This is a genomic window from Rothia sp. HMSC064D08 (genome assembly GCF_001809525.1).
GTDB lineage: Bacteria > Actinomycetota > Actinomycetes > Actinomycetales > Micrococcaceae > Rothia > Rothia dentocariosa.
Genome location: NZ_KV797895.1, coordinates 468,183 through 508,896, shown reverse-complemented (window position 1 = coordinate 508,896; position 40,714 = coordinate 468,183). Strand labels below are relative to the sequence as shown.

The following is a 40,714-nucleotide window of genomic DNA, read 5'->3' as shown; positions in this document are numbered from 1 at the left end:
CCCCCCCCCCGCTCTATATTCTTGTTCGCACATATGCTCGGTCGGGAATATATACAGGTCACAGCACCACATCTAGGTTCACGCACTGGTGCGCCAGAGGCAAAACGCCCCGCATCCTTGCGGTTGAACCTGCTGGATGCGGGGCGCAGAAGCCTTAATTACTTCTTATTGCGGCGCTGGTGGCGAGTCTTGCGAAGCAGTTTACGGTGCTTCTTCTTGGACATACGCTTGCGGCGCTTCTTAATAACGGAACCCATAGGATTTCCTCACTTTTCTAGACCCGGCCAAACCAAACCGGTTTGGTAGCTACCCGGGTATGTTTATACCGGTATAAACGCTCTAAAAGGCATTTTAGGCACAGCAGTACCCAGGCGTTTTGAGAACGCTACCTTCCTAGGGTACAAGGTAATAGCCTATTTTCACCATTTGAAGGGTAGAAAACCTTCGATTTTGCGAGTTTTCTCTCGCCCCCGATGTCTTTTCCACCGCAGCTGATATACATGAGGCGGCGAGAACCACGGGTGCATACTCCCGAGTTCCCGCCGCCCCAGATGGTGGCGCGATAGCGCTAGTGGCGCCTCTTACGGTTCTTCTTCCCCTTCGAGAGGGCACTGGCGCCCTTAGAAGTACCGTTCTGAGCCGGTTTTTTAGCCTCGCTTGCGGATCCCTGCGTCTTAGCCTGCTTCTTCTGAGCAGCAGCCGCTTCCGCTGCGTGCGCCCGCTCGACAGCTCCCAGGACGTCAAAGCCCTCAAAAGGATTCGGAGCACCGTTAGCGTCTACCGCAGTCAGAGCCTTCTTGTTAGCGGATGCAGACTTTGAGGCGCTACCTGCTACGGGCGCAGGCTTTTTCGTCTCGGGTTTCTTCGAAGCCGGTTTTGCTGATGCCTGGGCAATCTCCGAAGGCGACGGGGCGGGTTTTACCGGTGTTTTCTCGGCATCTGCCTGAGCCTTCTGCTTGGGTTGAGAATCCACGGGCTTATTCTCAGTTTCGTTCACCGCAGAAGCAACCGGAGTCGAATCAACACCGCTCAGATTAGCCGTTTCTGGGCGGGCAACCGCTGGAACGGGCTGCGGTATGGCTGCAGCCGCAACCGAAACGTTCTTCGCCGGGGCCTGAGAATCTGAATCCTTGCGATTGGGGCGTTTAACTGCCACGGGCTCAGCGGTCGGGGTCGGCACCGAATCGGGCGAAGGCTCATCTAAAGTAATCGCGCTCTGTAGCTCAGAACGTATCTCTTCCGGAGTTTCCTCCAACTCGACATTCGCCGCCGCCCTTTGGACGGGCGCATCCGAAGGTTCTGCCTTCACAGAGTCAGAAGAATCCGTCTGAGGGGTCTCTGCGGCGGGTTTCTCGCGCTTCGCCGAATCTACGCTCTGTGCAGGGGCGGATGCGGGCTTTTCCGCAGGCTTAGCAGTCTGCGAATCTGTCTTATCCGATGGTGCTGCCTCCGGCGCGGGCTCGGCACTCTTAGAAGTTGCATCGCTCGATGGCTTCGAGGGTTTCGGAGCCTCAGCAGGTTTGGGAGCCTCTGCCGCCTTCGCCGGTGATGGCTCCGCCGCTGGTTTCTTCGGTTCTGTGGAGGCTTCCCGCTCCTGCTCAACCGCCGAAGACTTGGAGGTCTCGGCGGAGGCAGCGGCAGGGGCATCCTCAGGCGATGAAGCAGAAGCGGACTTAGGCTCTACCTTGGGAGGTTCTGCCGCAAATTTCGCGTTGTCCGCGGCTTTCTGCTCGGCCGCCTCCTGCGCCTCAACCAGCTTGACCGCCTGGGTATGCGGCAAATCAAGACCGAAGTAATGGCGAACGCGGCGAATCAGGCTGATGCGCTCGCTCGCAGGCTTCTCCGCTTTCTCTGGCTTTTCGGACTTGCGCGGTGAGAACTGCGCGGGTCGCACGGGCGGCACGTTCCGGCGCAGGGGCGCACGAATAACATCGTCCTCCCCCTCAGCTTCGGTCTGGGTTGAGGTTCCGTTCTCGGCTTGCTGTCCCATGGTGCGCCACGGAATAAGGCCGGTCGCCACAAGCTCTTCGGCGGAAATTTTACCCACCGGAGCCTTCTCGACATAGACTTCCCGAACAGGTTCTTGTTCGTCGGGTATCTCTTCAGCGTCTTTATCCTCGGTGCTTTCGGTCGAGTCTTCGTGAGAGGCAGAGTCGTCCTGCGATTTGCCCTGCGCCTCTTCCGAAGACTTGGATTTTTCGGATCCGTCAGCAGACTTGTCGGGAGCCTTTTCTGCCGTTATCTCTTCAGCAGGCTCTTTGTCCTGTGCATCGTCAGATGCAGACTCACTGGACTCGTCAACCGGCAGAACGTCATCCTCAAATTCGGGCTGCACGCTCTCAAGCTGGGGTTCGTGCGCCGCGGTTTCCTCAAGGGGATCGATCGGAGACTCGTGGGTGCTCTCGACGGTTTCCTGCTGCTCGGGAATGTCAGCCGTGGGAATATCACCCGTGTTCTCGGCGGATGCGGTTTCCCCAGCTTCGTCTTCCTCGAAGCCCACAGCCATCGGGGTCGGCACGCGCATACGCCCTTGACGACGGCGTGAAACGGTGGTTCCTTCACGAATAATTTTTGGAAGCTGCGCGGCCGGAGATTTCTCCTGCTCAGCCTTATATTCTGATTCGGGAATATTCTCGTCGGTATCCTGCTCTGGTTCCGCTTCCTCGTGTTCTTCCACGTCAGCGTCGGCTTCGGGCTCTTCAGAAGAATCAGTGCTTTCCTCGGAGTATTCCTCCTCCTGGAATTCCTCGTCGTCCTCAGAGGGGTCACCAGGCATACCGTTCGGGGTATTTGCCGCCTGATCCAGCTCTATGCCAGCTTCGGAGTATAGCTCTTGCAGCTGGTGGGCAATCAGTTCACGCGCGGTGCGGGCATCGCCGTCTTTGACAGCATCTACAATGGCACGGTTTTCCACCCGGATGCGCGTCATCGTGCTGCTCCACAGCGGCAAACGTCCCATAAGCGACAGCAGTGAATCGAAGGAAGACTGACGGATCGCGACCAGCAAGCCCACGACCAGTTCGTTACCCGCCAAACGCACCAGCCGGTGGTGGAAGGTCAAAAGCTGGTCAAGAAACTCACCAATACTCAGAGTATCGTCTTGGAGCGTCTCAAGGGCCTCATCAACCTCATCAAATGAGACCTTGTCGGGGTCAATATTAGATACCGCCCAGCTCTCAAGCAGGATGCGGGTCTGCAGCATATCGCGGGTTGGGTAACGCGATGTAGACATGTGCAGACGAATGGGCCCCGCGGCCGCAGCCGCCGGTTCCTCATAGAGATAAGGAATGATCTCTTTGCCGCGCCCAGAGTACAGGCGCATCAGTTCCATATCTTCAAGGGTTTTGAGTGCATCTCGGGTTCGGGAACGCCCCACACCGATGGCGTGGGCAATCCGCTGATCGTCAGGAAGGCTTTGACCGAGCTGAATATTGCCTTCAAAAAGCTCGGTCTCAAGCCAGCGCAGAATCTTGCGATGAATAGCCAATGAGAACTCCGTTTATACGAGTTAGAGGTGGGATGCTATGAGAACCGTCGTGCACGCGTGCGGTCTATACCGCACAACACCACGAGACGTATGCTGTGAAATATCCATGTTACCGGCGCCTTCCGAAAACGCGTGAAAGCAGCCCGCGCGGGGGTTCTTTCGGGGTATCTGCAGTGCCGAATGCTGAGGTGTATTCCGTCTGTGTCTGGTACGGAAGTTCCTCGTTCTTACCAGATTTTTCGGACGTCGCGCTCTTCGTCTTGTCAGAGGCGTCGGCTGCCTCTTCGTCCTCTTGAGGACGGGCACCCTGCACGGAACTCATTTCCGGGGTGACGACGGGCAGCACCGCTGTGAAGGTCACGGAATCTGATTTGACCGGCGCATTCTCGGCGAGTTTAGCTTCCACGGCCTTAGCCTCTTCGGATTGTGCCTGCGTCATATTCTGTGCGGCGGCAGGGGCGGCTTCTGCTGGGGTTTCAGCACCCGATTTTTGCGGTTCCTGAGCGGTTGACGATGACTCTTCCACCTGAGCCGCTGGCTTTTTCTCGGGCTCCTGAGTTTTTGCTGCAGCGCCTGAGGAGGCCGTACCTTTAGCGGACCTAACCGTTGCAGGTTTTGCCGGTTCCTTGGTCTCAGGCGAGCCAGCGCTCCCCTGGCCCTTCTCGGCCTGCTGTTTCTGCGCAGTACCCTGTACCGCACGTTCCCCATTTTCCGTGCTCTTTTCGGCAGTGTCGATGCCGTAGCTCACGGTAGAAGATGTGCCGGGCTGGGCGGCGGTTTGTGTGTTGGTCGCGGTGGTTTCGGCGGGCTTATCCTCGGGTTTCTTCTCGGATGCAGCCGCCTGTATCGGGGATTCGGTGGGTTTCGCAGCCTGGGCTGGGATTTCTTGAGAGCCCGTGTGCGCTTCGGTTGCCGCACCGGGTTTTCCAGTATGCGCCTGCGCCGCCCGTTCCGAACCCGGCTTCGGGGCAGAAGCCTCTTCACGAACCGATTGTGTCTGAGTCGATTCTGTTTTCGCGGCGGTTTGAGCCTGCTGCGAAGGTGATTCGGGTTTCTGAGGCTTTGCCTGAGAGCTCTTGTGAACATCATTCACAGGCTTTTGCGCTTCGGCCTTCGCGGCATGAGAGGTCTGTTTAGACTCGGCGGAGCTCGACTTTACAGGCTTAGCGCCCTCGGATTGCTGGGCAGGCTGCTGAGGGCCTGAAACGTGCGTGCGCTCTTGAGTTTGTGCTTCAACGTGAGGCTGTTTCACGTCTTGAGAACGCACGGGAGCCTTAGCCGACTCGGTGCTCTTCACAGGCGGTTCAGTGTTCTTCTGAGCTGACACGCTCTTGTCGTCGGTCTTCTCGCTCTTTACTGCTTCAGGCTTTGCCTGTGCGGTCTTATCCTGCGATTTTGACCGGGGAACAAAGCCGCGAGCCTCGGGCGAGAACCCCTGCTGACCGTCATCAATTCCGTCGTCATACCCATAGGACTGCTGCGGTTTCTCCTGATAGGAAGACCCCGAAGGCGTGAAAGGACGCATGGGAATAAATTCGTTTTCCTCAACGGTTCCGGCGGTTTCTGTGCCCTCTTCCGACGCCGCGGAGGCCGCCTGCTGGGCAGGTTTTGACACGATGCGCGCGGCGGATTTAGTCGAGGTCTTCGGCCCCAGACCGGAGGTCACCGAACTCTCGGCAGAACGTGCCTCTTCATCAAAAATGGCGGGTTTTGCAATCGTGGCGGTCGTCGTCTTCTTCTTAGCAGACGATTCGCCCTCAGCGTGCGAGTCATGAGCGCCAGCCTCGTGGGAAGCGCCCTGCTCATCGCGATCTTTCTGCCCGGAAGCCTTCTCAGCATCCCGCTCGCCCGCAGGGCTCGCTCCGGGCTTCACGCCAACGTTCGCGGAACCGGTAGAACCGGGGAAAGCCTCGAAACGCTTGCGCTGCGAAAGGGTCTTGGATACACGTTCCTGAGGCGTCGGCTCGGGCTGCTCAACGACAGACGAGGATTCAACGGGCTGGGCGGGCGCATCCGAATCCGAGGTCTTATCTTGATCTTGTACATCTTGAGCATGGGCAGTGGCAGCCTCACCAGCGGTTTCATCGGTGGTTTTACCGGTAGCTTTAGGGCGCTGCTCTGTATCTTGATCTTGCTGTTTCTGCTCGTCGGTATCAGACTCGCCAGCGTGCGCAGTTTTCTCAGTCTTGGTCTCGGCGCTGGGCTTTTCAGTTTTTTCGGTTTTCGCGGTGTCATCGCCTGAGGACTCGACAACATCGACAACCTCAATCACGGAAGCCTGTTTAATCTGCGACTCCCGCTGTTCCTTCGTGCTGTGTGCAATCGCCTGTATATCGGCAACCCAGGCGGTGATCTCGTCAAATACTTCAGGGTTCAGCGAATAGAGGCGGCGCTGCCCCTCAACCAGCACGGTGACTGCCCGTGCCTCACGTAGAACCTTAAGGTGCTTTGAGATAGTGGGTTGGCTCATGTTCAAGTGCTCAACAACGGCACCAACAGTACGTGTTTGTTCAGCCAGAAGATGAACGATATTGCGGCGGGTGGGGGCCGCGATCACTGAAAAAACGTCTGATTGCATATAGCGATTATGACATATTTCGGCGTATGCTCGATACCTGTTTTATGGGTTCTAGCCCGAAACTACGCGGTTTTTCGCTAAGCTTTCCGCGTATATTACCAAATGCTCATAATATTCCGTTCTAGCTATATATCGTTTATGGCATATACACGCCCACACAGTGCATGCACCACAACAACCGTTCCAACATTATCCCTAGAAATACCTATGATGTTCCGCTCAGCTGCATGCCTGGGCGATACACTAGAGAAAGCTAAACATCCCCACCAAGACCGTACCCCGCCCAAACTCTGCGCACGATCGGAAAGGAGGCACCCGTGGGACGCTATCTACGTCGCCTGCGCGCGCATCAGCGCAAACGGGTGCGCGATTTTTCTGAGGGTCGCATCTCCACCGCTATCGGCAAGGTTCCGTCTACATCGCCGATGATGTATGAGCAGGAAGAGGTTACTCGCCGCTTCAACCCCTTCGATATCCGAAGCTACGAGAAGCTGCGCAACCTTATTGATACGACTGTTTTCTCTTCACCCTCGCGAACCGCTATCGCGTCCTTCTTTCTGGTGATCATTTTCTTCACCGTAACGTTGAGCCTGCCGATTTCTTCGGTCACGGGCGAACCTGCGCCATTTCACCATGCATTCTTCACCGCCACCAGTGCGGTGACCGTGACCGGTTTGACGACCGTTTCAACAGCGGCCCAGTGGTCAGTATTCGGGCAGGTTATGATTCTGCTCGCCTGTCAGATTGGTGGTTTAGGTGCGCTGACCATGACCTCGCTTCTTGCCCTGGCGATCGGGCGGAAAATGGGTTTGCGCTCTAAACTTATCGCGCAGGAAGAGCTCAGTATCGGGCGTCTCGGTGAGGTCGGCAGCGTGCTTCGTACCGTCGCTTATACCTCAATCGGGATCGAATCGACGATCGCCCTCGTTCTTACCCCGCGTTTTTTGCTTCTTGGCGAGAATCTGCCCACCAGTCTGTGGCACGGTATTTTCTACGCTATTTCGTCCTTTAATAACGCCGGGTTCACCCCGCATTCCGATGGCTTAGTACCCTATGGGCACGATTTTTTCGTGCTCGCACCCGTGAGTATCGCTGTGTTCTTGGGGGCACTCGGGTTCCCCGTGCTGATGACGATTCAGCAGAAACCCTTCCGGCCCCGCGACTGGACTCTAACGACCAAACTCACGGTGACGACCACGAGCATCCTGTTCGTGCTGGGTGCTCTGCTCTGGGGCATAGCCGAATGGGCAAATCCGCGTACTATCGGCAATTACGGCGCGGGTGAGAAAATTCTCAGCTCGATTTTCGCTTCCATCATGACGCGCTCGGGCGGGTTCAACCTGGTCGATATGAACGATATCCGTCCGGTCACCGGCCTCATAACCGATGTGCTCATGTTTATTGGCGGCGGCTCAGCATCTACCGCAGGCGGTGTGAAAGTCACCACGATTGCCGTGATTATGCTTGCAATTATTGCGGAGGCACGCGGCGATCAATTTGTGATGACTTTCGGGCGCACTATCCCGGTGTCGGCGCTGCGCATCGCCATTTCGGTGACGATGATGAGCACCGGAATTGTGCTCGTGGGCACCGGAGTTCTGTTGGCGATAACAGACCAGCCGCTCGCGCGCGTGCTCTTTGAGGTCATTTCCGCATACGCAACATGCGGGCTGTCAAATGGGCTCTCCACGGAACTGCCGCCCTCTGGCATCTATGTGCTTTCCCTGCTCATGTTTATTGGGCGAATCGGCACCATTACCGCCGCCACCGGTTTGGCGCTGAGGTCTCGCCGCCGCCTGTACAAGTACCCCGAAGAAAGGCCCGTCATTGGCTAGTAACCATAACGCCCCCGTACTGATTATTGGGTTGGGACGGTTCGGTTCGGCGACCGCAGCCCAGCTTCACGCCCAGAATAAAGAGGTTCTCGCCATTGAGAAAGACCCCGAGATTGCGCAGAAATGGACGGGCGTACTCACCCATGTGGTCTCGGCAGATGCTCGCGATATTGACGCGCTCAGGCAGTTGGGCGCGAGCGATTTCGGGTCTGCGGTTGTGGGTGTGGGTACCTCGATTGAGGCTTCCGTGCTGATTACCGCGAATCTGGTCGATCTGGGGGTTGAGCGTATCTGGGCGAAGGCGATCACCCCCTCACACGGCAAGATTCTAGAGCGTATTGGCGCGCATCATGTGGTCTACCCGGAGGCGGATGCGGGCCGCCGCGCCGCGCACCTGGTGTCGGGGCGCATGCTGGACTATATCGAGTTCGACGACGATTTCGCGATTGCTAAGATGCGCCCGCCAAAGGAAACTCACGGGTTCACCCTGGCGGAGTCGGATATTCGCGCGAAATACGGGGTGTCTGTGGTGGGTATTAAGTCTCCTGGCGAGGAGTTTACCTACGCGGATGCGGCAACGCGCATCCATTCCCGGGATATTCTGATTGTCTCGGGGCAGGTGGATCTGATCGAGCGTTTCGCGGCCCGCCCGTAGGTTCTGTCTTCCCCTTCTTCGTCATAAAAAGAGCCTTTATTCAAATAAAGGTTCTTTTTATGTAGGGAGTAGGCAGGAGGCGGGGGCTAGTCAGCCGTGTACTGTTCGCTCAGCTCTGCAGAGCGGGCGGCGCAGGCGCGCATAGCATCCTCAGTGAGATCGAAAAGTCCCTTGTCAATAAAGGTATTGATAGCGCGCTCAGTGGTTCCGTTCGGGCTGGTAACAGCCTTACGCAGGGCGGCGGCATCCGGGTTACTATCCAGCAGGTACCCTGCTCCCGCAATCGTTGCGGATGCGAGCCTCTGTGCGGTCTCTTCATCCAGACCGAGCTTCACACCGGCACTCGCCATAGTCTCCGCCAGCAGGAACCCGTAGGCGGGGCCGGATCCCGAAACGGCGGTGACAGCATCCATCTGATCTTCTCGCACCTGCACTACTAGGCCTACGGTCTCTAGGATCTTCTCGGCGAGCGCAAGCTGCTTCTCAGTCACTGCCTCACTCACAGAGATCGCCAGCACGCCTTTACCCACGCTTGAGGGCGTATTGGGCATGCAGCGGATCACCGGCTGCCCCGCAGGAAGAGCCTTCTGCAGCGTATCAAGGGTGACTCCTGCCGCCACCGAAATGACGAGTGCATCCGGGGCGAGGGCGGGCGAAATTTCGCGCGCCAGCTCGACGATTCCATAGGGTTTAACCCCCAGAAGCACTACGGATGCGCCGCTGACCGCCTCACAGTTGGCTTCGGGTTTGAGCTCGCACCCGATCACGACGGCATCTCGCCCTTTAGGACCCAACTGATGGCGCAAGCGGTCTATGGAGTTTTTGCTGCGCACGGTGGCGCGGATAGCTTCTGCGGGGTACCCGCCCTCGATGAGCCCGGCTGCGATGGAACCGTTCATGGAGCCGGTGCCGAGGAATGCTATATATTCGGTCATCTTCGATCCTTACTGTTTGCTTCGTTCGTGTCGCGGGGCGCATGCCGCCCGCACCACAGGGTTTGTTATCTAGCATACAATCCAACACCGGATCCGACTGTTCTCCGCCTGTATTCCGATACAAAAAAGGGTTGCGGTTCGCGACTAGAATGTAAAACGATGAAAACACGTCTGATTCGCTGTGCCCACCTTCTGCTGTGCACCGTGCTGGTTGGCGCGGCCACCGGTGGCGGGGCGATTATTCTGCACTACCTCCTGGATATCATGCAGGAGGTCACGTTCGGGCATACGGAGGCGGAGCATCCGATCGTGACGGATCACAGCGATACCGTTCGACGTGTGCTGGTGTTGATCGCGGTGGGCGCGGTGGTCTCCATCATCTGGTTTTTACTTCAGCGGCGCACTAAGCTGGCGTCTGTTAAAGCGCAGATTCGCGGCGAAACTCCGCAGGAGCGCCGCCCGGGATTTCTACGGCAAACCCTGCACAGCCTCACTCAGATTGTGGCCGTGGGTGCGGGTGCACCGGTGGGTAAAGAGGTTGCCCCGCGCGAGCTGGGCGCACTGTTTGCTGGGCGTCTGGCGGATCTGATGCGCATCCCGCAGACCGTGCGCCCGGTGTTGGTAGCCTCGGCTGCGGCGGCGGGTTTAGCGGCTATGTATCAGGTTCCGGTGGGCGGTTTTGTTTTCCTGTTTGAGGCTCTCGGTTTAGCCCTGTCACTGCGCAATATTTTCACGGGTGCGATCCTGATTTTTGTGGCAACCTGCACCGCGCATCTGGTGATTCCGGATGCGCCCACCTACCCCGTCCCGCAGCTGCAGACCACCGGTGAATCGCTGCTGCTCGCGGTTGTTCTTGGTCTGGCTATCACTCCCCTGGCGCTGTGGTTCCGGGCGGCGTCTCAACGCGCAGAGAGCCGCAAGACCACGAATCGGAACGTGCTCTGGCGGCTTCCTCTGGTACTTGCGTTGGTGGCGGTGACCTCGATTTTCCTGCCGGAGATTCTGGGAAACGGCCGACCGCTGACCCAGCATATTTTCGATGCCGCATCCGGTTTATCTTCGGACTCCGGCAGGCTTGACACGGCCACCTTAAGCCAGGCGCTTCTCTATGCTCTCGCACTGCTGGCAGCCAAAGCGATCCTGGTGGTGGCGAGCCTGCGCAACGGTGCCTACGGAGGCACGCTCACACCGGGGTTAGCCTTGGGTTCCGCCTGCGGTTTCGTGCTTACAGGCACTCTAATCCTCGTATTCCCGACGCTGACTCAGCCTCAACCGGGCGCGGGAGCGCTTCATGCATCAGAACTTCTCGGGACCGCCGGGCTGCTGGGCGCAGTCACTTTCCTGAGCCTGTCGATGAACGCCCCGCTAAGCGCCTGCGCCCTAATTCTCGGGTTCGCCGGGCAAGACTGGCAGGCGTATGCGCCTTTCGCGGTAGCGGTCGGGGTGGCATGGGGTGTCAAATACCTGTGGATGCGCCTGGGCAACAAAACACAGCGCACCCCGCAGACCGTAACGCCTGGCCAGCGTTAAGATCGGCTGGCTGAGCACCTGTAAGGGAATTTCGCGTGCTTTACGCGTGTCGCACAGGTGGCATGCACGGGTTTCTTGCGTGGATGCGACTATAATAATTTACTTTACAGTGCATCTATTTTAGGTGTGTTCAGCTTCTTCTACCCGCCGTCGGTTTCATAACTACAGTACTGCGGGCGAAGATTCGCCGGGTTTTCCGGGCTATACACACACCCGAAAGAGGGTGCCTGCCGCGCATCCGACTGCAGACTCAAGCTCGACTATACATATGGTGTTGTGCAAGGTAACTTCGTGTTGTACGCTGACTTGGAGATATCTCTCGCTATCCTTAAAGAGCCCAATATTTCCGGGGTGTTTAGGCAACTCGTGCCCGTTTTGGGTACTATTGCAGAGGTTATCCCGCGAAATTCCAGTTCGCAGCCTAGCCATACCGCTAACCGCGCCTTAGCTGAGCTCTTACCGGTGCCTAGCACCCGCTGGATTTTCTAGGCGGAAAACCACCCCGCCCGCACCGGCTCAACACCTGCCCACAGACTTTAACACCAGCCACAGCATCCGAGGGAGACACGATGAGCGATAAGAATCCTCATACCTCTGAGCGCATACAGGATTCGCACCACCAGGGAGGTGCGCCTTTCAGCAATCCTCGACGCTCTCAGACTTCGACGACTGTGCAGCACGCGCAGGAAGAATCACCTGCCCAAAACTCGCTGCCCCCTCAGGATGCCGGGCCGGATGCGCACACCCAGACCTCGCAGGCAGCGCAGGATCCGCAAGACGCGAAGACTCAAGAGTCCGCTCAGAAACCTGCCGAGGATTCCCCGACCGAGAGCGCTCACGCTACCCAGTCCACACCGTGGGGCTCACAGACCTCAAAGCCCCAGCCTGCCGAGGCCGAGAGCGCTCAACCCGCCGCCGTTGAGATCGATACGAACACCCCTGCGGAGGCGCTTCCCCAGAGCATTTCGCGCCCGGACGCTGACGAGGCTGTTCACCACGAAAATACGCAGACCCGTCAGCTGCCGGTACAGAGCCGACCTGAGCAGGGCCCGCTAAGCTCATATCTTTCGGAGAAACCACAGGATTCTGAGGCTCCTGAACCCGCCGTCGCACACGCGGAGGCACCGGAGGCTGAACCTGCCGATAACATTCCGCAGTCCATCTCGCGCCCGGATGCTGACGAGGCTGGCGACGCGGAAGACGTGAGGACCCGCCAGCTTCCCGCCCAGGCCCAGGAACAGGGCGCATTCCCGTCCATCGCCGATACGATGTCTGCCGCTCGGGCAGAGCGCGGGTCTAGTACACCTGCCGACTCCGCCGCATCCGAGGCACAGGCTTCCACAGAGAAAACCGGGGCTAAGAAGGTGTATGAAGACACCATGCCCGCATCCGCAATTCCGATCATTACGGCGAACACCCCAGCGGTATCGGTCGGGGCACCGGCAAGCGGTCAGATAGCCGCAACTACAGGGGCGGTGCCTGCGGGTGCCGAGAAAACCCCCGAGCAGAAACGTTCGCGCGAGCTCAAGACCATTGTTACGGTAACCGCGATTCGTACCGTTCTGCTTGCCGCATGCCTGGTGATGTATGGCTTCGGCTTTGGTGGCGGCGGAACCTTCAACATGATGCTCGGCTACGGCGGCGCAGTGTATATGCTCGTGCAGATTGCGGCGTGCATTTTCGCGGTGCGCTCGAAGTCTACGAAGGGCATGCGCATCCTGAATGGAATTAGCGCCGGATTGGGTATTATTCTGCTGATCGTCACGGCGATCGTCTATGCTGGCTGGTCGGGTGAAGATTCTTCAGCCGGGGCCTATATCTTCATCATGGCGGATATTATTCTGAGCGTGATTATTGCTTCGGCTCGCTCGATTATCGAGCAGCCGAAGGACGACGTTGAACCCGAGAGGTTAGCGCGCGAATAGGCGATCGCTCCCCCTAATCTAAGGTCGGATGCGCCGGGTACGATCCTGGCGCATCCGACTTTTGTATACACCCTTGTGAAAATGCCAGACTCTACGGCGGAAAACTATCGGCTGGCACGGTTTGGGACTAAATGCCTGTGTACCCCGTCAAAGGACTGCAGACACTTCTAGTCCTAGAAAAACCTGCCTAATCGGCCGATTTGTTACAGACTGTGACGTCATGCCTTGTTTACTAGACACTCGTGCTTCTTCCCCGGTATAACGCCTTCAAACCCTCGGTTGAACATGTGTATATCTGAGCTGTATTTAGCTTACGAACATTAAGTTTTGATAAATCATCCCTGAGTATGAGGGTTTTTAATGCCGCAAAGGCATAGTATAGAAACTCAACCTATACACCAGACATGCTTGCGAACCATATTTTGGGGGAATCATGAGCACACGAGCAGCATCTGCGGGAGCGTACACCGCCCTAGGTGGTATTGAGCGTGCGCACGGCATCCCGCAGCGTGGCTCGGGTGAGGTTACCTTCAGGCATACGTTGGCATCCGTGGGGTACACGGTACGCGTTCTGTTTATGGTACTCCCGTATGTGATGACGTTCTTCGCGCTTCTGGTGAGTGGCGATTTGACTAGCGACTGGAGCCACATACTGTTCCACCCGATGGGGCAGTTCATTCTGGTATACGCGCTGGGGCATATTGTTGCGAACGTGTGCTTCAATTTTCGGATGGGCACCGGGCTGGTGCGGTCCGTCAATGCTTTAGGCGCGGTACTGTGTGTGGCGGTTTCTCCGCTGTGGTTCCGGCTGCTCACGAGCGGTAACCTGGCGCTGGATGCGCTGTGGACGCTCACGATCGTGCCCCTTGAGTTTGTGGCGTGCTTGACGTTTTACATGCACGCGGTACGGAGGGATGGGTAGACCCCTCCAGACCCTCGCACAGTGTCAGTGAGAGCACCTCCCTAGTGAGCACCCGACGTTCGTTCTTCCGTCGGGTGCTCACTCTCTGTCCAAAACTTTTCGCAGCGATACCAAAGCGATAGCGAAAAATTGCATGGGGAACACGGTCTTCGCTTCTGGATTTTAGATACCCCGCATATTCTCGCGCGTAACAGCGCATAAGAGCGGGTAAAAGCTCCACCTGTTAAGTGCAGTGTTACCAAAATAACGCCTTGTCACGGAATATTGAAACACTGTTTATGTGGCGTGGGGTGTCTCAGATTCAACTTAAAGGTGTAAAATTCCTGCTGAAGACTAGCTCTACGACAAGTACGGCATTAGACACCCACTCGCCACAAGGAGCCCCGTCATGGACGACCACCGCCTCAACGCAGAGTCACGCATACAAAGCATTACAGAACCGCCACTTTTAGAACCTTCTAAGCCGCGGACTGCCAGACCTATCGCCTGGTCAATTCTTATATGTGCGATTCTCTGCGTAATAGCCGCAATTATTATTCCATTCCTCACCAAACAAACCACTCTCTCACTTGTGCTGTATGCGATCGGCGGTATGCTCACAGTTCTCGCACTCATCATATTCGCCCGCCGGAACCGGACAAGCGTGGCGACGGTCGCCCACAAAAGCGTTGATATTTTTGGCGTTACACGCGCAGAACGCGAGTCTATCTACCAGCAAGCTACCGCTCAGCTTGAGGATCAGCAGGCGAAAACGCGGCAGAAAAGTCTCTATACCCTGCTTGCGCTCGTCGATAAATGCCTTGAGGACGAAACTTTAAGCTACGAAGACAGCAATAAGGAGGGGCAGCGCATCGTCAATAAGATCAGCGGGTACATTCAGTCTCCGCCGATTTTTGACCCGCACGCCCTGGAGCTTACGCACGGCGCATTTCACGCGAAGAGTGCCCTTCTGCGCGAAGAAGCTGAGCTGCGTTTCGGCCTGATGCAGCAGATTCGTGACCGTCTGCGCGCCCCCTCGGATGCAGGCGGCTACCAGGACGGCCCGTGGACGAACTTTGAATATGATTTTTCGGGAAGCACCTTCTTCTACCCCATCGAGTTCAGCCGAGTCTTCTTCAATAAGACCGCCGATTTCAGCGGGTGCACCTACAGGTACGAAGCCGATTTTAGCGGCACGATCTACCGTAACTGGGCGGATTTCCGCGGTTCTACCTATCTGGCGCACGCAAACTTTAGTGGGTCTTCGTACCACGGCGCGGCATCGTTGAACGATTCCGTATACCGCAGCACCGCAGACTTTAGCGGCAACCTGTACCTGGATCAGGCGAACTTTAGCGGGTCTACGTACCATGAGGCGGTAACTTTCGTGAATTCCACGTACCGCAACTGGGCGGTGTTCCGTAACTCAACGTACCTTGGCGCGGTGGATTTCAGCCGCTCTGACTACCATAATCAGGCGAACTTCCATAACTCCGTCTACACCGGTACCGTGACCTTCAACAACTCCGTTTATCATAATCAGGCGAACTTTCATAACTGCGTGTACACGCGGGTGGCAAGTTTTGGCGACTGCACCTATCATCGGGCGGATTTCAGCGGGTCTGTCTACACGGACGACGTGCATTTCAATCACTGCCGTTACGGTGGCGATGTGTATTTCCGCCGGTCTGTTTATAACGGTTGGGCTGATTTTCAGGGTTCGGTGTACGGCAAGTGGGCGAATTACACGAGTTCGCTGTACTACGGTCTGGCGGGGTTCCAGAACTCGACGTATGCCGACAAGGCGCTCTTTAGGGGTTCCGTGTATGGTAATGCGGTAACCTTCCAGGGTTCTGTCTTTACCGACGCGGCACCCGCTTTCATGAATGTTGAGGCGTGGGCGCAGTACATTTCGTTCTTCGCACCGACGGAGAATGTCTTCTCTCTGGGGCAGGGCTACGCTATCGATACCGGTGCATCCGGGCTGCCGAGCGAGTGCCCGCCGCTGGCTGTGGAGCATCGGCAGTATTTGGCGCATAAAAACGGGGAGCTGCAGGAGATCACCCAGCATCTTCACGGCGACGATGCGCGCAGCACCGATAAGCTGGGTCTGACCAAGGAACTTTCGGGCAGGCTGAAGTCTACCGTTGAGGAACTGCACGCCTGGCGCGAGAAAATCACGACGATCCCGCTGCAGGAGCAAGACCGCCAGCAGGTAGGGGTTTAGGGGGTTCTCTCCCCTATCTCTTGCGCGTCCTGCATAAAAAGGCTCTTTATTCGAATAAAGCGTACTTTTCGCCTCTTTATTCGGATAAAGAGCCTTTTTTAGTGGCTGAAATCTGTAGGCAGCGAGCAAGGATACGGTAGGGTGAAGGGGCACGCCCCAACCACCACGCAAGGAGCCACCCGCCATGACCACCGGAGACGAGAATACACTGAATACTTCACGGCAGGAGCGTTACCTAAAAGCCGTCGAATTGCTCGACTCCGCACACTCGTACACACGGCTGGGCGCGGTGCACGCACTCGTGGCGCTGGCAGATGAATACCTTACCGATGAATCCTTATTGGCGGAAGAAAAGCGCACAGAGGGCCAACGCATCGTAGATGTTCTCTGCGCTTATATCCGCGCCCCTTTTGAACTCACTTCGCACTACTACGAGCTGACCAAAGAGGAACCGACCGGATTTTACGCTGACTCGCCTGAGAAATTCAGCACCGACCGTTCGGCTTTCCGGGAGGAGGCGCATATTCGGCAGACACTTATCGAGAAGATCAGCGATCGTATGCGGTGGTCCTTGGCTGGTGGTGTAGCGGAGTTTCCTCGTGGATACCCAGAGCACGATTGCGTTGTTCCGGGGAGCTGGTCTGGGTTTACGTATGATTTTTCGGGTAGTGTGTTCTTTTACCCGGTTGATTTTGTACGGACTTTCTGGGGTGAGACCGCGAATTTTGCGGGGTGTACGTATTTTTCACGGGTGCAGTTTAGCGGCTCATTCTTCGCGCAGGGTGCCCTGTTGTGTCGCTCTAATTACCATGAGGACACGGCTTTTAACGGCTCGTATTACGCTGGGGATGCCGATTTTTCGGGTTCGCTCTATCACGGCGCTAACGATTTTATGGGAAGCGCCTACGGTGAAACGGCGAGCTTCAAGGGTTCCGTCTTTGATGGTTGGGCGGGTTTTACCGATTCTTCGTATAGCGGTTCTGCCGATTTTAGTGCCTCGATGTACCGTGCGGGCTGTGATTTCAGTTCTTCGCATTATAGGCAACAGGCTATTTTTGAGAACTCTTTCTATGGCGGAGCGGCAATATTCCACCAATCTGTTTATCGAGGAAATGCGGATTTCGGTTTTTCCGTGTATGCAGACCAGAGCGATTTCAGCGGGTCTTCATACTGCGGTATGGTTCGTTATCTGGGGTCTATATATGCCCAGACAGTCGATGCGGGGGCATGTGATTACGCCCAAGAACCGCTCTTCGTTTCGGGCACGAACGAGGATGATGTGGCTTCTATTTTTGGGTCTGATCAGAACACTTTTGCTGGTGTGGAGGCTGAAGCTTCGGGGCTTCCGCTTGGTTGCTGGTTTATGAGTTCTGCCGAAGTGGAGTATCTTGCCGAGCATGAGCAGGAACTTTCGCAGATTCTAGAAGAGATGCGCCAGACCGGAGATGCAGGTGAACGCAAGGAATTGCGCGGAAGGCTTCGGAATTTCCTCACGGATGTACTGGTGTGGCGAGATTCGGCAACTCAAGTTGGTGAAGGGTTAGCGGATCGTCCCATGAGTGCACCGGATACCCCATCCTCTGGCGATACAGAGGCTGCTTGGGATGCATGGTTCTGGGAGCATATGACCCCTGAGACTCCCTAAGTTTGTTGTTCACGAGATGGCAACGAATGTACTAACCAGCAACTAGAAAATCCTGTGGCGTACCCGAAAGATACGGTAGGGTAGAATGCAGAAAGAAATCACCAAGTCGTTAGGAACTCACCATATTATGGTAGAGAAATATAACTCTACAAGTTCTACCCCTGTAAGGGAAACCCCTACTCCTCCCAGCCACAAATCTATAAGATCACATATATTGTTTCTCATAGCTACTATAATGATAATCAGTTTATTATGTATATATATTGCGCTTGAATGGATATACTCAACGTCGAATCTATCTGGTGATATGCTACTCTCTACAATGCAGGCACAATTATCTCTACGGATTACGATAATCTGCATTACCTTTGCCATAATTTTTGGGTTGCTACTGTTAAATCTAAAGCAACAAAAAAGATACATTAACTCCCAAAAAATTCGCATAAAAATCTTAGAAGAGAATATTCATAAATCTACCGAAGATTCTTTCACTATCCGTCAGGATAATAGGCGTAAAAAGTATATAGATGGCGTAGAAAAACTTTGGGACAAAAACGCACACGTTCGCCTAGGGGGAGTTCATGCTCTTGCCGACCTTATAGACGAGTGGCTTAAAGAAAAATACTTAGATTATCAAAAGCGGCTTGAGGAAGGTCAAGTTATCATAAATGTTCTATGCACCTACATACGCTCTTCATTCACTTTAGAGTCAAAATATAAGGAGCTATCACAAAATGATCCTAATGGAAGTTACCAGGAGGATAAATATCACCAAAATTTTTACGAAGATCAAGAAAGTTTTAAGGCGGAAAAAGCTGTTCGCATAAGTATTATACAAAAAATTCGCGAACATCTACAGAGCTCCCCGGATAGTAACAATGAGAACCTTGGAGGAGCATGGTCAGATTTTAACTACGATCTTTCAAGAATAAATTTCTTTTACCCTGTAGACCTTAGTGGGGCGCACTATAATAAATCAATTAACTTCAATAGCTCTACATATAAAGAAGAAACCAATTTCAGCTACTCTACATACAGAGGAAGCGTTGATTTTAGTGGATCTTCATACTACAAAGAGGTCAATTTTGAAGGTTCTACTTATATGAATTATGCACACTTTATCGAATCCCTATATTACGGTGGAGGAAATTTCAAAAAATCAAATTACGAAAGAAAAGCATCATTTAGAAAATCACTTTATTGTGGTTCTATTGATTTTGGTGAGTCAGTGTATAAAAATAGTGTAGATTTTAATGATTCATACTACCTTGGCTCAGTTAACTTTAAATATTCAACCTACCACGGTAATGCCTACTTCAATTCCTCACTGTATACTGGTTATGCCAATTTCAGGTATTCAAAATATCATAAAGGTTCTGATTTTAGGATGTCCACTTATGCTAAGGAAGTCAGGTTCGGTTCATCAACTTATGATAGTTGGGTGAATTTTTATGGATCAATATTTCATAAATCTGCATATTTTGAATTTTCCACCTACAATGTTGAGCCTCCTCTATTTGCGATAGATCTTGAATATGTACAATATACTACATTATTTAATGCTAAAAACAATACTTTTCACGCCCGCACAGATAGCCCTTATAACATAATTCTAAATTCATCAAAATTACCCACTTCATGCACCCCTGTGACCCGAGAACAGAAAAAGGAAATTAACTATCTATTCCATAAAATATTTGATTCTATAAAAAATCTACCATCATTCCCAAAGATGTCTCTAGAGGACCTGCAATCCATATGTGGGTGGATGGATAGCAGGAAAGATGATCTCACAGCCACATGTCCAGACATCGAGTAAGTCAAGTGTACACAAAAGGAATCTTAGGTTGTATCTCAAGATTTTGAGATTCACCATGAAATAAAGAGGTTGTAGATTAGTGTAGGAGTGTATATATCTAGCCCTCACGAAAAAATTTCTAGTCTCATGAATAATACGTCAACTTTAAAAACCTCACGGCAGGAGCGATTTCTGAAAGCCGTCGAATTGCTTGACTCTGCCCACTCGTACACACGGCTGGGCGCGGTGCACGCACTCGTGGCGCTGGCAGATGAATACCTTGCCGACCAAGCTTTACAGGCGGAAGAAAAGCACCTAGAGGGCCAGCGCATCGTAGATGTTCTCTGCGCCTATATCCGCTCCCCTTTTGAGCTTGCGTTTCGGTACGATGAGCTCTCGCAGGATAAGCCCAGCCCTCACGGCAGCTATCGAGAGAACCACCAAGAGTTTTCCGTACACAGAGCAGAGCTTTTGGCAGAAGCAAAGGTTCGTCAGCAGGGTTTGCAGGAAATTCACCGCCGGTTGCGCCATTTTCTTCAGGGTGACAGAAGGAGTTATGTAGAAGGCCCTTGGTCTGGATTTGAGTACGATTTCTCGAATAGTGTTTTCTTCTACCCGGTTGATATGAAGGATTCCTGGTATCAGAATTCCGTTGATTTCAACGGGTGCACGTACTATGCCAGCGCCGAGTTCAGCGGTTCTACTTATGAACGAAGCGCCTATTTTTGCGATTCTACGTACTACGATTGGGTTTTCTTCAACAACTCAACCTATTTTGGCGAAGCCCAGTGGAGCGGATCTACGTACCATGATTCGGCGCGTTTCAGCTGGTCTGTTTACTATGGTGAGGTTTCCTTCCACGATTCTGTTTACGGTGGTTCGGTCTTCTTCGATCAGTCTCTCTACTACGATGAGGTTTTATTCTATAGCTCTACTTATGGGGGCGAGGCAGGAATCGACGGCTCGATCTACCGAGGCCCAGTTTTTGTGAGTGATTCAGTCTTTGACGGCGAGGTTTCCCTGTACGGGTCTGTTTTCTGCGGTACTTTGAATTTTGGTACCGATTTTTTCGGGGAACCGTATCCTTCGCGGTTTGTTCAGAGCGCACCCTGTTTTGTTGCTGAAAAGAATGCGCGGGCAACGTTATTTGGCTCATCCAGCAATGATTTTGTGGTTGAAGATAGCGGTTACTCTATAGCTCTCGGATCTGACGGTCTTCCTCTGGGATGCGGTTTTCTATCTACAGGACAGGCAGACTATCTTGCGACAAAGTTCCGGGAGGTGTACAAGGCGCGAACTTCTCTTCGTGACTCGCAGGTCCCACAAGAGCGGCGAGAGCTTCAGGAGAAGTTGGAGTGGTTCAGCGAAGAGCTACGAACCTGCCGGAAGGACGTTACTACCCTGCCGCTTAGCAGCTAAATTTCCTGCATGGATGGGCTTATCTACGGTAGGGTAGAAAAGGAATAAATCGCTCACTCATGAGGAATAGATAGTCGATGCCTAAAGAACGCGAGGATGTAGAGGCTACGTTAGAACAGGGCACTACGCCGGATACTTCACAGAAGGGGAAATGGCGTGCTATTGACTGGATCGCTGGTAGCACTCTTGTAGCAGAAGCCTTGCTAAGCACTATCTGGGCTATTGTGTGGGCATGCGGTTGTCGTTTTGAGCATCAGCTGCAAGTGTATTTAGCATTGGTTTTGATTATCCTAACTGGTGGCTATCTTGCTCTAATATTTTGCCCAATCTTCAAGAAAGATAATGATCCTCGCTGGTTCCACTCGCGTATTCTTTCTAGTGGCATAGTGGGTGGCTCATATGCGTTCCTACTACCTGCCGTCATGGGTTTAGAAGAAGGAAGCGTTACTTCTGGAGGAGCGGCGGCGCTCCGACAAGCAATTCTTCTAGCAACAGGTGGACTTATTGGTCTTATTGCGCTCGGTGAGACTCGCCGAAAAAATGATAACGACCGTGAAGCTGCCGAGAATCTTCGGTCACATCAAGAAAATGTGCTTATTCAACAAAAGGAACAGTTTGAAGCGAATGCTTTTAAGGAACGTAAAGCAGAACGCCGAGAACGGTATACCAAAGCGATAGAACAGCTGGGCGATGAAAAATCCTCCGTCCGTATGGGTGGCGTATATACACTCGTTGGACTTGTGGACGAATGGCTCGAAGAAGAGTCTATAAGAAAGTATGAGAACAGACTCAAAGAAGGACAGGTTATTATCAATAACCTCTGTGCCTATATTCGTTCCCCATTCACTCTTGCTTCTCATTATGATGAGTTATCTAAAGCCAACCCCACGCCTAAGGGAATATATAAAGGTAAAAAAGAAAAATTCTATGCAGACAAAGCAACATTAGATTCTGAAACAGACGTTCGTCTAGGAATTATTAAAGAAATTCACGACCGTCTACAAGACTCTGACAAAAACACACCGAGGGCGTGGTCAGACTTTGAATACGATTTCTCGGGAAGCACCTTCTTTTACCCAATAGACCTTACGAACTCTTACTACGCAAAACCTATTAATTTCAGCGGCTCTATCTACAAGGGTCGGGCTGACTTCCGCAACTCCATCTACAAGGGTTGGGCTTACTTCGGCGGCTCTATCTACAAGGGTCGGGCTGACTTTAGCGGCTCTATCTACAAGGGTCGGGCTGACTTCCGCAACTCCATCTACAAGGGTTGGGCTTACTTCGGCCGTTCCATCTACAAGGGCTGGGCTGACTTCGGCGGCTCCACCTACCGGAAAGAGGCTAACTTCGAAGGCTCCATCTACAAGGGCTGGGCTTACTTCGGCCGTTCCATCTACAAGGGCTGGGCTTACTTCGGCGGCTCCACCTACAAGGGCGGGGCTGACTTCGGCCGTTCCATCTACAAGGGCTGGGCTAACTTCCGCGGCTCCACCTACAAAGGTGGGGCTAACTTCCGCAACTCCACCTACAGAGGCGGAGCTAACTTCGAAGGCTCCATCTACAAGGATTGGGCTGACTTCGGCGGCTCCACCTACCGGAAAGAGGCTAACTTCGAAGGCTCCATCTACAAGGGTTGGGCTGACTTCCGCGGCTCCACCTACAAAGGCGAGGCTGACTTTAGCAGGTCTATCTTTTATCAGGGAACTTATTTTGGCGAAGACGGAGACATCAATAGCTTTTCTCGCTTCACAGACTGCACCCCTCAGTTCTATGACGAGACAAACCGCAAAAACACACTTTTTGGTCCACCTGACAATGATTTCACAGTCGAAAACGGCAGGGGCTACCCCATTTACCGTGGCATTGAAGGCTTACCCCTTGGCTGTAAATTCCTTACTTCAGAGCAGAAGGAATATCTTGAAGGTAAATTCCAAGGAATAAAAAAAATAAATGATGAACTTTTTGAGGTGAAAGATCCCAAAGATAAGGCAGAGCTCTCGAAAAAGTTGCGGTCTCTTATCGAAGAACTCCATGAATGGCGGGAGGAAGCTACCACGGTGAAAGTAGAGGACGTAGCAGCAGAAAATACGGAGAGCTAATCAATCTGTAGGGTTTTGGGGACAGCTATTCTTTAATAGCTGTCTCCAACACTCCACGGCTCTCCCTAATACACAAAATACTGGCGGCTTATGTAGCTGCTCGTCCTTACTCCCCTGCCAAATTTTTCAGGTTCAGCGGCATACTAGTACCTCCATCAGGTGCCCCACCAGCCGTATCAAAACCAGGCTCTCACACAGGGCCCGATAAACCCCTGCGGCATATGCTATTCGTCTTCTTCGTAGACATAATCCTTGAAATAGTCAGGGTCGCCGTCGCTGTCTAGCCAGAGCTCAAACCAGCCCAGGAAGTCCTGGCGCTCACAGCAGGGGCTAACACCCACATCCGAGAAGCTCCACACCTCACCGGCGCACGGCCCGGCGGTAATCAGCTCATAGGTCATGCCGCACCCCTCATCCATGAGCTCAACACCCTGGTTCCCCAGCTTACGCTCAAAGGACTCGTCGCTAAGCTGCTCTTCGTCCTCCTCATCCTCCCAAACCCAGCCGTCCGTGAGCGTCATGGGGAGGGAAAGGTCTTTGCGCTCAATCTCTGCGAGCCGGTGAATGGGACTGGCGCTGATACTCTCCGTCTCCGGGTCGTTCCAGCCGTCCCCAACCCCCAGCAGAAAAAGCCTGTACGCCTGCGGCAGGCGGGTGTTGCAGGCACGCTCAAAAGCAATAATGTCTGCCTCCGAAACGGTAGGCCCCAGGTCGATATTCTTCTGAGCGACTTTAGCCTTAATACGCTCGATTACGCTCGGGTATTCTTCAGGCTTATAGATAGGCACAAAAACTCCTCAAGATAGATATAGTCCGGGTTCACAAGTCAGCGCAAAACCTTCGGACAAGCCACTGCACGCTGTTTCTCTCCCAGCGGTCCTAAAGTTATGGGTGGACTATGCCCATTAATTCCGGCTGAATTCATGCCATAATGGAAACACATATCCACCGTAACTCTTGTCACATGAACGAATTTAATAACTCCATCATTATCTACCAGCCACATGCCGATCAACCCGCTATTGATGTTCGCCTAGAAGGCGAAACTGTGTGGTTGAGCCAACGGCAGATGGCCGAGCTATTCGATGTAGATGTGCGTACCATCAGCGAGCACCTGTCCAACGTATTTTCTAGCGGTGAGCTGGAGAAAGAGGCAACTATCCGGAAATTCCGGATAGTTCGACACGAAGGTACGCGCAATGTAACGCGAAGTGTTGAGCACTACAACCTGGATGCCATTATCTCCGTGGGATACCGGGTCAAGTCAGCGACGGCCACGCAGTTCCGTATCTGGGCCACCAAACGCCTGAGGGAATACCTGGTGCAGGGGTACAGCATTAACCAGCAGCGGCTTGAGCAGCTCGGGCAGATTGTAGAGGTCATGGCGCGGGCAGATAACCACCTCGTGGCTGGTACTGGTGAAGTGCTCTCAGCCTATATACCGAGCCTGCAGACCCTGCGTGACTACGACGAAGGCACACTTTCTGATAGCGAGTCCACCGGGAACGCGCCGGTGTGGCATCTCACGCATGCCGATGCGCAGGCGATTATTGCTCGTGCGCGCAGCGAGTTCCCGCAGGATAGGCTTTTCGGACTCGAAAACGGAGATAAGCTCAAGTCGGTCGTCGCTACCATCTACCAGAGCTTCGCGGGCCAGGATCTCTACCAAACCACCGAACAAAAGGCAGCGAATTTACTGTACCTTATGGTCAAAGACCACCCACTGGTTGACGGTAATAAGCGCAGCGCAGCAGCCCTGTTCATTGAGTTTTTATCCCGGAATAACCTGCTATTTTCGGCGGATGGCACGCCGCTTGTCTCCAACAACGCCTTAGCAGCGATGACCCTAATGGTCGCCATGAGCAACCCGAAAGAAAAGGACCTTATGGTAGCCCTCGTGGAACGGCTCATTAGCCCGGTTGCGCATTAGCCTCTGCATCCCTGACCCGCTAAGTGCGTCTCTACTCCCCTACCAAAGTCTTCGGGTCCAGCGGCGTACTCGTACCTTCCGCTAGGTGTTCCAGGCGCCTCAAGATTAAACCTTCGCGCAGAGCCCAAGGTGAGACGCGCATCGTTTCGATACCAAAGGTTTCCATCGCAGCCTCAGCCGCCATTGCACCGGCGAGAACCTGGTCGGCGCGCATCCGGGAAACACCGGGCAGGTCAGCGCGCTCGGCGGGAGCCATAGCCTCCATGCGGCGAGTCCACAGGCGCAAATCCGTCACATGCATCTCACGCTTCACATGCGGCCCCGCAGAATACGGTGCCGCCCCGCAAATACGCGCCAGCGAACGGAACGTCTTCGAGGTGCCCACCACCATGTTCGGCTCGCCAAATGCCAGCAACCGCTGCGCCACCGGCTCAATCTGCTCGCGCACATACCTGCGCAGCCGTTTCGTCTGCTTCGGCGAAGGGGGCTGCTCATCAAAGAACTCGCGGGTCAGGCGGCCAGCGCCCAACGGAACCGACATTGCCGCATCCGGCAGGGCATCCGTGCCTGTGGAGAACTCGAAAGACCCTCCCCCAATATCAAAATTCAGGATGCGCCCCGCACCCCACCCCTGCCAGCGGCGCACCGCGAAATAGGTGATAGCGGCCTCTTGATCGCCCGAAATCTCGCTCAAACTCACGCCGGTCTTCAACCGCACATACTGCAAAACCTCGGCACCATTACCGGCCTCACGAATAGCGGAGGTCGCGAAGGCGAGCAGGTCTTCGGCGTTATTCTCAATGGCGAAATCGCGCGCAGATTTCACGAACTCGGTCAGCGCGGCGCGGCCTTCATCAGAAATATCGCCCGAAGGTGTCAAATACTGCACCAGCTGCAGCGGAATCTTATGCGAAGCGTACGGCTCGGGGCGGGCGCCCGGGTGGCCGTCAAGCAACAGCAGGTGAACAGTATTTGAGCCAACATCAAGAACACCGAGGCGCACGGCGCGCTCCTATCCCCCAGCCACCGCCGGGATAACGTACAACTTCATTAAGTGTGGCACAAGTCGCCGCATGATGCGCGCAATCCACCGCCGGGTCTGCGCGGGTTCGCCCGTCACACATGGACGCACAGGTTAGGGAGCGCAAGTCGCGCATCCATGTAAATCTTGCCAAGCGCAACAATACGGATACGTAGCCCACACTTTCGTGAGCAGCGCATCCGTATTGTTGGGAAGAAGAAAAGACTAGTCCTTCTTAGCCGCAGTCTTCTTTGCAGTAGTGGACTTTTTAGCGGTTGTTTTCTTCGCGGCGCTCTTCTTGGCGGTCGTCTTCTTCGCCGCAGTCTTACGCTTCGCAGGCCCCTTGGCACGCTTTTCGGCGAGCAGTTCGACGGCGCGCTCATGGGTGAGCGATTCGATGGTTTCCGAGCGCGGCACCGTAATGTTGGTAACGCCGTCGGTAATGTACGGCCCGAATCGTCCGTCTTTGACCACAATATTCTTTTCGCTGTTCGGGTCTACACCAAGTTCGGCGAGCGGGGGCTTAGCGGCGGCGCGCCCGCGCTGTTTAGGCTGCGCATAAATATCGAGCGCCTGTTCAAGGGTGATCGTGAAGATTTCTTCCTCAGAACCAATCGACCGCGAGTCGGTGCCCTTCTTCAGGTACGGGCCGAACCGCCCGTTCTGCACGGTGATTTCGTTGCCTTCAGCATCGGTACCGAGCACGCGCGGCAAGCTCATGAGTTTGAGCGCATCCTCTAGGGTTACAGTCGCCAAATCCATAGATTTGAAGAGCGATGCGGTGCGCGGCTTAGCGGGCTTGGGCTTCTTCTTCGGCTTGGGTTTGCCGTTCTTGTAGTATTCGGTGGGCTGCGCATCCAGGTACGCCTGAATCTGCTCCTCCGTCATCTCTTCGATAACTTCGGTGACGTAGGGGCCGTAGCGCCCGTCGCGGGCAATAATCTGGTTCCCAGAGGCGGGGTCGGTGCCGAGCACACGCCCATCGGATTTGCCCTGCTCAAGCAGCTCTTTCGCTTTCTCGGCGGTCAGCTCGTCGGGTGCCAAATCGGTGGGAACGTTAGCGCGCACGGGGTCAGAAACCTCACCGGTTTCGGTATTGACGGTACCTTCGGCCTCAAGGTAGGGGCCGAATTTACCCACGCGCAGCACAATGCCGTCAGCAATGCGAATCGAGTTAATATCGCGAGCATCAATATCGCCCAGATTATCCACGATCGGCTTGAGCCCGCGTTTCTTCTGCACCCCGCCGCCGAAGTAGAAGTCGCCCAGCCACTCCACGCGCGATTCTTCGCCGCGGGCAATGCGGTCAAGGTCTTCTTCCATCTGCGCGGTGAACTCGTAGTTCACGTAGGGACCGAAGCTGGTTTCGAGCAGGCGCACCACCGAGAACGCAGTCCACGAAGGCACGAGCGAACCGGAACGCACCTGCACATAGCCACGATCCATAATCGTTGAAATCACGGCGGCGTAGGTGGAGGGGCGCCCAATGCCCAGCTCGTCAAGAGTTTTCACGAGCGAAGCCTCAGTGTAGCGGGGCGGGGGCAGGGTCTCATGCCCGGCGGCTTCGAGTTTTTCGGCGGTGAGCGAGTCGCCCTGCGCGAGCGCGGGCAGGCGTTTCTCAGCGTTCTTGGCGTCGCGTTCTGCCAGGCGGGTTGCGTCTACGCCTTCCTCATAGGCGGCGAGGAAGCCGCGGAAGGTGATGACGGTGCCGGATGCTGCGAACTCGGCATCGCGCCCGTTGGATGCGGTTGCCCCTAGCCGCACGGATGCGGTCGAGCCGGTGGCGTCTGCCATCTGCGAGGCGATGGTACGCTTCCAGATCAGCTCGTACAGCCGGTATTCGTCGTTGGAGAGCGTGCCGCGCACGGCGTCGGGGGTGCGGAAGGCGTCGCCTGCGGGGCGGATTGCTTCGTGCGCTTCCTGCGCGTTTTTGCTCTTGGAGGCGTAGGTGCGCGGCGCGGAGGGCACGTATTCGGTGCCGTAGAGTTCGGATGCTTGGCGGCGTGCCGCCTTCACGGCCTGGTCTGAGAGTGCCACCGAGTCGGTACGCATGTAGGTGATGTAGCCGCTCTCGTAGAGGCGCTGGGCAACCTGCATGGTTACGCGCGATGAGAAGCGCAGCTTGCGCGCCGCCTCCTGCTGCAGGGTTGAGGTGGTGAACGGCGCTGCGGGGCGGCGTTTATAGGGTTTGGTTTCGACCGAGCGCACCGAGAAGGGTGCGGCGGTGAGGGCTTCGGCGAGGGTACGCGCATCCGCCTCTGAGAGGTGGGTGACCTTGGTGGAGGTGAGGGTGCCGTCGTCGGCGAAGTCTTTGCCGGTGGCAACTCGGGTGCCGTCGACCGCCACAAGTTTGGCGTCAAACCCCTCGTTGCTGGTGGTGATGAAATGTCCGGTTAGATCCCAGTAGTTGGCGGCGACGAAGGCCATGCGTTCGCGTTCGCGTTCAACAACAAGGCGGGTTGCCACGGACTGCACGCGACCCGCGGATAGGCCGCGACCAACCTTGCGCCACAGTACGGGTGAGATTTCGTAACCGTAGATACGGTCAAGAATACGGCGGGTTTCTTGAGCATCGACTAGGTGCAGGTCAATATCGCGCAGTTCCCCGAAGGCGCGTTCAATGGCTTCGCGGGTGATTTCGGGGAAGGTCATGCGGTAGACGGGAACCTTGGGTTTCAGAACCTCTTTGAGGTGCCAGGCGATCGCTTCACCTTCGCGGTCACCATCGGTTGCGAGGTAGAGGGCGTCAACGTCTTTGAGTTTGCGTTTGAGTTCGGCGACTTTTTTCTTTTTGTCGGGGTTAACCACATAGTAGGGGTCAAAATCGTCGTCGATATTGACCGCGAACTTGCCGACCGGGCCCTTTTTCAGGTTTTCGGGCAGTTCGGAAGGCTGCGGCAGGTCACGAATATGTCCCATGGACGAATCCACCAGAAATTCGTTGCCTAAATAACCGCTGATAGTCTTCACCTTCGATGGGGACTCAACGATCAGCAGCGCTTTTCCGTTCTTAGCCTTGGTGGGCACGGCTCTCCTCATATTTGTATGGTGTAGATGCGATACAACAATAGCGCACATTCTGGCGGTTACGCCTATTAGGTGCGCTTATCACGCATGTGTCTTATCACGTTTTACAGCTTGTGTTTGGATTAAGGGTGTGGATGCAACGATACCAGTTATTATGCACGTCTGTATCGAGTTGGCAACCGCAGATATGGGCCTTAGGCGAGCTGGCGGGCGAAATTAGTTGTACGGAAAATACCCTTCGCCCTGGGCGGGAAGAAGCGGGTATTCGCGCCCGTACACTTTGCGCGGCACAATGCGCACCCACTGCATAAGGTGCCCGCTTTCGTAGTGGCGCAGGCCGAAAGTGTGCACGAGCGGCGGGGTCATTTCGGGTGGCAGCCAGTGCGCCACGCCCTGCACGATCACGGAGCGGATGCCGTTCTCTAGTTCCTCGTCGATTTCAAAGGAGACGCGGCGGCTCATAACCACGGCGGAGAAACGGTCGCCGCGGGTGGTGCGCAGGTAGATTTCGTGGTCGGCTACCCCGTAGAGGACCGGCAGCACGTCTACGAAGTTGCCGTCGGTGAGCACAAGTCGCCCTAAGTTGTTGGCCTGCAGGCGCGCCCAGCAATCTTCGGCGCTCATTTTCTTGGTGGTATCTGGGGTGTCTTGCATAGTCATTCTTTTAGTGTAGGGGTTTCTTCGTGCCGAAATTTGTGATGTTCGGCGCGGTAAGGCGTGTTTTATAGGTCCGCCACTGGGGTGCTGGGGGATTAGCTGTTTTCGTCTGCGAAGTGCAGAAAGCTTTTTTCGATGAGTTCTCGAATAGCGACCAGCAGGGTATCGCGCGGATGCGCGTTCTCGGTGCCGAAGGCGGCGCGCGCATCCGGCGTGTAGTCTTCCCAGCCGAGAAGCACGGCGAGCGCCCCCAGAATCTGCCCGATGCTCAGCTCGCCGTCACATGCGGAGACGAACCCGGCGGTTTCGGTTGAGAGCAGGATTGTGCGGCACAGCCCGGATCCGGCACGCAGCAGAATTACGTTTGGATGCTCGGCGCCGGGGCGGCCGTGGCGTTCTTCGGTCACGTCTTCGGCGAGAACGAGGTGGGCTTCGGCGAGCGCCTGATCGGTCAGGGCGGTGAGGCGGTCGAAGCGTGCCACGGCCTCGGTGATGCTTTGCGCGATGGGCTGGGCTATGGGGTAGGTGATGTCTTCGAACCGGTTCAGGGGCGCGGTTTCGGTGGTGTGTGCCGGGCGGCGGAGCCAGAGCATCCCGAACCCAATAGAATGAACGTTCCGGTTTTTAAAGTCGTCGAGATAGGCACGATAGGTGTTCTCGTAGTGGTCGCGGTCGCGGTTTTCACTCGCGTCTTTGAGCCAGGTTTCCGCATAGGATTCGGGGGTGAGCACTTCGCGCTGAATTACCCACGCCTCGCTCGGGGTACCGGTGGCGGATTCGGCGAACCAGGTGCGCAGGCGCGCATCCCAGGGCTGCGCCTCGCCTGTACTGTCGCGGTGAATTTCCCAGTTGCCGAGCATCTGGGCGCGCCCGCCGGGCACCAGAACCTCGGGGATGCGCCGAATGAGTGTGCTGACAATATCGTCACCGGGCAGCCCGCCGTCGCGGTATGTAAACTGGTCGTCGCTGCTTTCGTTTGCGCGGCGCGGGGTAATGACGAACGGCGGGTTTGAGACCACAAGGTCGAACTGCTCCCCCGCCACGGGCTCCAGCAAAGAGCCTTGTCGAAGGCTGACGCGGGCTTCAAGGTTCTGCGGGTCGAGTTTCAGGGCCGGAGCGTTCAACAGCAGGTTAAATCGGGCGAAAGCGAGGGCGCGCGGCGAAATATCGGTGGCCGTCACGTGGTCTGCGTGGGCGAGCAGGTGGAAGGTCTGAATACCGCAGCCGGTACCCACGTCAAGGGCGCGCGCCACGGGGATGCGCTCGGTAATCTGCGCCAGAGTCAGAGACGCCTGCCCAATACCCAGCACGTGATCTTTGCGCAGCACCCCAGGTCGCTGATGCGCCCCCAAATCAGAGGCCACCCACAGCTCGGTGCCGTCATCAGCCGAATGCGGGCGCAGGTCAAACACGGCGCGGTACTGCGGTTCTTCGCCGGGGTTCTCGGGGGTGCAGGTATTTTCTGACTCCGCCGGTTCCACGAGGTGTGCCGCGATCAGGTCGTTCAGCGCGGGTTCGCCGCCGAGCGCATCGGCAAGTTCCGCGCGGGTTAGGGTGCGTGCGAACAGGAAAAACCCGATCATGCGCGCCAGGCAGCGGTCGGGGTCGGTGGTGTGTGCATCATCAAGGATGTTCTGTACCCGCCAGGTGCCGGGCACAACCTGGTCGCGCGCCATCGCCTCAAAAGCGCGCTCCCCCAGCAGTTCACGCACCCCGTCGTAGCTGTAGTTAAGCCTTTCAAGGGCGCCTCGGATGCGCTCAAGCCGGGCGGTATCGTCGCTTATGGGGGTGTCGGGGATGCAGGAGTACAGTTCATCAGCCATACTCCCCATTCTAAGCGCCCCGTTTCTTAACGCCGCGAGCAGGTGGTTTTGGTACGAGCAGGTAGGAAAATACTACCTGCTCGTACCAAAACCACCTGCTCGCGTTATTCCCACTCGATCTTGCGGGAACGGAACTCCGCTATGCCTTTACCGTCAGCGCGGGTTTGATGTCCTTCACAATGGATTCGAGCATCCGCAGGTTGAAGTCCACACCCAGCTGATTCGGCACGGTCAGCAGCACGGTATCTGCCGCCTGAACGGCAGCATCACGAGCGAGTTCCTCGGCAATCAGGTCAGGTTCACCAATGTAGCTGCGCCCAAACCGCGAGAAAGTATTGTCGATAATACCGGTATAATCCTGCGAATCTTCCTGCGCGCGGCGACCAAAATAACGCGCCGAATCGGCATCAATAATGGGGATCACCGAACGCGAGACCGAAACGCGCGGCACGCGGGTATGCCCTGCCTTGACCCATTCCTCGCGGTAGAGGCGAATCTGCTCCGCCTGCTGCTGATCGAAAGGCACACCTTTATCTTCGAGCATCAGCGTTGAAGACATGAGATTTAGCCCCTGCTGTGCGGTCCACACGGCGGTGCTGTCAGTTCCCGCGCCCCACCAGATGCGCTCGCTCAGGCCGGGTGACTGCGGCTGCACGGGGGCGTACTTGCCCTGCACCTGCGCGGAGGGTGCCATGCCTTCGCCTTGGATTGCCTTCATGAAGATGTCGAGGTGGCGGCGTGCCATCGCACTCTCATCTTCACCCTCGGCGGGGTAATAGCCGAAGCTCTCGAAACCGCGGATAACGGATTCGGGCGAGCCGCGTGAGACACCCAGCTGCAGGCGCCCGGCAGAAATCAAATCGGCCATTGCGGCGAGTTCCGCCATGTACAGCGGGTTCTCGTAGCGCATGTCGATCACGCCGGTACCAAGCTCAATGCGGCTGGTTTTAGCGGCGATAGCAGACAGAAGCGGGTACGGGGTTGCCTGCTGCTGATCGAAATGGTGCACGCGGAAGAAAGCACCGTCTAGGCCAATGTCTTCGGCGCCTACCGCCAAATCGATAGCCTGGTGCAAAGATTCGGATGCGCTGTTCACGCGCGAACCGGGAATTTCGGCCCAGTGCCCAAAAGAAAGAAAACCAAGTTTTTTCTCTGTGCCCGGCTGTGGTTCAAGATTTTGTACCGCAAGTTCGGTTTTCTGAGTGTCTGATGCGTTCATTGTTATGCCTTTCGTATTGCCCTACAAGGGGCATTTCCTCGTGTATGAGCATTCAGCATACAATTATTTACTTTACAGAACAAGCTTTAAATAATATGAGTAAACCCACTCGTATAACTACTAGTCAGAATGCTATTCGATATAAAGTATATGCGTCATATTAGGTAATGGTTTATTTATATTTTTTACGCGCAATACTTACCTCAAAGTAACGAATGTGCATTTCTTCTACCGTTAGCATATCCATACCTCGTTCAAAGCTTTTATGTCTAAGACCCCGGCAGAAAAATCATATGATTCATTATTTTCTAGGTGCAGGTACTACAGACATTGCTTTTGTCGTACCTGCTTGCCTCAGATGACGTGAATCCGGGAGCGATGGTTTGTCGCGAGCCTGCCGACAGGTGTTTCCTGGAAAACACGTTTTATGATTCTTTACTCGCCTTGCGCTCATACCATTTCCCTACGCCCCACCACATCAGCGGCGTAAACGCCACCGCGATCAGCCAATACACAAGCCAGAAGCTACCCTTCAGACCGGTCACAAAAATCCCGGCGATAAGCAAAGCCACCGCTATCAGACACGCCGCCACGCATTTTCTCAACTGCTGAGCGCTGCTGACCGCAACCCCCTCCGGGGCGGAGCCAGAGAATTTCCTGTCGAAAGCGTGAATAATACTCCGACCAAAAACGATTGAGAAAGCGATATAGAAGGCCGCGAATCCGTGCATAAATTCTGCCGCGCCACTCTGGCTCAGCGTGATATAAGAAAACACCAGCAATAACAGGTCGATCACCGGGGTTGCCACTAATAATACGATTCCGGTTCTGGGCATCTTCAAGGTATAACGAAATACGCAGCCTAACACCAGGCATGCCCAAAACATCGCTTCAGCGACAACGGTGGCAACAAGCATCGATTTCCCTCATATACTGGCGGAAAGGTACGTAAAGTTTAGCATCAGAATAAGTTTTTATGATGTAAATCGAACGTATTTTCATAACTATACTTTGGTACTCGGCTCTTCAAGATGCACCTGAATTTTAGGAAATACTCGATATAAGACAGGTCATGACATAATGGCAACGCTCTGTCACAGTGGATCTCGCTGACCATGACGTCACGCACACGTTACGAAGCCCCGCCAGCCTTGAGTTGGCGGTGCAGCGCGGTTTTTTGGGGCCATTGCGCACGGCAAACACTCACGACAACTTCAAACGCAAGGATATTTTCATGAGACGAGGCCTCTCTCGCCGAAACCTGGTGACCGGAACCGCATGGGCTGCGCCGCTTGTGCTGAGCACCGCCGTTATTCCGGCATACGCATCATCATCTGCCGACGACGGCCCCTGCCTAGACCCCGATAAAAGCTACGATATTTTCGCCAAGGATGTGCGCACCGCCGCGCAAAACCGTGCAGCCGGTGAAAAAGGCTACGAAGAAATTGTGGTTCCCGACTACGCCTCGTATATGCGCTTCTACCTGCGCGGCGGCTCGGGCGGTAGTCTGGCGACACGGTACTCGGAAGCCACAGGATATAACAGAACCGGCGGAACCGCAGGCGGTGGTGCTTATATTCAAGGAACCGTCAAGGTAACACCCGGGCAGCGCATCAAATTCTATGTGGGTGCCAGCGGCGTCGGATATTATGACCGCCCCGCCAAAGGCGGCGAAGGGTACGGTAACGGCGGTTCGTCTGCGGCACTACCCACCGCGCTGGGGTCAGATGTACAGGGCAAGCTGAACAGCCACAGCAATAAGGTTACGGTCTATTCGGGCTCCGGCGGTGGTTCTTCGGCAATCGTTATGGTCGATGCGAAAACTTCCCAAGAAACCGTACTCGCCGTTGCCGGAGGCGGCGGAGGCGCAGGCGCACGCGGGCTCACACACGTCGTTACTTACGGGGGAACCTGGATAACAGACGACCCAAAGTCCTATAAAACCTCTGATCTATATATTGGTCAGGGAGGCTACGGAGGCACTGACTTTGTGTCCGAAGGGTTGGGGCGCTCGGGGCAGGAACGTTACTATCAGCACTACGACGCCGAGATTCTGATTCCATCCGGGTCGAATGGCAGCAACACGGCTGGCGGCTCCGGCGGCGCCCTCGCCACTATTACGGGAGATAAAGAGCTGACCTTTTCCTCTACCTCACGAACAGAGATTCATACCGGAAATACCGCAGGCAAATCCGGGGGCTCTGGGCCCAACGGCAACGGGGCTGACGGCGTTGTTGCCTACGGGTATGCGCTCAATACTGCAGGCAACACAAGCGATGACCGCAATGGTATCGGATACATTGTTTCCGGAGGCGGTGGCGCGGGCTACGGTGGAGGCGGATCCGGTTCGGCGGTGGCTGCCGCATCCGAAAATCCCGTGTATATGTATGATGATGCCGCATTCGTGGGCGTTGCCTCGGGAGGAGGAGGCGGCGGCGGAAACTTTGTGTCTCCCGATGTACTCAACCCCTATGTTAATGCTGAAGGCGGGGCAGAATGGCGGGGAGAAATCAGGGACGGCACAATTACGTATTCTTTCTGCCCATCAGATCCGAATAAGCAGCCCGACCCACCTTCCCCCGAAAGCCCAGAATACTGGGCATAGCGCTAGCGCGGAACTCGTAGCCTCAAGGCACCTGCACCACTGTGGGGCGCTCGCATCCTGTTCAGATGCGAGCGCCCCATAGGTGCATTCTGCCTCAATAATTTTTGGGCGGGCCGCTGCTGTTTTACCTAAGAGCGCAGGTCTGCGGCTGTATAGTGGGTGGATGCGTATTTGGTCTGCCCACCCGTCCCTTCTTGACCGTCGTGCCCTGATCGCGTGCTGGCGTGAGAGCTTGCTTGCGCAGAAAGTGCTGCGCGGGCTCACCCGAGGGTACACGAATCACCCGCAGCTCATTCGGTTTCGTGCGCATTCTCAGCCGGTAGAGGCTATTGGGTCTTATCTGCATGGGCTCGCCGATGAGGCGCATCTGCGCGGGTATTCCTTCAACCGTTCGCTGATTGCCGCTGAGCGGGGTAAGAACCTGAGCTCTATTCCCGTGACCGAGGGCCAGCTTGCCTACGAATTGAGCTTTCTGGCACACAAAGTTGCCGGGCGAGATGTCGATTGGGAGCCTATTCTTACCGAGCGTCTCGCGAAATTTACCCAGGCCGGTAAGCCCGCGGTGCACCCCGTGTTCGCGGTGATCCCCGGCGAAATAGAGGCTTGGGAGAAGACCAAGGAGTTCTAGTCGGAGCGCTTTATGCCGAGGCAGGAACCTCTAGCAGCGGAACCCACAGTTCCATCGTGTAGTCTGCCGCCTGCATATCGCCGCGACCGTACACCTCCAAGCCGCCTAACGGGCGGTACTGCGGATGCGACGGGAAAAACTCACGCTCGAAACTCTCAAAACCCGCCGGGATAGACCGCGAAATCGGCCCGGTAATCTCAACCACCGCGTAGGTGCTCTCGGGAAGGTCCAGCAGACCCAGCCCAAGTTTATGCGCCGAGGCACGGTCATCAACCAAAATACCGGCCGTGTAGCGCACGAAACCGTCGGTACTGGGTTGGGTGCACACGCCAATATACTGGGTGACCGCCAGAATATCGAGCATCGCCGGGGATGCCTTCTGATTCAGCTCATCCCACAGCGGCGTGAAGTCGTCCCCCAGCTTATACACCTGCGAAACCCCCGCTACCAGCAACGAACCGTGTTTTTCAATGCGCGCGGGTGAAACCGTTACGGGCGCCTGTACGGACTCGCTCATGAGATACCCGCGTGGGCGCTCTGGCGGTCCACCGCGCATTCGGGCACGCAGCGGCGTTTCGCATCGTCGGTGGCGCATTCTGGGCAGAGGAGCACGAGTTCGCGGCAGCTCTCATTCGAGCAGTTCTCAAATTTATTAGACGGTGCCGAGCAACGCTCACACTGGCCAATTGTGACAGTATCCGGGGTGAACTCCATGTGCATGCGCTTATCGAATACGTAGAGCGAGCCTTCCCACAGGGACTTATCGCCGTACTTTTCGCCGTAGCGCACAATACCGCCGTCAATCTGGTAGATCTCTTTAAATCCGCGGTTCTTCATAAGGGCGGAGAGGATTTCGCATCGAATGCCGCCGGTGCAGTAGGTGACGACGGGCTTATCTTTCAGATCGTCATACTTACCGGATTCGATCTCACGAATAAAGTCGTGGGTGGTGCGAACATCGGGCACCACGGCGTTCTTGAACTTACCGATTTTAGCCTCGAATGCGTTACGTCCATCGAAAAAGACGACTTCATCGCCGCGTTCTTCCACGAGCTTGTTCACCTCTTCGGGTTTGAGGTGCACGCCGCCGCCGACCACGCCGTTTTCGTCTACTTTGAGCTCGTCGGGAGCGCCGAACGCCACGATTTCATCGCGTGCTTTGACCGACAGACGGGGGAAGTCTTCGGCACCGCCCTCAGACCATTTGAATTCCATGTTCTTGAAGCTGGGGTACTGGCGGGTTTCTTTGGTGTACGCCTTAACCGCGCTGATTTCGCCGCCGAGCGTGCCGTTAATGCCGTGTTTGGAAATGAGGATGCGCCCGCGCAAACCAAGCTTCTCGCACAGGGCACGCTGCCAGAGCATGACCGCCACGGGGTCGGTTATGGGGGCAAACTGGTAATACAAGATAATTCGATTCTGAGCCACCCTCCTATTTTACGCTTTCTAGGTACATCGTGTGTGCCGTGGCGGCGGAACTCGTCCCGTAACGTGGCCGATAATCCTTGTTCTCCCGCGGGATGCGCTCGCGATGATGGGTGCATGTGGTTTCTTTACCATGAGGTATATCTCGTCGTTTTTCTGCCCCATCGCACCGGCTGATTTCGTCGTTTTCTGGTAGCGAATACCTATCTGCCGGGGCGAGCGGAACATACCGGGCGCCCTGCGATTGCCCACGCCGGTTTACCGTACCCGAGGTTTTACAATGGTGTGATGCGCCCCGAACCTTCCCCCGATTCCCCGGCTGATGAGCGCCCCGGGTTCTCCCCTGCCTCGCGCCCCGACGAGAACCTTCGCGAACAGCTGAGCAGGCTTATGCCCAAACTCCCCGGCGACGGTTCGCTGCCCCCGCAAATCACCCATGTGCACCGCATTCCCGCACGTGAAGGGCAGTATTCGCCGTGGCCGCACTGGCTGCACCCGCGCGTGATTGAGGCTTTCGAGTCGCTGGGCGTGCACGAACCGTACACCCACCAGGTGCAGGCGGCACAGGCAGCGCATTGCGCATTCGATGCTGCACTCGCCGAAGACGCGCACCGGCTCTCCTTCGGGCGAGCATCCGGGCAGGGGCACGATGAGTCGGGCACAAAGGCGCGGCATGTGATTGTGGCGACCGGGACCGCATCCGGAAAATCGCTGAGTTACCTCATGCCCGCTTTCGATGCCCTCTACCGCGGGGCGCACCGTGAACCGCTCAGCACCACGGCAGCGGATACGAGTTCCACAGGATTCCATCAGAGAGCGAACGTTCTATATATTTCACCGGCGCGGGCACTCTCAGCCGACCAGCTCAACGCCATCACCGCCTATCATCTTCCCGGGCTCAACGCCGCCACCTATGACGGCGACACCCCGGCGCAGGAGCGGCGGTGGGTGCGCGAACACGCTAATTTTGTGCTCACCACCCCGGATATGCTCAACTACGGAATTCTGGGCAACCACCGGCAATGGGCGAACTTCCTGCGCGGGCTGCGCTATGTGGTGCTTGACGAAGTGCACAGCTACCGCGGCGTGTTCGGCGCGCATATCGCCAATCTGCTGCGCCGCCTGCGTCGAGTCTGCGCGCTCTACCGCGTAAATCCGGTGTTTTACGGAGCATCCGCCACGAGCGCGAACCCTGCCGAGTCTTTCGCCAAGCTCATTGGAGTGCCCGAGGGGAACGTTGACGCGATTACCGCATCGACCGCACCCCGCGGAGAATCCACCGTCATCCTGTGGGAACCGGAGTTTCTGCCCGATACGCAGGTGACCGATAAACTCGCCGTCGGCGCGAGCGCCTTCGACACCCGTTCCGAGGCGGAAAAGCAGGCGCCGCAGCGTATCTCCGCTATCGAACAGGGCGCGCAGATGCTCACCGACCTGGTACTCTCGCGCACCCGCACGCTCGCCTTCACCCGGTCGAGGCGCGGCGCTGAGCTGATCTCTCAGCGAGCGCAGCGCTACCTTGATGAGACCGAGGCGGGGCTGGCGCATCGGGTGGCGGCGTACCGTTCGGGGTATATGCCCGAGGAACGCCGTGAGCTTGAGCATCGGCTGCGCACCGGCGAACTGCTCGGGCTGGCAAGTACCTCTGCGCTTGAGCTGGGTATCGATATTTCCGGGCTGGATGCGGTACTCGTGGCGGGCTGGCCCGGAACCCGCGCATCCTTTATTCAGCGGATTGGGCGCGCCGGTCGCGGGGGTCAGGATGCGCTCGCCGTGCTTATCGCTGGGGATGATCCGTTGGATACGTACCTGGTGCATCATCCGCAGGCGATTTTTGGGCAGAGCGTGGAGGCTACCGTTTTCGACCCGACGAACCCGTATGTGCTTTCGCCGCATTTGTGCGCTGCCGCGGCGGAGTCGCCGCTACGTGCCGAGGAGCTTTCCCTGTTCGGCGAGCATACTGAGGCTCTGCTTAACCGGCTGGTGCAGCAGAATTATCTGCGCCGCAGGGCGGACGGCTGGTATTGGACGCACGCGGAGTCGGCGACGAATCTGGTGGATCTGCGTGCCACCGGCGGTGGTCCCTATCAGCTGATTGATGCCGAGGATGGTTCGCTGATCGGCACGATGGATTCGGCGCAGGCAATGACTCAGGGACACCCGGGAGCTATCTATATTCACCAGAACGCCCAGTATTTGGTGGAGTCCTTAGATGAAGCGGCGCGCGTTATTCTGCTCTCGCGAGTGTACCCCGACTATTACACGCGGGCGATTGAGGCGACCGAGGTGAAGATTCTGCAGGAAAAGGCGGGTGTGCGGTACGAGTTCGACGGCGCCCAGCCCGGTACTGCTGGTCTGACGCTGCATCGCGGGCGAGTTCAGGTGACCGATCAGGTTATGGGCTTTCAACGGTTTTCGGTGTACGGCAGTGAGTACCTGGGCGATGAGCCGATGGAGATGCCGCCGAGCATCCTGATGACCGAGGCTATCTGGTTTACCTTTGACCCGAGCTACCTGTTTGCCGCCGGCGTGGCTGAGCCGGATGCACCCGGCACCCTGCACGCCGCAGAACACGCCGCCATCGGCTTATTACCGCTGATTGCGACCTGCGACCGATGGGATTTAGGCGGACTCTCCACCCTGTACCACGCCGATACGGAACGCCCCACCATCTTCGTATACGATGCAGCACCCGGCGGAGCAGGCTTTACCCAGCGCGGGTTTGAGGCGGTTTGCACCTGGCTGGGCGCAACTCTGGACGCTATTGATTCCTGCGGATGCGAGAGTGGCTGCCCCTCCTGCGTGCAGTCCCCCAAATGCGGCAACCGCAACGAACCACTGTCGAAGGCGGGCGCACAAAACTTGCTGCGGGCAATGCTGCACTCACTCGATGAGGTTGGGTAGAGATCTCGTGGGGTTACCCTGTTTTTGTGGGCACTGATATATCTACTCTCGGGTAACCCCACACCTACCGGCTAAGTTCCGCTCGGCAGTGCTGGTCTAGACAACGTTATGACCAACTATGACTGGTCTTCTCGGGATGCCTTAATGGACTGTTGAACATTACGGCTCAAAAGGATCACTGCATTAACGAGGGCCCAGAAGGCCACCAGTACCCAACCGGCAAGCCCCACCGAACTTTGCGAAATAATCAAAGCTACCGCAAAAACACCGATAGGACCTACTACCATCGATATCGAGTTCTGAAGCCCATTAATCCTTCCACGCATATGCTCCGGGGTAACCTGCAAGGAAACTACACCGGTCACGGCTCCTACCGCTGATGATGTTATTCCGAATATAAAGCACATCACCAGTGTGTATGCCACTGAATAAAATTGC

Annotated in this window: 29 protein-coding genes (1 of these 29 running past the window's edge); 15 read left to right on the top strand and 14 right to left on the bottom strand. The window is 55.8% G+C overall.

The window, feature by feature from the left end:
• Positions 1-158: 158 nt before the first annotated feature.
• From HMPREF2625_RS10730 to HMPREF2625_RS04480, 3 genes are all read right to left on the bottom strand, one after another.
• A complete protein-coding gene (locus HMPREF2625_RS10730; protein ID WP_005504750.1) occupies positions 159-257 on the bottom strand; it encodes a 30S ribosomal protein bS22 in 99 nt (32 codons plus the stop codon).
• Between the two features lie 311 nt (positions 258-568).
• Positions 569-3,487 (bottom strand): FCD domain-containing protein, encoded by a 2,919-nt coding sequence (locus HMPREF2625_RS04485; protein ID WP_070522223.1) that lies wholly within the window; start codon positions 3,485-3,487, stop codon positions 569-571.
• A gap of 109 nt (positions 3,488-3,596) precedes the next feature.
• On the bottom strand, positions 3,597-6,044 hold the full coding sequence (locus HMPREF2625_RS04480; RefSeq protein ID WP_246826661.1) for a metalloregulator ArsR/SmtB family transcription factor: 2,448 nt from the start codon (positions 6,042-6,044) through the stop codon (positions 3,597-3,599).
• Between the two features lie 446 nt (positions 6,045-6,490).
• Between HMPREF2625_RS04480 and HMPREF2625_RS04475 the strand changes: the two genes are divergently transcribed.
• Complete coding sequence (locus HMPREF2625_RS04475) at positions 6,491-7,900, top strand: TrkH family potassium uptake protein (RefSeq protein ID WP_070522662.1); 1,410 nt, start codon at positions 6,491-6,493, stop codon at positions 7,898-7,900.
• A complete protein-coding gene (locus HMPREF2625_RS04470) occupies positions 7,893-8,555 on the top strand; it encodes a potassium channel family protein (RefSeq protein WP_004005437.1) in 663 nt (220 codons plus the stop codon). The genes HMPREF2625_RS04475 and HMPREF2625_RS04470 overlap by 8 nt, the downstream gene beginning before the upstream one ends.
• A gap of 86 nt (positions 8,556-8,641) precedes the next feature.
• Here HMPREF2625_RS04470 and proC read toward each other — a convergent pair whose 3' ends face one another.
• Positions 8,642-9,490 carry a pyrroline-5-carboxylate reductase gene (proC, locus tag HMPREF2625_RS04465; RefSeq protein ID WP_070522217.1) on the bottom strand — a complete coding sequence of 283 codons (849 nt, stop codon included), beginning with the start codon at positions 9,488-9,490 and terminating at the stop codon, positions 8,642-8,644.
• 159 nt (positions 9,491-9,649) lie between these two features.
• On the opposite strand from proC, the gene HMPREF2625_RS04460 reads away from it, so the two are divergent.
• The 9 genes from HMPREF2625_RS04460 (at position 9,650) to HMPREF2625_RS04420 (ending at position 23,037) form a co-directional block, all read left to right on the top strand.
• Positions 9,650-11,020 (top strand): chloride channel protein, encoded by a 1,371-nt coding sequence (locus tag HMPREF2625_RS04460; RefSeq protein ID WP_070522214.1) that lies wholly within the window; start codon positions 9,650-9,652, stop codon positions 11,018-11,020.
• 291 nt (positions 11,021-11,311) lie between these two features.
• Complete coding sequence (locus HMPREF2625_RS04455; protein ID WP_041321543.1) at positions 11,312-11,509, top strand: hypothetical protein; 198 nt, start codon at positions 11,312-11,314, stop codon at positions 11,507-11,509.
• Positions 11,510-11,589: 80 nt separating this feature from the next.
• A complete protein-coding gene (locus tag HMPREF2625_RS04450) occupies positions 11,590-12,945 on the top strand; it encodes a hypothetical protein (RefSeq protein WP_070522211.1) in 1,356 nt (451 codons plus the stop codon).
• A 433-nt stretch (positions 12,946-13,378) separates the two neighbouring features.
• Positions 13,379-13,867, top strand: a complete 489-nt coding sequence (locus HMPREF2625_RS04445; RefSeq protein ID WP_070522208.1) for a hypothetical protein — start codon at positions 13,379-13,381, stop codon at positions 13,865-13,867.
• A 388-nt stretch (positions 13,868-14,255) separates the two neighbouring features.
• A complete protein-coding gene (locus HMPREF2625_RS04440; RefSeq protein WP_070522205.1) occupies positions 14,256-16,073 on the top strand; it encodes a pentapeptide repeat-containing protein in 1,818 nt (605 codons plus the stop codon).
• A 184-nt stretch (positions 16,074-16,257) separates the two neighbouring features.
• Positions 16,258-17,718, top strand: coding sequence for a hypothetical protein (locus tag HMPREF2625_RS04435; RefSeq protein ID WP_070522203.1), 1,461 nt, complete (start codon positions 16,258-16,260; stop codon positions 17,716-17,718).
• Between the two features lie 85 nt (positions 17,719-17,803).
• Positions 17,804-19,537 (top strand): hypothetical protein, encoded by a 1,734-nt coding sequence (locus tag HMPREF2625_RS04430; RefSeq protein WP_141745413.1) that lies wholly within the window; start codon positions 17,804-17,806, stop codon positions 19,535-19,537.
• A gap of 126 nt (positions 19,538-19,663) precedes the next feature.
• On the top strand, positions 19,664-20,935 hold the full coding sequence (locus tag HMPREF2625_RS04425; protein ID WP_070522197.1) for a hypothetical protein: 1,272 nt from the start codon (positions 19,664-19,666) through the stop codon (positions 20,933-20,935).
• Between the two features lie 77 nt (positions 20,936-21,012).
• On the top strand, positions 21,013-23,037 hold the full coding sequence (locus HMPREF2625_RS04420) for a pentapeptide repeat-containing protein (RefSeq protein WP_246826659.1): 2,025 nt from the start codon (positions 21,013-21,015) through the stop codon (positions 23,035-23,037).
• Positions 23,038-23,261: 224 nt separating this feature from the next.
• Here the strand turns inward: HMPREF2625_RS04420 and HMPREF2625_RS04415 are convergent, their stop codons facing one another.
• Complete coding sequence (locus HMPREF2625_RS04415) at positions 23,262-23,825, bottom strand: SMI1/KNR4 family protein (RefSeq protein WP_070522194.1); 564 nt, start codon at positions 23,823-23,825, stop codon at positions 23,262-23,264.
• Between the two features lie 176 nt (positions 23,826-24,001).
• Between HMPREF2625_RS04415 and rhuM the strand changes: the two genes are divergently transcribed.
• On the top strand, positions 24,002-24,967 hold the full coding sequence (rhuM, locus tag HMPREF2625_RS04410) for a virulence RhuM family protein/type II toxin-antitoxin system death-on-curing family toxin (RefSeq protein WP_070522191.1): 966 nt from the start codon (positions 24,002-24,004) through the stop codon (positions 24,965-24,967).
• 31 nt (positions 24,968-24,998) lie between these two features.
• Here rhuM and HMPREF2625_RS04405 read toward each other — a convergent pair whose 3' ends face one another.
• From HMPREF2625_RS04405 to HMPREF2625_RS04380, 6 genes are all read right to left on the bottom strand, one after another.
• Positions 24,999-25,970, bottom strand: a complete 972-nt coding sequence (locus tag HMPREF2625_RS04405) for a Ppx/GppA phosphatase family protein (protein ID WP_048754217.1) — start codon at positions 25,968-25,970, stop codon at positions 24,999-25,001.
• 243 nt (positions 25,971-26,213) lie between these two features.
• Complete coding sequence (gene topA, locus HMPREF2625_RS04400) at positions 26,214-29,015, bottom strand: type I DNA topoisomerase (RefSeq protein ID WP_070522188.1); 2,802 nt, start codon at positions 29,013-29,015, stop codon at positions 26,214-26,216.
• 216 nt (positions 29,016-29,231) lie between these two features.
• Positions 29,232-29,669 (bottom strand): pyridoxamine 5'-phosphate oxidase family protein, encoded by a 438-nt coding sequence (locus HMPREF2625_RS04395; RefSeq protein ID WP_238382334.1) that lies wholly within the window; start codon positions 29,667-29,669, stop codon positions 29,232-29,234.
• 98 nt (positions 29,670-29,767) lie between these two features.
• Positions 29,768-31,495: a DUF7059 domain-containing protein gene (locus HMPREF2625_RS04390; protein WP_070522185.1), complete on the bottom strand. Its 1,728-nt coding sequence runs from the start codon at positions 31,493-31,495 to the stop codon at positions 29,768-29,770.
• 139 nt (positions 31,496-31,634) lie between these two features.
• The gene (locus HMPREF2625_RS04385; RefSeq protein WP_210394370.1) at positions 31,635-32,714 is read right to left on the bottom strand and encodes an LLM class flavin-dependent oxidoreductase; all 1,080 of its coding nucleotides are present in this window, start codon (positions 32,712-32,714) and stop codon (positions 31,635-31,637) included.
• 425 nt (positions 32,715-33,139) lie between these two features.
• The gene (locus tag HMPREF2625_RS04380; protein WP_070522179.1) at positions 33,140-33,631 is read right to left on the bottom strand and encodes a hypothetical protein; all 492 of its coding nucleotides are present in this window, start codon (positions 33,629-33,631) and stop codon (positions 33,140-33,142) included.
• 317 nt (positions 33,632-33,948) lie between these two features.
• On the opposite strand from HMPREF2625_RS04380, the gene HMPREF2625_RS04375 reads away from it, so the two are divergent.
• The gene (locus HMPREF2625_RS04375) at positions 33,949-35,319 is read left to right on the top strand and encodes a hypothetical protein (RefSeq protein WP_246826657.1); all 1,371 of its coding nucleotides are present in this window, start codon (positions 33,949-33,951) and stop codon (positions 35,317-35,319) included.
• 163 nt (positions 35,320-35,482) lie between these two features.
• Positions 35,483-35,947, top strand: a complete 465-nt coding sequence (locus tag HMPREF2625_RS04370; protein ID WP_048754221.1) for a pyrimidine dimer DNA glycosylase/endonuclease V — start codon at positions 35,483-35,485, stop codon at positions 35,945-35,947.
• A 10-nt stretch (positions 35,948-35,957) separates the two neighbouring features.
• On the opposite strand, the gene HMPREF2625_RS04365 is transcribed toward HMPREF2625_RS04370, so the two are convergent.
• Both HMPREF2625_RS04365 and HMPREF2625_RS04360 read right to left on the bottom strand, forming a co-directional pair.
• On the bottom strand, positions 35,958-36,464 hold the full coding sequence (locus HMPREF2625_RS04365) for a GyrI-like domain-containing protein (RefSeq protein ID WP_013397751.1): 507 nt from the start codon (positions 36,462-36,464) through the stop codon (positions 35,958-35,960).
• Positions 36,461-37,375 carry an oxygen-dependent tRNA uridine(34) hydroxylase TrhO gene (locus HMPREF2625_RS04360; RefSeq protein ID WP_070522173.1) on the bottom strand — a complete coding sequence of 305 codons (915 nt, stop codon included), beginning with the start codon at positions 37,373-37,375 and terminating at the stop codon, positions 36,461-36,463. Before HMPREF2625_RS04360 ends, HMPREF2625_RS04365 begins: the two co-directional genes overlap by 4 nt.
• A 387-nt stretch (positions 37,376-37,762) precedes the next feature.
• Between HMPREF2625_RS04360 and HMPREF2625_RS04355 the strand changes: the two genes are divergently transcribed.
• Positions 37,763-40,276, top strand: coding sequence for a DEAD/DEAH box helicase (locus HMPREF2625_RS04355; protein WP_070522656.1), 2,514 nt, complete (start codon positions 37,763-37,765; stop codon positions 40,274-40,276).
• 116 nt (positions 40,277-40,392) lie between these two features.
• On the opposite strand, the gene HMPREF2625_RS04350 is transcribed toward HMPREF2625_RS04355, so the two are convergent.
• Positions 40,393-40,714 carry the 3' end of an MFS transporter gene (locus HMPREF2625_RS04350; protein ID WP_070522170.1) on the bottom strand. The gene runs 902 nt beyond the window's last position, so 322 of the gene's 1,224 nt are visible here — the last part of the coding sequence; the start codon falls outside the window, past its right edge; its stop codon occupies positions 40,393-40,395.

What these genes read in the sequence shown, in the direction of transcription:
- HMPREF2625_RS10730 (WP_005504750.1), bottom strand. Translation starts at nt 257, where the DNA reads ATGGGTTCCGTTATTAAGAAGCGCCGCAAGCGTATGTCCAAGAAGAAG.
- HMPREF2625_RS04475 (WP_070522662.1), top strand. Translation starts at nt 6,491, where the DNA reads ATGATGTATGAGCAGGAAGAGGTTACTCGCCGCTTCAACCCCTTCGAT.
- proC (WP_070522217.1), bottom strand. Translation starts at nt 9,490, where the DNA reads ATGACCGAATATATAGCATTCCTCGGCACCGGCTCCATGAACGGTTCC.
- HMPREF2625_RS04460 (WP_070522214.1), top strand. Translation starts at nt 9,650, where the DNA reads ATGAAAACACGTCTGATTCGCTGTGCCCACCTTCTGCTGTGCACCGTG.
- HMPREF2625_RS04450 (WP_070522211.1), top strand. Translation starts at nt 11,590, where the DNA reads ATGAGCGATAAGAATCCTCATACCTCTGAGCGCATACAGGATTCGCAC.
- HMPREF2625_RS04445 (WP_070522208.1), top strand. Translation starts at nt 13,379, where the DNA reads ATGAGCACACGAGCAGCATCTGCGGGAGCGTACACCGCCCTAGGTGGT.
- HMPREF2625_RS04440 (WP_070522205.1), top strand. Translation starts at nt 14,256, where the DNA reads ATGGACGACCACCGCCTCAACGCAGAGTCACGCATACAAAGCATTACA.
- HMPREF2625_RS04435 (WP_070522203.1), top strand. Translation starts at nt 16,258, where the DNA reads ATGACCACCGGAGACGAGAATACACTGAATACTTCACGGCAGGAGCGT.
- HMPREF2625_RS04430 (WP_141745413.1), top strand. Translation starts at nt 17,804, where the DNA reads ATGCAGAAAGAAATCACCAAGTCGTTAGGAACTCACCATATTATGGTA.
- HMPREF2625_RS04425 (WP_070522197.1), top strand. Translation starts at nt 19,664, where the DNA reads ATGAATAATACGTCAACTTTAAAAACCTCACGGCAGGAGCGATTTCTG.
- HMPREF2625_RS04420 (WP_246826659.1), top strand. Translation starts at nt 21,013, where the DNA reads ATGCCTAAAGAACGCGAGGATGTAGAGGCTACGTTAGAACAGGGCACT.
- rhuM (WP_070522191.1), top strand. Translation starts at nt 24,002, where the DNA reads ATGAACGAATTTAATAACTCCATCATTATCTACCAGCCACATGCCGAT.
- HMPREF2625_RS04395 (WP_238382334.1), bottom strand. Translation starts at nt 29,669, where the DNA reads ATGCAAGACACCCCAGATACCACCAAGAAAATGAGCGCCGAAGATTGC.
- HMPREF2625_RS04390 (WP_070522185.1), bottom strand. Translation starts at nt 31,495, where the DNA reads ATGGCTGATGAACTGTACTCCTGCATCCCCGACACCCCCATAAGCGAC.
- HMPREF2625_RS04385 (WP_210394370.1), bottom strand. Translation starts at nt 32,714, where the DNA reads ATGAACGCATCAGACACTCAGAAAACCGAACTTGCGGTACAAAATCTT.
- HMPREF2625_RS04380 (WP_070522179.1), bottom strand. Translation starts at nt 33,631, where the DNA reads ATGCTTGTTGCCACCGTTGTCGCTGAAGCGATGTTTTGGGCATGCCTG.
- HMPREF2625_RS04375 (WP_246826657.1), top strand. Translation starts at nt 33,949, where the DNA reads ATGAGACGAGGCCTCTCTCGCCGAAACCTGGTGACCGGAACCGCATGG.
- HMPREF2625_RS04370 (WP_048754221.1), top strand. Translation starts at nt 35,483, where the DNA reads ATGCGTATTTGGTCTGCCCACCCGTCCCTTCTTGACCGTCGTGCCCTG.
- HMPREF2625_RS04365 (WP_013397751.1), bottom strand. Translation starts at nt 36,464, where the DNA reads ATGAGCGAGTCCGTACAGGCGCCCGTAACGGTTTCACCCGCGCGCATT.
- HMPREF2625_RS04355 (WP_070522656.1), top strand. Translation starts at nt 37,763, where the DNA reads ATGCCCAAACTCCCCGGCGACGGTTCGCTGCCCCCGCAAATCACCCAT.